46 protein-coding genes, 1 other RNA gene, 1 pseudogene and 2 other annotated features (1 of these 50 running past the window's edge) are annotated in these 57,671 nt (G+C 39.0%); of the genes and pseudogenes, 13 read left to right on the top strand and 35 right to left on the bottom strand.

Going from position 1 to position 57,671, the window contains the following annotated elements:
• Positions 1–83: helix-turn-helix domain-containing protein (locus tag ACUW85_RS02010; RefSeq protein WP_420086566.1), on the bottom strand; the 83-nt coding region annotated here is incomplete at its 3' end.
• Positions 84–183: 100 nt separating this feature from the next.
• Here ACUW85_RS02010 and tnpA (ACUW85_RS02015) point away from each other — a divergent pair.
• The 3 genes and pseudogenes from tnpA (ACUW85_RS02015) to ACUW85_RS02025 all read left to right on the top strand — a co-directional run bounded on the left by tnpA (ACUW85_RS02015) (position 184) and on the right by ACUW85_RS02025 (position 1,932).
• On the top strand, positions 184–606 hold the full coding sequence (gene tnpA / locus ACUW85_RS02015) for an IS200/IS605 family transposase (protein WP_111857575.1): 423 nt from the start codon (positions 184–186) through the stop codon (positions 604–606).
• A gap of 64 nt (positions 607–670) precedes the next feature.
• Entirely contained in the window at positions 671–1,381 is a 711-nt protein-coding gene (locus ACUW85_RS02020; RefSeq protein ID WP_182023656.1) for a DsbA family oxidoreductase, read from the top strand.
• 23 nt (positions 1,382–1,404) lie between these two features.
• Positions 1,405–1,932, top strand: a pseudogene (locus ACUW85_RS02025) (putative immunity protein).
• Positions 1,933–1,989: 57 nt separating this feature from the next.
• Here ACUW85_RS02025 and ACUW85_RS02030 read toward each other — a convergent pair.
• Both ACUW85_RS02030 and ACUW85_RS02035 read right to left on the bottom strand, forming a co-directional pair.
• Positions 1,990–2,259, bottom strand: a complete 270-nt coding sequence (locus tag ACUW85_RS02030; protein ID WP_149315414.1) for a hypothetical protein — start codon at positions 2,257–2,259, stop codon at positions 1,990–1,992.
• Between the two features lie 234 nt (positions 2,260–2,493).
• Positions 2,494–5,511 carry a type I restriction endonuclease subunit R, EcoR124 family gene (locus tag ACUW85_RS02035; protein WP_396027406.1) on the bottom strand — a complete coding sequence of 1,006 codons (3,018 nt, stop codon included), beginning with the start codon at positions 5,509–5,511 and terminating at the stop codon, positions 2,494–2,496.
• Here ACUW85_RS02035 and ACUW85_RS02040 point away from each other — a divergent pair.
• On the top strand, positions 5,480–6,742 hold the full coding sequence (locus tag ACUW85_RS02040; RefSeq protein WP_453977961.1) for a restriction endonuclease subunit S: 1,263 nt from the start codon (positions 5,480–5,482) through the stop codon (positions 6,740–6,742). The genes ACUW85_RS02035 and ACUW85_RS02040 overlap by 32 nt on opposite strands.
• Positions 6,743–6,795: 53 nt before the next feature.
• Here ACUW85_RS02040 and ACUW85_RS02045 read toward each other — a convergent pair whose 3' ends face one another.
• The 9 genes from ACUW85_RS02045 to ACUW85_RS02085 all read right to left on the bottom strand — a co-directional run bounded on the left by ACUW85_RS02045 (position 6,796) and on the right by ACUW85_RS02085 (position 20,940).
• On the bottom strand, positions 6,796–7,722 hold the full coding sequence (locus tag ACUW85_RS02045) for a site-specific integrase (RefSeq protein ID WP_149315412.1): 927 nt from the start codon (positions 7,720–7,722) through the stop codon (positions 6,796–6,798).
• A 64-nt stretch (positions 7,723–7,786) separates the two neighbouring features.
• Positions 7,787–9,031: a restriction endonuclease subunit S gene (locus ACUW85_RS02050; protein ID WP_453977962.1), complete on the bottom strand. Its 1,245-nt coding sequence runs from the start codon at positions 9,029–9,031 to the stop codon at positions 7,787–7,789.
• A complete protein-coding gene (locus tag ACUW85_RS02055; protein WP_149315410.1) occupies positions 9,031–10,620 on the bottom strand; it encodes a type I restriction-modification system subunit M in 1,590 nt (529 codons plus the stop codon). Before ACUW85_RS02055 ends, ACUW85_RS02050 begins: the two co-directional genes overlap by 1 nt.
• Positions 10,621–11,120: 500 nt before the next feature.
• Complete coding sequence (gene nadE, locus ACUW85_RS02060) at positions 11,121–11,948, bottom strand: ammonia-dependent NAD(+) synthetase (RefSeq protein ID WP_182023660.1); 828 nt, start codon at positions 11,946–11,948, stop codon at positions 11,121–11,123.
• A 34-nt stretch (positions 11,949–11,982) separates the two neighbouring features.
• Positions 11,983–13,476, bottom strand: coding sequence for a nicotinate phosphoribosyltransferase (locus ACUW85_RS02065; protein WP_149255955.1), 1,494 nt, complete (start codon positions 13,474–13,476; stop codon positions 11,983–11,985).
• 567 nt (positions 13,477–14,043) lie between these two features.
• A complete protein-coding gene (locus ACUW85_RS02070; RefSeq protein ID WP_182023662.1) occupies positions 14,044–15,438 on the bottom strand; it encodes a sugar transferase in 1,395 nt (464 codons plus the stop codon).
• 171 nt (positions 15,439–15,609) lie between these two features.
• A complete protein-coding gene (locus tag ACUW85_RS02075) occupies positions 15,610–17,154 on the bottom strand; it encodes a hypothetical protein (RefSeq protein WP_149255953.1) in 1,545 nt (514 codons plus the stop codon).
• Between the two features lie 576 nt (positions 17,155–17,730).
• Positions 17,731–19,254, bottom strand: coding sequence for an ABC transporter substrate-binding protein/permease (locus ACUW85_RS02080; protein ID WP_225968954.1), 1,524 nt, complete (start codon positions 19,252–19,254; stop codon positions 17,731–17,733).
• A gap of 80 nt (positions 19,255–19,334) precedes the next feature.
• Positions 19,335–19,548, bottom strand: a binding site (T-box leader).
• A gap of 249 nt (positions 19,549–19,797) precedes the next feature.
• Positions 19,798–20,940 (bottom strand): RNA-guided endonuclease TnpB family protein, encoded by a 1,143-nt coding sequence (locus ACUW85_RS02085; RefSeq protein WP_453974317.1) that lies wholly within the window; start codon positions 20,938–20,940, stop codon positions 19,798–19,800.
• Positions 20,941–21,040: 100 nt separating this feature from the next.
• On the opposite strand from ACUW85_RS02085, the gene tnpA (ACUW85_RS02090) reads away from it, so the two are divergent.
• Entirely contained in the window at positions 21,041–21,463 is a 423-nt protein-coding gene (tnpA, locus tag ACUW85_RS02090; RefSeq protein WP_111857575.1) for an IS200/IS605 family transposase, read from the top strand.
• Between the two features lie 43 nt (positions 21,464–21,506).
• Here tnpA (ACUW85_RS02090) and ACUW85_RS02095 read toward each other — a convergent pair whose 3' ends face one another.
• From ACUW85_RS02095 to ACUW85_RS02130, 8 genes are all read right to left on the bottom strand, one after another.
• Positions 21,507–22,052: an NADPH-dependent FMN reductase gene (locus ACUW85_RS02095; protein WP_182023223.1), complete on the bottom strand. Its 546-nt coding sequence runs from the start codon at positions 22,050–22,052 to the stop codon at positions 21,507–21,509.
• Between the two features lie 506 nt (positions 22,053–22,558).
• Positions 22,559–23,848, bottom strand: coding sequence for an argininosuccinate synthase (locus ACUW85_RS02100; protein WP_149255908.1), 1,290 nt, complete (start codon positions 23,846–23,848; stop codon positions 22,559–22,561).
• A 47-nt stretch (positions 23,849–23,895) separates the two neighbouring features.
• On the bottom strand, positions 23,896–25,449 hold the full coding sequence (locus ACUW85_RS02105) for an ABC transporter substrate-binding protein/permease (protein WP_259345365.1): 1,554 nt from the start codon (positions 25,447–25,449) through the stop codon (positions 23,896–23,898).
• 192 nt (positions 25,450–25,641) lie between these two features.
• Positions 25,642–25,867, bottom strand: a binding site (T-box leader).
• A gap of 131 nt (positions 25,868–25,998) precedes the next feature.
• On the bottom strand, positions 25,999–27,375 hold the full coding sequence (argH, locus tag ACUW85_RS02110; protein ID WP_182023222.1) for an argininosuccinate lyase: 1,377 nt from the start codon (positions 27,373–27,375) through the stop codon (positions 25,999–26,001).
• A gap of 198 nt (positions 27,376–27,573) precedes the next feature.
• Positions 27,574–29,076 (bottom strand): amidase, encoded by a 1,503-nt coding sequence (locus tag ACUW85_RS02115; RefSeq protein ID WP_182023221.1) that lies wholly within the window; start codon positions 29,074–29,076, stop codon positions 27,574–27,576.
• A 250-nt stretch (positions 29,077–29,326) separates the two neighbouring features.
• Positions 29,327–30,949, bottom strand: a complete 1,623-nt coding sequence (groL, locus tag ACUW85_RS02120) for a chaperonin GroEL (RefSeq protein WP_026465223.1) — start codon at positions 30,947–30,949, stop codon at positions 29,327–29,329.
• 60 nt (positions 30,950–31,009) lie between these two features.
• Positions 31,010–31,279 (bottom strand): co-chaperone GroES, encoded by a 270-nt coding sequence (locus ACUW85_RS02125; RefSeq protein ID WP_003143273.1) that lies wholly within the window; start codon positions 31,277–31,279, stop codon positions 31,010–31,012.
• Between the two features lie 639 nt (positions 31,280–31,918).
• Complete coding sequence (locus tag ACUW85_RS02130; protein WP_048729116.1) at positions 31,919–32,542, bottom strand: redox-sensing transcriptional repressor Rex; 624 nt, start codon at positions 32,540–32,542, stop codon at positions 31,919–31,921.
• A gap of 196 nt (positions 32,543–32,738) precedes the next feature.
• On the opposite strand from ACUW85_RS02130, the gene ACUW85_RS02135 reads away from it, so the two are divergent.
• Positions 32,739–34,697, top strand: coding sequence for an ABC-F family ATP-binding cassette domain-containing protein (locus tag ACUW85_RS02135; protein ID WP_182023220.1), 1,959 nt, complete (start codon positions 32,739–32,741; stop codon positions 34,695–34,697).
• 74 nt (positions 34,698–34,771) lie between these two features.
• Here ACUW85_RS02135 and ACUW85_RS02140 read toward each other — a convergent pair whose 3' ends face one another.
• Together ACUW85_RS02140 and ACUW85_RS02145 are read right to left on the bottom strand one after the other, a co-directional pair.
• Positions 34,772–35,584, bottom strand: coding sequence for an HpcH/HpaI aldolase family protein (locus ACUW85_RS02140; RefSeq protein ID WP_182023219.1), 813 nt, complete (start codon positions 35,582–35,584; stop codon positions 34,772–34,774).
• Positions 35,585–35,646: 62 nt separating this feature from the next.
• Positions 35,647–36,057 carry a cupin domain-containing protein gene (locus ACUW85_RS02145; protein WP_048729122.1) on the bottom strand — a complete coding sequence of 137 codons (411 nt, stop codon included), beginning with the start codon at positions 36,055–36,057 and terminating at the stop codon, positions 35,647–35,649.
• An 881-nt stretch (positions 36,058–36,938) separates the two neighbouring features.
• Here ACUW85_RS02145 and ACUW85_RS02150 point away from each other — a divergent pair.
• Together ACUW85_RS02150 and ACUW85_RS02155 are read left to right on the top strand one after the other, a co-directional pair.
• Positions 36,939–38,126: an acetyl-CoA C-acetyltransferase gene (locus ACUW85_RS02150; RefSeq protein WP_182023218.1), complete on the top strand. Its 1,188-nt coding sequence runs from the start codon at positions 36,939–36,941 to the stop codon at positions 38,124–38,126.
• Between the two features lie 97 nt (positions 38,127–38,223).
• Positions 38,224–39,141, top strand: coding sequence for an MBL fold metallo-hydrolase (locus tag ACUW85_RS02155; RefSeq protein ID WP_182023217.1), 918 nt, complete (start codon positions 38,224–38,226; stop codon positions 39,139–39,141).
• 320 nt (positions 39,142–39,461) lie between these two features.
• Here the strand turns inward: ACUW85_RS02155 and ACUW85_RS02160 are convergent, their stop codons facing one another.
• Both ACUW85_RS02160 and ACUW85_RS02165 read right to left on the bottom strand, forming a co-directional pair.
• A complete protein-coding gene (locus ACUW85_RS02160) occupies positions 39,462–40,250 on the bottom strand; it encodes a 2-keto-4-pentenoate hydratase (RefSeq protein WP_182023216.1) in 789 nt (262 codons plus the stop codon).
• A 172-nt stretch (positions 40,251–40,422) separates the two neighbouring features.
• Positions 40,423–41,421, bottom strand: coding sequence for an NAD(P)H-quinone oxidoreductase (locus tag ACUW85_RS02165; protein WP_182023215.1), 999 nt, complete (start codon positions 41,419–41,421; stop codon positions 40,423–40,425).
• Between the two features lie 276 nt (positions 41,422–41,697).
• On the opposite strand from ACUW85_RS02165, the gene ACUW85_RS02170 reads away from it, so the two are divergent.
• The 3 genes from ACUW85_RS02170 (at position 41,698) to ACUW85_RS02180 (ending at position 45,849) form a co-directional block, all read left to right on the top strand.
• The gene (locus tag ACUW85_RS02170; RefSeq protein ID WP_003143255.1) at positions 41,698–42,093 is read left to right on the top strand and encodes a (deoxy)nucleoside triphosphate pyrophosphohydrolase; all 396 of its coding nucleotides are present in this window, start codon (positions 41,698–41,700) and stop codon (positions 42,091–42,093) included.
• A gap of 42 nt (positions 42,094–42,135) precedes the next feature.
• Positions 42,136–44,988 carry a DEAD/DEAH box helicase gene (locus tag ACUW85_RS02175; protein WP_182023214.1) on the top strand — a complete coding sequence of 951 codons (2,853 nt, stop codon included), beginning with the start codon at positions 42,136–42,138 and terminating at the stop codon, positions 44,986–44,988.
• 150 nt (positions 44,989–45,138) lie between these two features.
• Positions 45,139–45,849 (top strand): GAP family protein, encoded by a 711-nt coding sequence (locus tag ACUW85_RS02180; RefSeq protein WP_182023213.1) that lies wholly within the window; start codon positions 45,139–45,141, stop codon positions 45,847–45,849.
• Between the two features lie 63 nt (positions 45,850–45,912).
• Here ACUW85_RS02180 and ffs read toward each other — a convergent pair.
• From ffs to tadA, 11 genes are all read right to left on the bottom strand, one after another.
• An RNA gene (gene ffs, locus ACUW85_RS02185) (signal recognition particle sRNA small type) lies at positions 45,913–46,012 on the bottom strand.
• 488 nt (positions 46,013–46,500) lie between these two features.
• The gene (locus ACUW85_RS02190) at positions 46,501–47,136 is read right to left on the bottom strand and encodes a V-type ATP synthase subunit D (protein WP_182023212.1); all 636 of its coding nucleotides are present in this window, start codon (positions 47,134–47,136) and stop codon (positions 46,501–46,503) included.
• A 6-nt stretch (positions 47,137–47,142) separates the two neighbouring features.
• Positions 47,143–48,525 carry a V-type ATP synthase subunit B gene (locus ACUW85_RS02195; RefSeq protein ID WP_026465203.1) on the bottom strand — a complete coding sequence of 461 codons (1,383 nt, stop codon included), beginning with the start codon at positions 48,523–48,525 and terminating at the stop codon, positions 47,143–47,145.
• The gene (locus tag ACUW85_RS02200; RefSeq protein WP_149314983.1) at positions 48,525–50,300 is read right to left on the bottom strand and encodes a V-type ATP synthase subunit A; all 1,776 of its coding nucleotides are present in this window, start codon (positions 50,298–50,300) and stop codon (positions 48,525–48,527) included. The genes ACUW85_RS02195 and ACUW85_RS02200 overlap by 1 nt, the downstream gene beginning before the upstream one ends.
• 56 nt (positions 50,301–50,356) lie before the next feature.
• On the bottom strand, positions 50,357–50,668 hold the full coding sequence (locus ACUW85_RS02205; RefSeq protein WP_059133932.1) for a V-type ATP synthase subunit F: 312 nt from the start codon (positions 50,666–50,668) through the stop codon (positions 50,357–50,359).
• Entirely contained in the window at positions 50,658–51,659 is a 1,002-nt protein-coding gene (locus ACUW85_RS02210; protein WP_182023211.1) for a V-type ATPase subunit, read from the bottom strand. The genes ACUW85_RS02205 and ACUW85_RS02210 overlap by 11 nt, the downstream gene beginning before the upstream one ends.
• Positions 51,660–51,677: 18 nt before the next feature.
• Positions 51,678–52,247 carry a V-type ATP synthase subunit E gene (locus ACUW85_RS02215; RefSeq protein WP_182023210.1) on the bottom strand — a complete coding sequence of 190 codons (570 nt, stop codon included), beginning with the start codon at positions 52,245–52,247 and terminating at the stop codon, positions 51,678–51,680.
• 43 nt (positions 52,248–52,290) lie between these two features.
• The gene (locus ACUW85_RS02220) at positions 52,291–52,770 is read right to left on the bottom strand and encodes a V-type ATP synthase subunit K (protein WP_048729144.1); all 480 of its coding nucleotides are present in this window, start codon (positions 52,768–52,770) and stop codon (positions 52,291–52,293) included.
• 36 nt (positions 52,771–52,806) lie between these two features.
• Positions 52,807–54,762, bottom strand: a complete 1,956-nt coding sequence (locus ACUW85_RS02225; RefSeq protein ID WP_182023209.1) for a V-type ATP synthase subunit I — start codon at positions 54,760–54,762, stop codon at positions 52,807–52,809.
• Positions 54,749–55,075: a hypothetical protein gene (locus ACUW85_RS02230; RefSeq protein ID WP_225968956.1), complete on the bottom strand. Its 327-nt coding sequence runs from the start codon at positions 55,073–55,075 to the stop codon at positions 54,749–54,751. Before ACUW85_RS02230 ends, ACUW85_RS02225 begins: the two co-directional genes overlap by 14 nt.
• A 117-nt stretch (positions 55,076–55,192) precedes the next feature.
• Complete coding sequence (gene tadA / locus ACUW85_RS02235; RefSeq protein ID WP_048729150.1) at positions 55,193–55,720, bottom strand: tRNA adenosine(34) deaminase TadA; 528 nt, start codon at positions 55,718–55,720, stop codon at positions 55,193–55,195.
• 263 nt (positions 55,721–55,983) lie between these two features.
• Between tadA and treP the strand changes: the two genes are divergently transcribed.
• Positions 55,984–57,486, top strand: a complete 1,503-nt coding sequence (treP, locus tag ACUW85_RS02240; RefSeq protein WP_182023208.1) for a PTS system trehalose-specific EIIBC component — start codon at positions 55,984–55,986, stop codon at positions 57,484–57,486.
• Positions 57,487–57,566: 80 nt separating this feature from the next.
• Positions 57,567–57,671: the beginning of an alpha,alpha-phosphotrehalase gene (gene treC / locus ACUW85_RS02245; protein ID WP_182023207.1), read on the top strand. 1,566 nt of this gene lie beyond the right edge of the window; 105 of the gene's 1,671 nt are visible here — the first part of the coding sequence; it begins with the start codon at positions 57,567–57,569; its stop codon lies beyond the right edge, outside the window.

Here is a 57,671-nt window from a genome sequence, read left to right on the forward strand (position 1 = left end):
AATCGGGTATGACCAAAGGTCATATGAATTAACTGACGCTGTTTTTCGTTAGGATAGATTTTACACTCAATTCCTTGATACATGTTTTCACCCCCTTGCGTTTATAGATATATTATACCATACGTATGACTGTTGTTTATAGCGATAACAATTGCTATAATGTAGTTAAAGAGGTGTTTACATATGATAGTGAAAACAAGGACAAATGTCTATGATTTTAATTTCCATTTGGTTTGGGTAACAAAGTATCGTAAAGAAATATTTACAACCATTGAAAAACAAAACGCCATGCAAGATATATTGACGCATATTTGTGATGAACACGATATTGTCATCCAATCGCTCCAAGTTATGCCTGACCATATCCATATGTTGATTTCGTTCAACCCTAAACATGCCGCAAGTAGTATCGTCAAAACACTTAAAGGGAAATCTGCGCGTCTATGGTTCAAAGCATATCCAGAAACAAAAGCAATGTTATGGGGTGGCCATTTATGGACACCTAGTTATTTCATGTCAACAGTAGGCAGTATGTCTAAAGAAACCGTTAAAAAGTATATAGAAAATCAATTAACGGAATACAATGACGGTCGCCCTAGAACTTGATTCATCCATGTAATGAATTACACGGTTTTTTCAAGGGGTGACTTTAAATAAAAAGGAGAACACTATGCAAATTGAATTTTTCCACGATGTGATTTGCTCATTTTGTTTCCCCATGTCTAATCGCATGCGGAACATCACTAGTAAATATAATAACATCGACGTGGTCCACCGACCTTTCGCTTTAGGTTGGGAACCAGATCACTTTATCCAAATGTTTGGCTCACGTGAAGCCGTTAAACCTGAATTGTTAACGCACTGGGAACAAGCTAATCAAAATGATGATGACCACCGCTTTAATATAGAGGGAATGCGTGAAACGGACTTCAACTTTCCAACTTCAAAAAATGGTTTAAAAGCAGCAAAAGCAGCTGGTATTATAGGCGGGCAAGATGCTTACTGGGATGCTTTTGATGCTATCCAAAATGCACTATTCATTGAAAATAAAAATATTGAAGAATTTGAAATTTTAAAGGCAGCTATAGCAACTACTGACATTGATATTGACCAATGGATAGCACAATATAAAAAAGCTGAAACAGAAGAAGCTGTTTTACAAGATTTCGCAGTCAGTCAAGCTTATGGCATCCAAGAGGCACCAGCTTTAGTGATCAACCAAAAATATTTAATTTCTGGCGCACAACCAACTGAAGACATTGAAAACCAACTAAAACAAATCGCTGAAGAAGAAGGTCAACCACTCATACCAAAACTACAAACCCTTGGTGGTACTGGGATGGCTTGTAATTTCGCAGATGGTCAATGGATCTGTGACTAAACTTTCTTTCAATGAGATGCAGTATGAAATTAACAGAATATGCTTGGAACGACCATGAGCGTCAATTAAAAGCAGATGGACTGGAGAAAATCCCATCTCCTTATAAGGTAAAAATTGTGGATGACTTAGCAAAACGCACACAATTGGAAGAAGCTTTAGCACAGCTATCCCAAGCAGACTTAGCCAAGTGGGCCATTTAGAATGCGGAAAGATTTATTCAAGATATTGATATCCATAATCCCAAGAAAAAAACTGCGATTATTACAACTGCAAAGTCAGTGCTTTTAAAACGGATTGATGGCCAAGCTTCTGCTTATGAATTAAGACAGGCAGGATTTTTAGCTAACACCTTAGCGAAAGAAGCAGTTTCTGAAACTGGTAAGTTTGCGGGGCGGATATTTGCCCAAGCAATCGCTACAGGCCATATGCGCGGACATGCAATCGTATCTGCCGTCTATGCAATCAAAGTAGTAAATCTAAAGCATCCGAATGATATGGATGCAGTTATCGCAGAACGTAAACAACAAATACAATTAGTATCAAAAATATAGAAAAACAGCCTTTGTGAACGATAAATTCACAAAGGCTGTTTTGAGTTAGATAGAATTTTATTGGTTTTTAGGTTTTCTAAACATCAACCCTAAAAACATACCTATTGTCACAACTATCAGTCCCATAAATCCATTACTTTCAAGGTTCAGTATATCCAACACAAAGAGATAACTACATACTAAAAGGATGCCTATAATCAATAGTTTAAGCCACTCTGGCATTTTATAATAAAGAATATTTTGAATTCTTTCCTCCTGCATTATTTTAAAAGCTAAAAATAAATATAATGCTAAGATGACTAATCCTACGAAAAAAGCGATTAGCATAAAACTCTCCTCTTTCTGTAAAATATTATCCCGATTCACTTATAAGTTTTCAAGATGAGCTACAGAATTCAAATAGTATTATCTATAAAATTAATAGATTTGCAGGTCTAACACCGTTTTAGAAATAGAAGCAAAAAAAGAGAGCCAGAAGCATCCGACTCTCCTAAGTGTGCACCGAAGTAAGCACCCCCAATTCGTTGAGATTATAATTTTATTATTTATTTAACGCAATCATTATTTATCTAATTGGTTTAATGGTAAAATTTGTTCTTCAATAATTTCTTGATATTGATTTTTTATTTTTTTCCAATAATTTAATCGACTGAATCCCTTATCCCGATATTGATCTAAAAACTTATCAATATCCATATTATCTCTTAGGTTTTGTTCACCAATTTGTCTACCTTCTTTTTCAGGTATATAGGAATCCACTAAATATCTAAAATCTTCTTTATTAAAATAATAGTCTAAGGCAATATCTGTTTCTATTTTGTCTTTACGGGCTTGAACCCTTTCTCTAATCTTTTTAGAAACGCTAAACTCATCTGTGGCACTCATCCCCATAAATAGTGCTTCCCGCCAAACTTCGTCTATTAGTTGTCCTAGTTTAGGATTACTTTCTTTGAATTTAGCAAGATATACTTCTACATCTTTTAAACGTTTATCCGTATTTTTAGCTGTAGGTTCATTTACAATGGATTGCATTAAGAGCATTAAATATTCATAATCAATTTGTTGCTTTCCAACTTCAGACAATTGATAATCAAAATCAATAACCACTGTATCCGGATCATCATCGATACTTTCTCGAATAATCTCTAATGCATTCTCATATTTCCCATGGTAATCTTCAACTTTATCAGGATTCAAACCAAATTTTTGTGAAAACTCCTCTTCATTATATTCCATATAGACTTGAATTGCGCCGTAGGTTTTATCAAATTGCTGATAGGCATTCACAAATAGTTTTAATTTATCTACATCATCATTCATATCAACACTGTCAGGGTTTGGTGCTACTTCATTTAATTTATGAAATGCCTCAATAAATCGTTCATAGCTTTCATGCCAATCTGGTGCTTGAATTTCATTTTCTCCACCATTTGAATACAAGAAAAAGGCCTCTTCCACCGCTGATTGGAATCTATTTGGATATTCAAATATTAAAACTTGACCATACCTCTTGTCTCTATCATAAATACGATTCGTTCTAGAGAATGCTTGTATAATCCCTTGAGGTGTCATTGGGGGGCGATCTATTAATAATAAGGCTGTAGATGGTGAATCAAATCCTGTTAACAATCTATCTACGACAATCACAATATCAATCTGTTCGCTACGAGATTGATAGATATCTCTTTTTCGAGCTAGACGATTATTGACATCATGATTAAATGTACCTATTTGTCCTAAATCAAATTTGGTATTGAACATTTCATTATAATCTTGCATCACTTTTTTGAACTGTTCCTGGCGCTCAAATGATGTTTCTTCAGTTTCTTGCAGTGAGTATGTAACCGTTACTTTAGGAAAATCAGCAACGTGTCGCTTAGTTTTTTCCGAAATTTTAACTGAACTTTCTCCTCGGATAACTTGTTGAAACAGTTCGTAGTAGCGTTGTGCATCCGGTATTGATTTAGTCGTTAATATAGCGCTATATGTCTTACCAGGACCTCTATTTAATTTAAATTTATGCCTTGAATTATTGATGATTTTATCAATAACATGAAGTTTATGCTCATCACTCTCGTAGGCTTCTTTGGGTAAATATTTCTCTATTTCTTGATCACTTAAACCTGCTTCTTCAATTCCTTGTTGGTTCACGTAATCAATCATAGAGTCTCTATCAACTGTATCGATATACTCCACTTGAAATCCTAAAACAGCATTATCATGGATAGCTTCTTTTACAGTATATTCATGCAACCTAGGCCCATATTGCTCCTCAGTTGTTCGAGCTAGGTTACCCTTTTCGTCTCTTGCATTTTCAGCAAATATCGGTGTTCCAGTAAATCCGTACCAAAGCGATTTAGGGAAGAATTTAATGATTTCTTGCTGTTTTTCTGGTGATACAGCTCGGTGACATTCATCTACTACAAATCCAACGGTTAAGTTACGAAGTAACCTTGCGTTCCGATTATCTTCTTTATTAGCATATCTTTTCATAACATGGTTTAACTTTTGAATAGTCGTTACGATGAGATTGCGCTCACTAGAAAGTAATTTTGTTACTAAATCTCTGACACTATCCGTTTGATCAACTGATACGACGTCATTCTCAGCATATGATTGAAATGATGTACCAGTTTGTTGGTCTAAATCTTTTCGGTCAACGATAAAAATTGTTTTATTTAAAGAAGACCCTTTTCTTAACAAATTACGAGCTACTTTATATGACGTTAAGGTCTTACCTGATCCCGTAGTATGCCATACATAACCAGATTGTCTTTTAGCTACTGCACCCTCAACTGCTTGTATCGCATGAATTTGATAAGGTCGCAAAATGATAATTGCTTTTTTATCTCTATCTAATACTAAAAACTCAGTTACCATTTTATGAGCTTGCGGTATTGATAAGACCTCTTTAGCAAACTCTAAATATCCATTCACACGCTTATTATCTTTATCAACCCAAGAAGTAAGGAATTCTCTATTTAAGTGCTGTGCATCAGCAGCTGCAATATACTTCGTATCTACTCCGTTAGAAACAATAAACATTTGAATCGTTGAAAATATACCTCTATATTTACCTTCTTCAGAGTATTTTCTTATTTGTTCAAAAGCAGCCATATAGCCGACAGTCTTTTTCTTTAATTCAATTTGAATCATCGGCAATCCATTAATTAATAATGTAACGTCAAAACGACGATCACGATCCATTTCAGCTTCTCGGTCCACACGGAATTGATTAATTACTTCATAAACAGAAGTTCCTCCTGAAATGTTATCACTTCTAAATACTTCTAACTGAACCATACCTAATGCTGCATCTTCCCTCTGCACATCAACCTTAGCTATACCGTTTTCTCCTCTTAACCAAACTGCTGCTTGATAAGGTGAAGAGAAATTTAACTGAGATTTGATTTGTTCGAATTCTAAATCTGTTAAAGGATTATCAACTAAATATTTTTTATTATTCATAAACAAAATATTTTTAAAATTTCCCCATAACTGTGTCTCAGTCCTGATGTCTTTTCTATAGCTCCATTGTGATTCTCCATTGATCAATTGGTCAATTAATCGTTCTTCCATCTCTAACTCAGAAAGTCCCATACCCTCACTCCTACACTGGTTTATCATTACTGATAATATAACATATTTATATATCAAAAAGACCATTCACGATTGGGAACAGCGTAAGTTTGGAAATTTCATCGAGGAGTATGTAGAAAAGACCACAAGTCAAAATCAATACCCAGTTTTAACCTCATCGCAACAAGTGGGAATAGTTCTTCAAGAGGATTATTTTTCCAATCGCCAAGTGACGACTAGTAAAAATATTGGATATTTTGTCTTACCAAAAGGGTATTTTACATATCGTAGTCGCAGTGACAATGGTGTTTTTGTATTTAACCGCAACGACTCGATAGACAAAGGTATTATTAGTTATTTTTATCCTGTTTTTCGAGTTATTAATGCTGATTCCGATTTTTTCTTACGGCGTATAAATTTTGGTGTTGGACATCAAATTGCAATTGCTGCTGAAGGTACTGGACAACATGTTTTATCACTGAAAAAATTCAAGGATATTAGGGCGATGTTCCCGGTTATACAAGAACAAGTTAAAATTGGTAACCTATTCTCCCAACTTGATATTATTATCACTCTTCATCAGCGTAAGTTAGAGCAATTAGAGAAGCTCAAACAGGCGTTATTACAACAGATGTTTTCTCAAAAGGATGAAACTGTCCCAAAATTAAGGTTTGCTAACTTTGATGATGAATGGGAGCAGCATAAGTTGGGGGATTCAGTGAGATTTATAAATGGACGTGCTTATAGACAGGCGGAATTATTAGATAAAGGGAAATATAGAGTGTTGCGTGTAGGGAATTTTAATACGAATACTAGTTGGTATTATTCCAATTTAGAATTAGAAGATGATAAATACGCAAACAAAGGAGACTTACTATATTTGTGGGCAACTAGCTTTGGTCCAGAAATTTGGGAGCGAGAGCGTGTAATCTATCATTATCATATTTGGAAGGTAGAAATGCTTGATGAAAATATAGATAAGCAGTATCTATATACTTGGTTGGAAACTGACAAAGAGCGAATTAAACAAATGACTAATGGAACTACCATGGTTCATGTTACTAAAGGATTAATAGAGGAAAGAAGCTTTCAATTCCCAATATATAAACAAGAGCAAAGGCAAATTGGAGCCCTTTTTAAAAATCTCGACAATCTCATCACACTTCATCAGAAAAAGTTAGAGCATTTGAAGTTAATTAAACAATCATTATTACAAAATCTGTTCATCTAAAAATAGCTGTAACCTCTAAAAATTCATTAGATAGGTTACAGCCATTGTATTAATTATACTAATGAAGATAAGTGCCTCATGATCTTATCGTTATCCTGATTTTCAAGTTCATGAATAATATGTAAGTATGTTTCTTGGGTTGTTGACATGCTAGAATGTCCTAATCTTCTTGCTACAGTAGCTATTGATACTCCTGCAAATAATAGCAAAGATGCATGTGTATGTCGTAAGCCATGAATAGAAATTTTAGTTATATTAGCACCTTGACATAAGGTTTGAAGTCTATTATTAACAGTTGAATTGTATACTCGTTTCTTTACAAAAATTAAAGTTTCGTCATCCATGTTTCTAGTTAACTGTGAAAATTGCATAGCAGTTTGCCAATCTAATTGAAGTTTTCTTTTAGAAGAAGTATTTTTAGTTTCTTGAAATGATCCTTTAGGCGACTTATAATCCCATGTTTTATTTACAGTTAGTTTTTGAGTAGTAAAATCAAAATCTTTTGGGGTTAAAGCGAGGGCTTCAGAAAAACGAAGACCAGTTTTGATAATTAGTAAAATAAACCAATCCCAATTAATGTCTCCTGATAAATCCATCTGCCTAATTAAAGCTTGAACTTCAAATTGATTAAGATATTTTGGCCTTTTATTACGTGGTTTTATACCTTTTATAACTATTTTTCTAGTTGGATTTATTGCGAGTAAACCTTCCTCCATTGCATCCATAATAGAACTTTTAATTTGATGATGAAAATCCATTGTTGTTTGCTTTTCATGAGTTAATGCGAAATCATTAAGTAAGGATTGATACGATTTTCTACTTAAATCAGCAATTTTTAAATTGGGTGCAAGTTGTTCTAAATGTTTTTGACTATTATAATATTTACTTAACGTTATTGGACGAATAGCACCAACTTTGTAGAGCTCAATCCATTCAAGAAAGTACTCGGATAATAGTATCTTATTTCTATTTGTTTTCATTATAAAACCTCCATAATATAGTGACGACCTATCGTCCTAAATATTATGGAGGTTATTTATTCTCTTATACAAACATTAATTGTAATAGGGTTTGTTTAAACAATTTATAATAATTCAATTTTTGTTGATGAATAGTAATAAGGTTGTCCAGAGCTTTGAAGAATACACCAATTTTTTCTTGTTCGTTTTTATTGGGAACAAAAATTTTTATGCTGTTAATATCGGACCCATTATATGAAGGTAAGGCTCCTACCTGTGCATACCTAGGTAGATAAATAGTTTCAAATAATACTTTACCAAAATCTGAATTCCAAGAATCATCAAATATATACGCCATAGTATTGTTATCAAGTAAAAATGGAATTCTAACAATTCGTTTTCTGTTCAGCATAATTGCTGCACCAACTTTTGCAAAGATAATAGCTGGAACATTCATTATAGGTTTCCAATTTCTTTTTTTTAGTTGTTCTTCATCAACATAATTATTTGAATTTTTCAATTCATGTTCATTTCCAATATTATTCATATCAGAAACTTTAAAAAATGGAATCCCTTTTTCCCCACCTTGTTCATCATCGGGAAACCCAGTTCCAGATTTTGTTTTACCTAATTCACCCAACTTATGTTGCTCCCATTCATCATTGAAGTTAGCAAACCTTAATTTAGGTACAGTTTCGTCATTTTGAGGAAACATTTGCTGTAATAGCGCCTGTTTAAGCTTCTCTAATTGCTCTAACTTACGCTGATGAAGAGCGATAACGTTCTCTACATAATTTATAAACTTTCCAATTTCGTCTTGCTCAAGCAGATTAGGATACGGTATTGGCATGGTATTAAATACAGAATCTTTTATAGCAAAACGGTCAGATCTAGCTCCCGAATCCCCGTTAAGTTTCATGAATTTGTGCCATTTACTACTATTAAAGTAATTTTCAAGATAAGCTTTATTAATATCATGGGTTCTAAAAACGTAGTATAACGGTGACATTACACCAGTTTTATTCAATTTATTTCTATTTATTGGCCCTACTGGGGCAAAATTAGAAATCCTAGGATTATAGACAAAATCATCATTTCTAACAATATAATATGTATTTAAATTTTTCTCATTAGAAATATCTTTATCAAAATAATCTCGTTGATTGATTATTCCAAATTCAGCAGAATTGGTAAAAGTTTCTACAAACATATTATCTTTATTTTTTTCTGTAATTTTTATAGATACTTCATTTAACTTACGCTGTTCCCAATCGTCAGTAAAGCCTTTAAATCGCAGTTTCGGAACTCTTTTTTCATTCTCTTTAGTCATTATTTCAACACCTCTTTCAAGGCATAAATAATGTCTTTTGTATCTTCTGTAACCTGTAACTCATCAACCATTGATAATAGCTCTTTAGATACTAATGAAATTTCTTGATCTGTTTGTTTGATTTCATCTTTTAAAGCTACTACATCAATCGGCTCAGGCTCTTCAAAAGTATCCACATATCGAGGAATATTTAAATTAAAATCGTTTTCTACAATCTCATCATAGGTCGCAACATAAGCATATTTTTCAACTTCTTCACGCTTCAAATATGTCTCATAAATTTTATCTATATGCTTTTCTTCCAATAGATTTTTATTTTTAGCTTTAGTGAACTCCTGGGAAGCGTCAATGAATAATACATCACGTGTTTCACGATTTTTCTTCAAAATAATGACGGTAGTTGGAATACTTGTATTAAAGAAAATGTTGGATGGTAACCCAATTACTGTATCAATAGCACCATTTTCTAGTAATGCTTTTCGAATCTTCCCCTCAGCAGCGCCTCTGAACAAGACTCCATGTGGCAATACGATTGCCATTACACCATCATTTTTTAAATGGTAATAGCCATGTAATAAGAAAGCAAAGTCTGCTTTAGACTTCGGAGGTAATACTCCATACGGTGAAAATCTTGGGTCGTCTAAAAAACCTTTTACCGCAGACCATTTAGCAGAATAGGGTGGATTCATTAGAACACCATCAAAGTTTGTTGGTTCATCTTGCGGCCAGTCTTCATCTAGGGTATCCCCATTTCGCAATAGCTGATTCTCTGGCGCCACCTCATGCAAGAACATGTTCATACGTGCTAAGTTAAATGTTGAAGTGTTTAATTCCTGACCAAAATACCGAATAGTCTTAGGTTCATTAGAATATTTAGATGCATTTAATAATAATGAGCCAGAACCCATGGTAGGGTCATATACAGTAAACCCTTTTTGGTTCTCTTGGCCTGCCATGACTATTCTGGTCATTAATGATGCCACAGGTTGAGGTGTGTAAAACTCCCCAGCTTTCTTGCCAGAATCTTCTGCAAATTGGCCGATAAGATATTCATAAGCATCACCTAAAACATCACCATTGTACTCATTCAAGTTTAAATCAGCTAATGCTTTCATCACAGCAGCTATTGTTTCATTTTGTTTTTGCGGTATTGCACCTAGTTTTTTTGAATTCAAATCAATATCTTCAAATAAGTCTTCAAAAATTTTATCTGATTGCTCAATATCCCGTAAACCTTGCTGTAAGTGTTCGCGTTGAAAAGTATGTTCATCAATTTCATCAACTAAAGCAGAAAAAGTTAGCTCTGGTTTAATTTCGTAAGCCATATCATATTTTAATGCACCTTTTAAATCTTCTTGCATATCTTCATCTTGATAGGCTTCTGCATAAATCTTTTGGGCTTCATCCAAATCATTTGATTCATGTTCTAGTAATTCTGTAGAGTAAACTAGCATTCTATCTGATAAGTATTTATAAAAAATTAGTCCTAACAAATATGATTTATATTCATTTGCATCCATTTTTGATCTTAAAATATCAGCTGAGTTCCATAATGCTTGATAAAGCTTTTGTGCAGTTTCATTCGCCATTTGTAGTCTTCCTCCATACTTGAAAATCACGCTGTAATACAGCGTAAGTTATACTATTTTAGTATATCAAATAAAACATTAAAGATAGAATATAATCTTATATGATAGCATTTTTATTTATGTAATAAACTTTCCTATTATTATATGCAGAAAAATAGAGCCAAATAAATCTGACTCTATAAGATACACATATAAATTAAAAATGCTATTTCTCAGCAATTAATTTAATACTCATGTAATTCCCAAACTTAATTAAACAGGCCCGAAGGCTGGAACTTACCTAGCATACCTTTGCAGTGAAAAAGGATGACTGACCCATATCAGAGAGTTGGCATTTATGCCCTACTCTCTGAATCGTCAGGCAAGGAATTAGACCTTGGCTAATTCCGGTCCCACTGCACCTAAGGTAATGATAGGTAAAAGTGAAAGCCGAAGGCTACCCCATAGAATATTACATTTACTTTGAAGTTAAGCCCTTTCTTAGCGTCGGCTCTCGCATCCTATTTCCACCATTCATCATAAACGGTGATTGGTAATTCACGTTTGTGTTGGGTTTTTAGGTACCAGTTTTCGATTTTTTCAGCTGCTTCTTCGGATACTTCTTTACCTTCTAAGTAGTCATCTATGTCTTGGTAAGTAACACCTAGGGCTACTTCATCGGCTAAGCCAGGACGGTCTTCTTCTAAGTCAGCCGTTGGCACCTTAACGTATAAATGTTCTGGGGCATCTAAATATTCAAGGATAGCACGTCCTTGATGTTTATTTAACCGCCAGATAGGTAGGATATCTGCTGCGCCATCACCGAACTTGGTGTAGAAGCCTGTCACTGATTCAGCAGCATGGTCTGTCCCTACCACGACACCTGCATTTTCACCTGCGATCGCATATTGTACCAACATTCGTTGGCGTGCTTTGATATTTCCTTTATTGAAGTCAGAAATGGTAAGGCCACCCTTTTCCAATTCTTCAACGGTGACATCAACAGCTGGTTTGATGTTGACGCGTACAGTTTGGTCCGCAGCCATGAAATCTATAGCGTCCATAGCATCAGCTTCATCGGCTTGGTTGCCGTAAGGAAGACGGACTGCGATGAATTGATACTTGTCGTCACCAGTTTCTTCGCGTATTTCAGTTATGGCCATTTGGCATAATTTACCGGCTAGGGTTGAATCTTGCCCACCAGAAATGCCTAATACTAAGCTTTTTAGAAATGGATACTTGTGAAAGTATGCCTTGATGAAATCGATGGTACGTCTGATTTCTGCTTCTGGATTAATACTAGGTGCTACTTTTAAGGCATTTATAATTTCTTCTTGTAATGAACGCATGGTATTCTCCCCTTTTATTGCTTTATTCATCAACTTAGTCTTCGTTGTCACCGTTTAACTCGGATTCTTTAAACTCTTCATTGATACGTTCACGAATTTCAGCGATTGAATTCATCTTTAAATCATACAGTTCTTGCGATAAGTCCACTGGATATGGCTCTGGATTCAACATACGGCGGTATTCTGACCATAAGGCATCCAAGTGCTCGCGTGAAAAATCACGAACGGTTTCAAGCGTTGGCAGATCGTAAACCAATTCACCCTTGTCGATGATGGTTTTTAATAATGGACGAGCGTTGAAACGACGAACTGTTTTATTGATATAAGTATAAATTGGATGGAACATGAAGATAGACTCAGCGTCATTAGGATTTTCATTCATGGTTGTAATATAGTCCCCTTCAGATTTACCATCTTTCTTGCTGGTAATACGCCAAATTTGTTTCTCACCTGGTGTAGTAATTTTCTCTGGAGATGACGAAATTTTCATTGTAGGAACCATATCACCATTTTCATCTTCGATAGCACATAATTTGTAAACAGCGCCTAAAGCTGGCTGGTCAAAGGCAGTAATCAGCTGAGTACCTACACCCCAAGCGTCAATTTTAGCGCCTTGCATTTTCAAGTTTAAGATTGTTTTTTCATCTAAATCGTTTGAGGCAGAAATGATTGCATCAGGATAGCCCGCTTCATCCAACATCTTGCGGATACTTGATGATAAGTAAGAAATATCGCCAGAGTCGATACGAACGCCGACAAAACGAGATTTATCTTCCATCTCATTGGCCACTTTAATCGCATTTGGCACTCCTGAACGAAGGGTATCATAAGTATCTACTAAGAATGTACATTTTTCATGGGCATTTGCATAAGCTTTAAAGGCCTCATAGTCACTTTGGTAAGCTTGTACCATAGCATGCGCATGGGTTCCTGAAATTGGAATGTTGAATAATTTACCTGCGCGTACGTTTGAGGTTGAATCAAATCCACCGATGTAAGCAGCGCGCGAACCCCAAATTGCTGCATCCATTTCTTGGGCACGACGGGCACCGAATTCAGCTAGTGCGTCGTCGCCAGCTACGTTACGAACGCGTGAAGCTTTGGTTGCAATTAGGGTTTGATAGTTGATGATATTTAAAACAGCCGTTTCGATCAAAGTACAGTCAGCTAGTGACCCCTTAATTTGCATCAATGGTTCGTTCGAAAAGGCAATTTCCCCTTCTTCCATTGAACGAATTGTTGCATCGAAGTGGTAGTTTTTCAAATAGTCTAAGAAATCTTCGGGATAGTCTTGTGTTTCCCGTAAGTAGGCGATATCGTCGTCGGTAAATTTTAAGTTTTGTATATATTGAATGACACGTTCTAGGCCTGCGAAAATGGCGTAGCCACTTTCAAACGGATTTTTACGGAAGTACACTTCAAAAACCGCTTGTTGGTCAGCTTTTCCAGCGTCCCAATAAGTCTTCATCATATTGATTTCATATAAATCTGTGTGAAGCGCCAGGCTATCGTTGGTCGTTGTCTTCATATTCTTATTCCCTCCAAGAATTGCGATTTGACTTTCCTTATTATACCACTATTCCTCAGCTAGTTGTCACCTCTAGACGCTTATATCCTTGTTTTAGTAAGCAAAAAAGCGTTAGCTACCAGTACACATGACTGTCGCTAACGCTTAAATGACTTTTCATTTATAAAAATTTGAACAAACAACTCATCTGTTTAGACATCAGCGGTCTCACATCCTATTTAGTTGGGTTCGCTTTGGCAGTCCGGTCTCCACTTCAGGAATATTTGCTGCAAGTAAACTTGCTACGGCATATTCCTTCCAGTGTTACCTGCCTGATCGCCAAAGCTCACACCCTGTTTAGTCGGGTTCGAGTCTCCAGAAAGAACTGCGTTTCAGATTAAGTTGTAGCTGACTTCGCTATCTACTGCCTTAATCTTCCAACGTTCCTTTCTTGACGTCGACTCTCACACCATGTAGTTGAGCTCGCCAGGGCAGACAGGTGTCCGCTTCAGATTAGTTGGCGACACACCTTGTGTGTCACGGCACTAATCTTCCATCGTCTCCTGTCTAAACGCCCTGTCTCACATCCTATCCTATGACGTCGATGTTCATTTCTTCTGCTTCTTCTCTTGTGACTGTTGGTTTTTCGTCTTCGTCAATTCCTGATGAGGATACTTTGTCGAAGAGAATTTTAATAGTTTGCAATAAGATCTTGAAGTCCAAGAACATTGAGTATTGCTTGATGTAGATCAAGTCAAAGTTCAATTTAGAGTTAAAGTCAGTGGCATATTTACCGTAGACTTGTGCGTAACCCGTTATTCCTGCTTGTACGTTGTGACGTAAGTAGTAGTGCGGGTTTTCTTCTTGGAATTGGTTCACGAAGAATGGTCGCTCTGGACGTGGTCCAATCATGGACATATCTCCGCTTAGCACATTCAACAACTGTGGTAATTCATCGATACGCAAGGCACGGATATATTTACCAACTGTTGTGACACGTGCGTCATTTTTCGTTGCAATCATTGGGCCAGATTTCACTTCAGCGTCCGTTGTCATCGAACGGAATTTCAAGATATCAAACTCTTCGCCACCTTTAGTAATACGTACTTGGCGGTAGAAGACTGGCCCTTTGGAGGTTAATTTAATAATAATCGCTGTAATCAACATGATTGGTGACGTTAAGATTAAACCAACTAAGGCTATCATGATATCTAAACCACGTTTGATTAAGGCTTGGTCTGCTGGAATCGCAAAGTCTGAGGTTTCAATAATAGATTCATCTTCAAAATTCATAATATTTGGATTTACCATGACCAGGTTTTCAAATTTAGAATTTAAGAACAGTTTTTTATTGGCCCGCATCAACAAGTCATAAATTTTCAATTTTTCGCTTTCATCAATTTGCGATGCAAGATATACAATATCATACTCATCTAAACGACTCTTCACATTGCGGTAGTAATCTTCTAATACCACATGTGTTACGATATGACGAGTACTTTTCGAATTCTTGAAATTATATATTGCCGGAAAAACAGCTTCTTCAGATCCAACGATCATTACCCGTTTCGTAGACGCATAGCGTCGGTAAATATCGAAGACTAAGGCTCTAAAAGTGTAGAGCATCACAACACTTACCACAAAGTCGATCAAGACGACTGAACGCGGAAAGGCTAACCATCTACCAGCAAAACTTAAGACCATAGCAACTACTGCTAAGATTCCTTGACTGATGATGGTGATGAAGAAGAGGTCGCCTTTGGTTTTATCATATAGGATATAAACCCCAAATAAAATATTGATAAATACAAAGATAATTAATATCCAACCAATTGCCCCTTGGAAAGCTTCATAGTTTTTCAAAGGTACATATCGACCATACCGCAAAAAGAATGAAACAAGATAAGAAAGGAACAAGATTAACGCTTCTGTTGCCACGATAACCACGCGGTACCAGTTCGTCCATTCTCCGTTTTTTTGCATTTTTTCACCCATTTCATTATATATATACTATAAGTAAGCACCTATAATCCCTAATATTCTACCATAACCCAACTGCAATTTAATCCTATTCTAGTTAAAAATCCTTTAAATTGTAGTAGAAAATAAGAAAAAGCAGCTAGCTTTTACCCTAACTGCTTGAAACCATTTTGATTACTCTGGTGATCCGTATGGAATTGGACTAGATTCAGTAACTGAATCACTTGCAACAGATGACCGAGGTCGTTCTGTTGTATCTGATTCAACCGCTGATTGCTCTTGTGAGCTAGATGATGTCGCACTATCCTCTATAACTGAACCATTGCTTGAGGAAGATGATGATTCATCCATCTGACTTGAGTCACTTGCAGTACCATCTTCAATATCTGAGTCATCACTTGATGATTCGGATACACTCGATGATGAAGAATCGCTTGAAGTGGATGTTGATGCACTATCACTCGAACTACTAGTTGACGAGCTACTTGAATCACTTGAGCTTGCAACACTAGAACTTGAACTAGATGCACTTGATACACCACTCGATGATGAACTTGCTGAAGAAGAGATTTCTTCACTTGAACTGTCATCAGTTGACGAATCACTAGAAGGAGTTGATTCAACATCACTTGATGAGATAGAAGAGTTAGTATCTGAACTTGATGCAACGACCCTCGATGAGCTAGATACACTACCACGACTTGATGAACTTGATGCATTGCCCCGACTTGATGACCGTGAAGTACTTTGTTCAAATTGTTTGGATGCTAATACACCAGAAGCTACATTAGTATTCACACCAAATGATGGCCGATCTGCAATTTGACGCAGTGTTATGGTAGCTGATGCGCCATTTGAAGCCAAAATTTCTTCTCGTTTAGCTTCTAAATCAGCAATGCGACTTTTTGAGTCTTTAATGGCAGCTTGCCCTTCCTTACGAATTTGAGCTAATGCTTCATCTGATTTGTTGGTTGCTTCAGCTTCTTCTATCAAGCGGTTAAAGATATTTTGTGTCGCTTCCTCATCACTTGTAGCAATCATCTCTAACAATTTATCTTGTAGATAAGGATTTTCAATTTCATTGACCCGTTCAATGATCTTTGTAAGTTTGTCCACCAAACTAATGTAAGTAAGCGCACTATCTTTTTCAATTGCTAGTAAATCACTTTTATATTCTTCAATTATATCAACTTGATATTCGGCTTCGTCAATCAACGTTACGGCTGTGCTATAGAACCCATCATCTTCAAGGTTTAGTTGACTAGCATAGTTATCACGAAGTAAATCCAGTTTATCAACGGTTACCTCATCATCTACAAGAACGTATTCTATAATCGTCGCCCCATTGATGACTAATTCGTTATTACCAAGTTTATCTTTATCAAATAAATCATTTAACTGGCTTTGTAAATCAAACCGTTGCTGTACAGAATGAATTCGGTCAACGATGATATCTTTATCAGCACTGTCTCTTAAACTGTTTACTTCTTTAGTTAAGGTAGAAATCTCATCTTGTTGGATGTCTGCTTTTAGAAAGGTATAGGAGTTATCAAAATAAAGTGCATTTACTGCTGATGCCACTGCTTCTGTTTTTTCTTCTGCAGACGTGCGATTCGTATTTATAAACGCACGAATGATGAAAAAGGCTGTCAAGCATATCACTACACCCGATAGAACATAGGCAATTTGTCGATTATCTTTAAAAAAACGCTTGCGCACTTTTTCTCCCTCCCTTTTCTCTTTTCCTGAGTTTCTTAGCCTTAAGATTATCATGCAATTGGACAAAAAAAGCCAACTGTTGCACTTTATCATATAATTTTTATATTAGTCATACATGTGTAATCAATTTGTAACAGCGTAAACATAGGGTGTGAGTGTCGACGCTCAGAAAGGGAACGTTGGAAGATTAGAGCAGTGACTGACGAAGTCAGGTACAATCTAATCTGAAACGCAGTCCTTTCTGGAGACACGAACCCGACTAAAAAGGATGCGAGACAGGGCGTTTAGACAGGAGGCAATGGCATAATAGTGCCGTATTACACAAAGTGTGATGCAAACTATTCTAAAGGGGATACTTGTCTACCCTGGCGCGCTCAACTTCACAGGGGTTAAGCGTCTACGTAAATGAGTAGATTAAGTTAAACAATTTCTCTACATTTTACCGTATATTACTTTTTGCCGATTAGAAGCTTTATATGTAACTTAATGATAACTGAGATTGCCATAAAGCTGAAATAATACCAATCAGAATTAAAAAAGCATCGCAACTAAGTGTTGCGACGCCAGTTCGTATAATTATTGAGCATATTTTTCATTCATTCGCCGTTCATAAACATTTAATAATTTTGTTAGGGTGAAGGTTAACATAAAGTAGATAGCCATTGAGATGATTAGTGGAATGATACCATTAAAGGTAATCGTTGATACATTACGGGTTTGGAAGGTTAATTCCGCTACACCGATTGTAGATACGATAGATGATTCTTTAATTAAGGATACGAACTCATTCCCTAGTGATGGCCAGATAGATCTTAATGATTGTGGGAAGATAACCTTCCGCATCGTCGTCCAGTAGCCTAAACCAAGTGAGCGAGCAGCTTCAGCCTGCCCTTTATCTACAGAACTGATACCTCCACGGATAATTTCTGCAATATAAGCACCTGAGTTTAGAGATACCGCAACCAAACCTGATGTCATGGTTGACCAACCAAACATACCAGCAAAACCGAGGTAAACAAATAATACTTGAATCATTAGTGGTGTCCCACGAACTACTTCGATGTAAGCTTGAGCTATCAAATCGACTAATTTATTTTCCGATAAACGCATTAACGCTAGCGCTGCACCAATAATTAAACCAAAGAAAATAGCTGTCGCTGAAATGACTAAAGTTGTTTTTAAACCATTCACGAAATAAGGCGCATAAGCTGCCCAAGTCGATTGACGATTGTCCTCAATAATTTGGTAGGATTCCTCCAACCATTGGTCAATTAAACCTTGTTCCTGAGCGTCCGCAATGGATTTGTTGACTGCTGCTTGTAATGTAGGTTGGTCTTTTGGCATTGCTGCTGCCTTACCAGGATCTTGGATTGGTAAATTCGCTTCAATAACTGTTAAACTAGGATTTTCCGCCGCATACGCTCCGGCTACGTCCTCATCTAATAATACCCCGTCAACTAACCCCGAATCTAAAGCTGAAATGGAATCAGTCGTCGTACGCATTACTTGTACTTCTGAATTAGGGTAATATTCTCCAACTAATAACTGTTGTGTGGTCCCTTCACCAATAGAAATTTTTCCACCATTTGAAAAGTAGCTATCATCTGTAATTTCACTCACTTTGCTTTCTTGAATAACAAATGATTGACCAGAAACTTGGTAGATATCAGAAAAATCTACTGATTTAGCGCGCTCTTCAGTGGAAGTCATTCCTGCTAATACAATATCAATTTGACCAGTATCCAATGATGTTAATAAATTCGAAAACTCCATATCAACAACTTCAAGGTCTACGCCTAAGTCATCTGCGATTTTTTGTGCTAAGAAGATATCTAGTCCAACAACTTGATTTTTGCCATCTTTCAAAATAGAGAATTCAAAAGGTGCATACGTTGAGTTAGTCCCAACCCGCAATACCCCTCGGTCTTTGATGTCTTGGTATAAAGTGTCCTCTCCAGGTGCTGTTGCTTCACTGGCATCGATGGTAGATGCCGCTGATTGACCCTCTTCAGTTGCCAAAACGGGACTTTGACTCAACCCAACCATGGCTAGGACAAGTGTCATACAAACCAAGATAATTTGTTTCATATATTTCATCATTTTCCTCCTCTAAGATATTTTTCTTAATATATTTCCATACAACTTTACTATTTTTGGCAATAAAAAATCTCCCCCTCTATAACAGAGGCGGAGATCCACGGTACCACTCTAATTTTAGGGGTAGTTTATACTGCCCCTCACTTGAAATGGTAACGTCATTAGCGAAATGACCTACTATCTATCGTTCAGTCATTTTTCTCAACAATGCGGTTCAATTATCTATTCTGTAAGGCCTCACACCAACACCTCTCGCTACACCAGTCGATAATTTACTCTTTGTTTCATTGAATTTTTATTAAAATAGTATGTGGTTATACCACGTCCACTACATTATATTGACATGACCATGTATTTGTCAATCACTCTTAGGAGAAAATATTAGCATAAAGTAATATAAAAAAGAATCTGACATATATGCCAGATCCCCTTTCATTTATCTATTTAAATAAATTAGCCAATGAACTACAACGCCATTAAAATGGCGTGTTTCTAGGAACGCTCATGACTTGTTCCACTTATTTCAAAGCAAAACAGCGGTCTAAGCTATTTAACTAAGGCCTGTTCCAGGCCAATATTTAATATATTTTTAGCTGCGTTGATATCTCTATCGTGATGCATATTACACTTCATACAAGTCCAATGACGTATATTTAACGCTTTTTTACCGCTATCATACCCGCAATTGGAACATTTTTGGGACGTCTTGTACGGATTAATAGCCACAAATGTCTTATCGTACATTTCGCACTTTGCCTCTAGGATTGTTCTAAACATCCGCCAGGATTGGCCAGCGATTGAACGGGCTAATTGATGATTTTTCATCATACTAGTCGTCTTTAAATCCTCTAGAACGATAACGTCATAACTTTTAACCATATCGGTTGTGATTTTATGCATGTAATCCTTGCGGATGTTTTTGATACGTTGATGAATACGGGCCACTTGGCGTTTGGCTTGCTGGTAGTTTTTCGCATCCACTAAATCCACACCGTTCTTTTTGGCTTGTAAACGTCTACGGGCCATTCGCTTTTCCCAATAATGTAATTGCTTCTTATAAGACAAATGTAGTCGCTGACTTTGATATTTTTGACCATCAGACGTAATAGCTAAATCACTTACACCTAAATCGACACCGACTACATTTCCTGTTTTGGGCATTGCTTGATTATCGCTTGTGACCAAAAGGGAGATATAGTAGTCGCCACTAGGTGTATATTTTACGGTGACAGATTTTATGCGTTCATTCTCAATATGAAGCACACTTGACTTACATTTTATCCAACCTAATTTGGGTAATTTGATATACCGCTGATTATCATTAAAACGAATGTTGTTGCCACGTATGGTACTTAAATACGACTGTCTGGTGTTCTTCTTTGATTTGAATTTTGGGTATCTTGAATAACCTTTAAAAAAACGAACAAAAGTTTCGGATAATTGTTTAACACTACATTGAACAGCTACGCTATCAACTTCACGCAACCAGGGATATTCCTTCTTCATTTGTGGAATAAGAGAGGACAACGCATTATAAGATAGCATTTGAAGGTCAGGATTATTTTCGTACCGCGCATTCAACATGGCCAACATTTCGTTCCAGATGAATCGGGTATGACCAAAGGTCATATGAATTAACTGACGCTGTTTTTCATTAGGATAGATTTTACACTCAATTCCTTGATACATGTTTTCACCCCCTTGCGTTTATAGATATATTATACCATACGTATGAATGTTGTTTATATCGATAACAATTGCTATAATGTAGTTAAAGAGGTGTTTACATATGATAGTGAAAACAAGGACAAATGTCTATGATTTTAATTTCCATTTGGTTTGGGTAACAAAGTATCGTAAAGAAATATTTACAACCATTGAAAAACAAAACGCCATGCAAGATATATTGACGCATATTTGTGATGAACACGATATTGTCATCCAATCGCTCCAAGTAATGCCTGACCATATCCATATGTTGATTTCGTTCAACCCTAAACATGCCGCAAGTAGTATCGTCAAAACACTTAAAGGGAAATCTGCCCGTCTATGGTTCAAAGCATATCCAGAAACAAAAGCAATGTTATGGGGTGGCCATTTATGGACACCTAGTTATTTCATGTCAACAGTAGGCAGTATGTCTAAAGAAACGGTCAAAAAGTATATAGAAAATCAATTAACGGAATACAATGACGGTCGCCCTAGAACTTGATTCATCCATGTAATGAATTACACGGTTTTCTCAAGGGGCGACTTTAAATAAATTTAGCTGCGTATTCAGCGAATTGCGCACCAACGCTTGCTAAGAATTGTTTAGAGTCTTCGTTAGTTACTTCACCAGTCTCCATGTCAGAAGTTTCAGATGTGTTGATGTAAAGTTCTGGTTGAGCCATAGTTTGTAAGTCTAAGAATACTAATGATTGACGTAATGAGTGATGAGCTAAAGTACCAGCAATACCAGAGATAGATTGAGATGCTACTAAAGCAGGTTTACCAGCCCATACGTTTTGACCCCAAGGTCGAGAAGCGACGTCTAAAGCATTTTTCAATGCAGCTGGGATATTACGGTTGTGTTCAGGTGTTACAAAGATGATCGCATCTTGAGCTGCAACTTGTGCACGGAACTCTTCGTATTCTGCTGGAGAGTTAGCGTCTAAGTCTTGGTTATATAAAGGTAAGTTTGCGATTTCTAAAAAGTTAACTTCTGAACCTTCTGGTAAACCAGCAACGATAGCTTTCGCTACACCTTCAGACAAAGAGTTTTGACGGATAGAACCTACTACTACACCAAATTTTGTCATGTTAAAAATCTCCTTTTCAAATGTTCTTAATTTTTTTATCTTACAAGATATATCATAACACCTCGAATTCGAAATATCAAAAGTTAGTGCTTCGTATAACAAGTTTTTTATTGCGAAATGAAGATTTGTTACCCTTGTGATATGAATATCCCCACTATATCAAGGATTTTACTTACAAAATGTAAGTTGTATAAAATGGACTATTTGCTCAAAGAGTACAATCTTTGTGTTTTATAATCTTTATCTTATTTAACAACTCACTTATTTTGCGCAAAAGTACACGAGCTCCCTCCACATAAAAAGCCAGAATGTGAACATGAATTCCGCAGCAAAATCCTGTTCAGACTACCATTTCTTTGGATGCTCATTTTTATCTATATACAGGAAAAAGGACTGCACCAAAAGTACAGCCCCTCAATTCGGAAGAATATATGCATTTTAAGCTACGGACCGTTTCGCACTTAGCGGATATCGGGCTCGCCAAATTAGACTTGTCACGTACTTAGTTATCTTAACCATTCATTATTTCTTGCAACATCCGAAAAGGCACCTGGTTCTGTTGTTTCACCTTTGGCCCAAATTTGCTCAGCCATTGTACGTGCTGATTGTGGTAAACCAAATAGTTTGATGAAGCCTTCTGCATCATTTTGGTTGTAGATATCATCTTCACCAAAGGTTGCTAATTCATCTGAATATAATGAGTAAGGACTTGTCATACCTGCGTCGATGATATTCCCTTTATACAGAATCATTGTCACTGACCCGGTCACAGTTTTTTGTGTTTCGTCTACAAATACTTGTAGTGCTTTACGTAATGGGCTGAACCATAAACCGTTGTAAACTAGGTCAGCGTATTTCAAGGCTACGCTTTGTTTGTAGTGTTGTGTGTCACGGTCTAAAGCGATTTGCTCTAATTTCTCGTGAGCGTGGTAAAGAATAGTGCCACCTGGTGTTTCATATACCCCACGTGATTTCATCCCTACTAAACGGTTTTCAACGACATCTAAGATACCGATCCCATTGGCGCCACCAATTTCATTTAATTTTTCTAGTAAAGCGATTGGTGCTAATTTTTCCCCGTTTACAGCAATGGGTATACCTGATTCAAAGGTCACCGTAACTTCAACTTCTTGGTCAGGTGCAGATTGTGGTGATACCCCTAATTCCAAGATTTCTTCGTAGTTTGGTTTGTTGGTTGGGTCTTCTAAGTCTAACCCTTCATGTGACAAGTGGAATATGTTTTCGTCTTTAGAGTAGTTGGTTTCACGTGTAATTGGTAGTGGCACGTTATGCGCTTCTGCGTAGTCAAAGGCTTGCTCACGAGACAAGATATCCCATTCACGCCATGGGGCGATGATCGTCATTGTTGGATCGAATTCACGGATGCCTAACTCGAAACGCACTTGGTCGTTTCCTTTCCCAGTACAACCGTGAACAATAGCGTCACAGCCTTCTAAATGCGCAATTTCAACCATACGTTTAGCTATTAATGGACGCGCGTAGGCAGTCCCTAATAAATAAGTTGACTCGTATTTAGCCCCTGCTTGGATCGCTGGGAAAATGTAATCCGTAATGAATTCCTCACGCAAGTCTTCTACATATAATTTCGTCGCCCCGCAGGCTACCGCTTTTTCTTTCAAGAATTCAAAGTCTTCTTCTTGACCAACGTTACCAGTCATTCCGATAACTTCACAGTCGTTATAGTTTTCCTTTAACCAAGGAATAATCACTGAAGTATCTAAACCACCAGAGTATGCTAGTAAAACCTTTTTAATTTCTTTATTTGTTTTTGCCATGAATAATGCCTCCTAAATTTCTATCTAAAATTTTCCAATTAAAATCGTTAAGCGTATTTTTGGTTCATCTTTCTTTCATATACATTCAAGACTTGCGACAAAGCATAAGTCATGATGAAGTAGATGATCATTGAAATAAATAATGGGACCACTGCTTGGTAAGTAATACTTGTTACCGCACGTGTTTGGAAGGTTAATTCTGCCACCCCAATGGTCGATACAATAGAAGATTCCTTGATCAAGGTGATAAATTCATTCCCCAGTGACGGCCAAATCGATCTTAATGATTGCGGAAAAATGACTTTCCGCATGGTTTGCCAGTAGCCAAGCCCTAGTGAACGCGCAGCCTCAGCTTGCCCCTTATCAACGGATTGAATACCCCCACGGATAATCTCCGCGATATATGCACCCGAGTTCATGGATACAGACACCAAACCGGCAGTCATTGTAGACCAGCCAAAGATCGACCCTACACCAAGGAACATAAACAAGACTTGGATCATTAATGGTGTCCCACGTACAAACTCGATATAAGCTGTCGCTAAGAATTTTAAAACTGGGTTATTAGTCAAACGCATAAGGGCTAAGAAAATCCCCAAGATCATACCGAAGAAGATGGATACCCCTGCAATAATCAAGGTTGTTTTAATCCCGTCCCAAAAATATGGCCAGTAGGTTGTCCAACCTGTTCCCGCGTTTTCACCAGCGATAATATCAAATGAGGCTTCTGTCCAAGTTTCGATTAAGCCTTGGTCATTCACATCTTCTAGAATATCGTTGATAGCTGTTTGTAAGGATGGTTGGTTTTCCGGGATACCAATTGATTTCCCTTGATCTTCAACCATGCCGTCTAAGTTAGAGTCAATAACGGTTAACCCTTCATTTTCAGCTGCATTGGCACCGGCAACCGCGTCATCTAGTAACACCCCATCTGCTTGGCCAGAAATTAAGGCCGCAATGGCATCCCCTGATTTACGCATGATTAACAAGTCCGGATTTTCAAAGAAGTCTCTCACATAACCCTCTTGTAATGTCGCTTCAGATACCGCAATGGTATGCGCGCCATTTTCAAATGAGGTATAATCTACAATTTCATCTTCTTCGCCTTCACGGATAACGATGGATTGACCAGATAATTCATAAGCATTTGAGAAGTCTATGGATTGGTCACGTTCTTCAGTTGCCCCCATACCAGCGATGATCATGTCGATACCTCCCGTTTCAAGCGAAGCGATCAACGACCCAAACTCCATATCAACAACTTCCAGTTCAACCCCTAATTGGTCTGCAATATATTCTCCTAGGAAAACATCAATCCCGACGACTTCGTTTTGACCGTCTCTTAAAACGGTAAACTCATAAGGTGAGTAACCAGAAGCAGTCCCCATTCTAAGCACACCACGTTCTTGAATCTCCGATAGTAATGTATCTTCACCTTCAACCTCAGCCGCTGCTTCAGGACCCGTCCAAGACGATGCGGAAACACTTTTGGCTGGTACAACAAGACTGATCAAAATGGCCAAAATAACCATCAAATTTAAACCCTTCAACTGCCATCCCACTTGATTTTTCTTCTTCAGCTGACTAAACATTTTCTTCATCCTCCTAGATTTTTCCTATAAAAAAAGCCCACCTCTCCTAAAAAGAAGAGGCGGACGAATATCCACGGTACCACTCTACTGTCGCGATTTTTGTCTATGAGTTTCCCCTTGTCAAAACTAGACTTTCATCCAATCTTTAAAAACAAGCTTTCATTTGTCGGCCCGGAAAATAAAAAAATCCGCCCCTTCAAATGAAGAGGCGGTTAATATCCACGGTACCACTCTACTGCTGACAAAAATACATCAACGCTTGATGACTTAACGCGCCTAACGAATTGAGCTACTTTTATATCTGATTAACTTACTTCACTCAATTATCTCAGCAATGCGGTTCACAATTCTCCTGCCATAGACCTTCCACCAATCGTCTACTCGCTTTAGTCAGTACCCTTGTTACTCTTTGCTTCTATGATTTAATATTCAATTCTCATAAAAAAATAACATCTATCATTTATTTTTAAGTTTTTATCATTTTCTTTTAATTATTCTAATCGGTAATTTATAGAAAGTCAACCGGAAAAGTAAAATTCTTTTTACAAAATTTTTAACCTAGGAAATATTCGCTCGAACCCTTACGATTGCTGCAGTCACAGCTTCTGGCGCTGGCCCCCCAGCAACATTCCGGCGGTAAACACAATTCTTCAAATCGATGGCGTCATAAATATCGGCATCAAATAAATCAGAGAATTCTTGGTACTCAGCTAAGCTTAATTCTTCCAAGCTCTTTCGGTTTTCCGTACAATAACCTACTAAATCTCCGGATACCTGGTAGGCATCTCTAAAGGCCATCCCTTTGTTGGTCAAGTAGTCCGCACAATCCGTAGCATTTAAAAAGCCAGTACCACATGCTGCATACATCACATCCTTATTGACGATTGTTGCTTCTAGCATACCTGGTAACAGAGTTAACATTGCTTTTACATGGTCAATCCCGTCAAAAAGCTGTTCCTTAATTTCTTGCAAGTCTTTATTGTAAGCAAGCGGCAGGCCTTTCATGATCGTTAACACACTCATCAGGTTGCCGTAAACCCGACCCGTTTTCCCACGCATTAATTCATGGATATCCGCATTCTTCTTCTGAGGCATGATCGATGAACCAGTTGAGAATGAATCCTTCAGGCTGATGAAACGGAATTCTTGGCTGGACCACATGATCGTTTCTTCTGCGTAACGGGACATGTGCATGGACATCACGGCTAAATCTGACAGGAATTCGATGGCATAATCGTTGTTGGATACCGCATCGATTGAGTTAACATATGGTGCTGTGAAACCTGCCACCTGGCCAGTTGTATAGAAAGGGTCAATTGGGTAAGTGGACGTCGCTAAGGCCCCCGCACCCAGCGGCATATCGTCCGCTACCCGGTCTGAAAGGTCCGCAAACCGCGATAAGTCACGGCTAAACATCTGCGCATAAGCCAATAAATAGTGGGCATAAGTGATTGGTTGCGCCCGTTGTAAGTGGGTGTAGCCTGGCATAATCGTATCCAAGTGTTCCTCTGCTTTTGTCAAAATAGCCTCAATTGCTACTTGGGTTTTCTCGATAAAATCTTGCAATTCATCCAACACATAAATCCGCATAGCCGTCGCTACCTGGTCATTACGAGACCGACCAGTATGGACCTTCTTCCCAATTGTGCCAAGACGTTTAGTCAACTCAGCCTCGATGAAAGAGTGAACATCTTCCGTTGTAAAATCAACGGCTAAAGTCCCATCCGCATAATCTTGACGCATTTGCTCAAGCTCTGTTACCAAGCTGTCCGACTCCTCTAAACCAAGAATCCCTTGGTGACCTAACATGGCCGCATGGGCTTTTGACCCACGAAGGTCAGCGTCCAACAAGCGATAATCTACTTGGATAGACTGGTTGAATTGATAAGCATCTTGTGACATTTCCTCGTGAAATTTATTAGACCAGATGGCCATAGTAATACACTCCTTTGATACATTGACAAATTTTTGTCTTTTCTAGTATTCGTTAATGAGAATGTTAACAAATAATGAGAAAATAACAAGTGTTTTTTATTTTTTAAAAATAAAGGTAGCTAAGCTAACAAAAATAAAAAGAGCTAGATAAATAGTAACTAGCTCTACGTGAATAGCATTTAAATGGCTGATAGGTTTTTACAAATTGACAATAGCTGTATCTAATAATTGTTGGTCTTCAAATTGTTTGGCTAATTGTAATAGTAAATAATCATTTCCTTTTTGCGCAACAAATTGTATACCCACCGGCAAATGATCCGTATTTTTATATAAGGGTAAGGAAATAGCTGGTTGACCTAACATGTTAATTAAAGATGTATAAGGCATATGGGCAACACTCTTGGCGAAATGTTCCCAGATAATGCCTTGCTGGTCGGCCATTTCATAATCATCAAAGTGTTTCTCCTTTTCGATTATTTCATTTAGATTATCTGGGTAAAATTGGCCATGGATAGGTGCTGGACCATTAGTTGTTGGCGTTAATAACAGGTCAACCTCTTCTTCAAACATTGCTTCAGACTGAGCCGTCCACTTGTCCCATTCGGTTAGTAATTGGCTATAGCGATAAGACGGTACTTTTAAGCCCGCCCGGTAGATGGCCCAGGTTAACGGTTCAACATCCGAAAAGGTTACTGGGTGACCGCTTGCTTGTTCAATATCCTTCATCATAGCCGCTGTTTCAACACTATTCATCACAAAGTAATTACGCATGGTTTCAGCTCTGTCAAAAGGTTCCGTTACTTTGAAAACTTCATGTCCTAGCTTTCTAAGTACTTGTATCGTTTGGTTTAAGGCTTCTTTAGCATCCTCATTTATTGGCCAAGCTTGGTTTAATTGGTCCAGGTAGCCAATCTTTAAAGGTTTATTTAAAGGTTTTAAGCTAGTTTCATTTATTATAGGCATAATGAATGGTGCCTCTAACTGCTCTACTTGAAGATTTCGTAATAAAGTCCAGGTATCATCCACACTTTTCGTTAAAGCAAAATTGATAGATGCCCCTTGCCAACCGCGATATGATCCAGGTCCAACAGTTACTCGCCCTCTAGATGGCTTTAACCCGATTAAGCCTGAAAAAGATGCCGGAATACGAATAGAGCCACCACCATCTGATCCAAAGGCTAATGGCACTATACCTGCTTTTAAAGCAGCAGCCGCACCACCACTAGAACCACCCGGATTGCGGTTTAAATCAATTGGATTATTTACTTGGCCAAAAGCTTTTGAATCACTGATTCCTTTAAAACCAAATTCTGGTACATTGGTGCGACCAATAATCACAAAACCAGCACTAACGATATTTTCAACAAAATACTCGGTTACCTGCATAGTCGTATCTTTCGTTAAATTGGATCCACTTGCTGTAAGATGCCCTGCTTGATGTTGCCCCAAATCTTTCAGCAGGGTTGGGACACCGAAGAAATCAGGCAAGCTATCTATTTCCTCCTCCGTTAACTGATCTAAATAACCATCGTATTCTTTCGCTTGAGCTCGTGCAGTGCTTGCTTGCACATATACAATGGCATTCAATCTAGGATTCAACGCTTCAATATTCGCCAAGGCTTGGTCCACTAACGCCAAGACCGTAACCTTCCGCTCCTTGACTTGCTGTGCATAATAACCTGCATCTTCTGTAAACAACATGGTAAATCTCCCTTCAATCAGCTACTAACTCTCTTACCTTTTCAACTCATAACCCCATTATAGTGAAAACGCCTTTATGATAGAAAGAGTTTACCCATATTAACAAAGTTTATAAAAAAATAGGAGATGTGAACTTGATTTCACACCTCCTATCAATCGTTATTATAATGGGTTCGGCCAATAACTGACTTTTATCCCCACGTGATTTTTTGGTCGTTTTCTTTATAAAAGACCTACTTAACTTTTTTTATTAATACATACCTGCACTTGGATCCATTGCTGGCATTTGTGGTTCAGGTTGCGGTTGGCTTGCAACAGCTGCTTCAGTAGATAAGATTAATCCAGCTACTGAACCTGCATTTTGCAATGCTGAGCGAGATACTTTTGTTGGGTCAACAATACCTTCTTCAATCATGTTTACCCATTCAGAAGTTGCTGCATTAAATCCGACACCTTCTGCTTGCTCTTTCAATTTCTCAACAATTACAGAACCTTCTAAACCAGCATTCTCAGCGATTTGACGTACTGGAGCTTCTAAAGCACGTAAGACGATTTGTGCACCAGTTTGTTCATCACCAGCTAATGTTTCAGCTAATTCAGCAACTGCTTTTTTAGCATTGATAAAGGCAGTACCACCACCAGCTACGATACCTTGGTCAACAGCCGCACGTGTTGCGTTTAAAGCATCTTCGATACGTAATTTACGTTCTTTTAATTCTGATTCAGTAGCTGCACCAACTTTAACAACAGCTACACCACCAGCTAATTTAGCTAAGCGTTCTAATAATTTCTCACGGTCATATTCAGAAGTTGTTTCTTCAATTTGACTACGGATTTGGGCAACACGTTGTGCTAATTGCTCTTTATCGCCCGCACCCTCAACAATAGTTGTTTCATCTTTTGTGATTACAACGCGGTTAGCAGAACCTAATTGATCAATTGTCGTATCTTTTAATTCAAGTCCTAAATCTTCAGTAATTACTTGACCACCTGTTAGGATAGATAAATCTTCTAACATTGCTTTACGACGGTCACCAAAGGCTGGTGCTTTTACTCCAACGACGTTGAAAGTACCACGGATTTTATTCAAGACTAATGTAGGTAATGCTTCACCATCAATATCATCAGCCACTAATAACAATGCACGACCTTCTTGAACAACTTGTTCTAAAACTGGCAAGATGTCTTGGATATTAGAAATCTTTTTGTCTGTTAATAGAATATAAGGATTTTCTAAAACGGCTTCCATCTTGTCATTGTCAGTTACCATATATTGAGATAGGTAACCGCGGTCAAATTGCATGCCTTCAACAACATCTAGAGAGGTATCAATTGATTGAGATTCTTCAATAGTGATGACGCCATCTTGGCCAACTTTTTCCATTGCTTCTGCAATTAAGTCACCAACTTCGCTGTCGCCTGATGAAATTGATGCAACGTTAGCGATTGCGCCTTTAGAATCTACAGGAACTGAAATTTCAGATAACCGATCTGACGCTACGCGAATTGCTTTGTCAATCCCGCGACGAACACCTACTGGGTTAGCACCAGCAGTAACGTTTTTCATACCTTCAGTTACAATTGCTTGAGTTAGAACAGTGGCAGTTGTTGTACCGTCACCGGCAATATCATTTGTTTTTGAAGCTACTTCAGCAACTAGTTTTGCACCCATATCTTCAAATTTATCTTCTAATTCAATTTCTTTAGCGATGGTTACACCATCGTTAGTGATTAGCGGTGAACCATAACTTTGGTCTAAAACAACATTACGACCTTTTGGTCCTAAAGTTACTTTCACCGTATCAGCTAATATATCAATCCCACGAACCATTGATTGACGTGCATCTTCTGAAAATTTAATATCTTTTGCCATTTATTCATTCACCTCATAAAATTTCATATTGTTATTAATCTGTAAATATTGATAAATTGACTAATCTACAATTGCGATAATATCGCTTTCTTTAATAATTAATAATTCTTGACCATCATATTCAAATGTTGAACCTGCATATTTTTCAAATAGAACGCGGTCGCCTTCTTTCAATTGTGATGTGAAATCTTCCGTATTCTCAGCAACTGCTTCAACAACACCTACTTGTTGTTTCTCTTTAGCAGCTGACGGTAATACGATACCTGAAACTGTTTGCTCTTTAGCCTCTTCAACTCTCACAACTGCGCGTCCGTTTAATGGTTTAATCATTTACATGTCCCTCCATTTATATAAAATATCTGTCAAACCCAAGCTAAATTACTTGGTTATTTTAGAGATTAGCACTCTCTATGTCTGACTGCTAACCTCTACATTTCTTATCTTAAAACAATCAAATATGAATTGCAAGAGAAAGATTGACTTTTTTTGACCTATTTTTCCTTATAAGTCGAAAACCTTGATTTTATGCGGAATTTAAGTTATTTTTAGTAGTTGAAGAATGTGGTAAATTTTGATAAAAGTCAAAATGTGTTATATAAGAGAGGAATGTCAGTTTTTTTATGTTAAAAGGACCAGTAATATTTTTATTACTATTCAAACTAGTATTTATTTTCCTAGCCGTTACCTTCGCCATCGGCAGTGTGGAAGGTTCTGGATGGAATTGGACAGTATACTTAGCGCTAGCTGTTGCAGCGTATGAAATAGTTGACTTGCTAAAGACGCTAAACGTACTACGCCAATTTAAATCGAAATCATAATCTTTTTAATTATTGTAATTTAGTAAAAATTGCAAAAAATTTAAGGTTTCATATGTGAAATTCAACAAACTTTCCCTGCAATTAAGTTAAAAAAAGGCCGAGACTAAAGATCTCGGCTTATTCGCTTGCTAGCGTATAGGTAGCACATATATTATGAATTTGTTGAGATGAAGTAGATTAAGGTTTGCAGTTCGTTCGTGAAGTCTACATCCTGCACCCGGATACTATCCGGTACATCTAATCTCACTGGCGTAAAGTTCAAGATGCCTTTGATACCTGCTTGTTCTAACGATGGTATCATATCTTGAGCAACTGCTTCAGGTACCGAGAGGATGACCACTTCTATATCCATTAATTTTAATTGTTGCGTCAAATCCTTCATATCATAAACAGGCACACCATTGTGGACCGTACCAATGATATCCTGATTGATATCAAAAGCAGCACCAATTCGTATGTTGTTTGACTTTTTAAAGTTATAGTTCAATAAGGCATTACCAAGATTACCTACACCAACTAATGCAACTGTTGTTAAACGATCTTGGCTTAGTGTCTTACCAAAGAAGTCTAATAAAGCATCAATATCATAGCCATACCCTCGTTTACCTAAGGCACCAAAGTATGAAAAGTCACGTCTAATCGTTGCACTTTCAACTTTCACTGCTTCACTTAATTCTGTAGAAGAAACACGTGTTTTCCCCATATTTTTAAATACACGTAGGTAACGGTGGTAGAGCGGTAATCTTTTGGCGGTTGCTTTGGGTATTTTACGCATGTTCAGTCCTCTTTCTAATTTAGAAAATAATTTCTTAAACAGTATAACAAGTTTGTGAAAATAACACAAGGGTGTTTCATTCGTGATTTTTAGTATATGTTAAATAATGCAATTTTTTATAAAATGTTTCCAGTGATTACTCAAATTTTTTTGTGGTAAAATAATAAGACTATCTAATGAAAGGATCATGCCTACTATGATCATATTACAAGGTTCAAATCTAGCTAGACGCTATGGCGTAGAAGTTATTTTTGAAAACGTACAAATGACAATCCAACACAACAGTCGCATCGCGCTAGTTGGCCGTAATGGTGCCGGTAAGTCAACATTATTGAAAATGTTGGCCAACATTCAAGCACCTGATGACGGTCAAGTTTCCTTAACTAAAGGAACAACCATCGCCTATATGGACCAACACACAGCCGTCTCTGGTGATCGAACAATTTATGAAGAAATGGTTTCCGTATTTGAACCTGTAATTAAATTAATAAAGGAATCAGAAATCGCGGCTCTTGCCTTAGCAGATGAAGAACTTATGCAAGATACAGAGGCATATGAAGTTGCGCTCAATCGCTATGACAAACTTCAAGAAGACTTGATTCGCTTTAATGCGTACGGATATGAATCTGAAATCCGCATGGTATTACACGGTTTCCAATTTTTTGACGAAGACTATAGCCGTAAGATTTCAACACTTTCTGGAGGTCAACGAACGCGTCTTGCTTTAGCGAAAATCCTACTCGAGAAGAAAGATTTACTCATTCTAGATGAGCCAACTAACCACCTAGATATCGAGACTTTGACTTGGCTTGAAAACTATCTACCAAAGTATCCTGGTGCCTTATTGATCGTATCCCATGACCGGTATTTTTTAGATGCCGTTACCAATGAGACTTATGAAATGGCGCACCAAGGTATCCATTATTATAAAGGGAATTATTCATTCTACCTGAAAGAACGGGCACAGCGTCTCACCATGCAAATGAAAGCTTACGAAAAGCAACAAGAAGAGATCGCCAAATTAGAAGACTATGTAGCACGTAATATTGTGCGCGCCTCAACGACAAAAATGGCACAGTCACGTCGTAAGCAATTAGAGAAAATGACCAAAATTGAAAAGCCATTAAACGATGAAAAATCCGCACGCATTCAGTTCTCCGTTGCTGAAAGTTCTGGGAATGATGTTTTACAAACCAATAAGTTAGCCGTCGGGTATAGTCCAGATAAAGTTTTGGCTGAACCTATCTCATTCCAGCTACGCAAACAGGAAGCAATTGCAATTGTTGGACCAAATGGTGTAGGTAAATCAACCTTACTCAAGACAATTATTAAACAAATTCCAGCTATACGCGGCACTATCGAATATGGCGCTCACTTACAGATTGGTTACTATGACCAAGAATTAGGCAATTTAAATTCAAAAAAAGATGTACTTCATGAGTTATGGGATGAACATCCATCCATGATGGAACGAGATGTTCGCACTATTCTTGGCTCCTTCTTATTTACTGGAAATGATGTGACCAAGTCTGTAGCAACACTTTCTGGTGGGGAAAAAGCCCGACTTGAATTGGCGAAACTCGCTTTGGAACATGATAATTTCCTGATTCTCGATGAACCAACCAACCATTTGGATATTGATTCTAAAGAAGTATTAGAGAATGCCTTGATCGAATATGATGGTACCCTATTATTTGTCAGCCATGATAGGTACTTCATCAACCGGATTGCTACCTCTGTTTTAGAAATTAATCCTGATGGTTCCACGCTTTATCTTGGTGACTATGATTATTATGTGGCTAAAAAAGCGTCAGAAGAAGAACGTCTTGCTTTACTAGCAGCTGAAAGCAACGATGAAAAGGTAGAAAAAACAACTACTCAACCCACCTCCGAGACGAAACAGGCTTTTCAACTATCTAAAGAGAAACAAAGAGAACAACGAAAATTACAGCGTGAAATTACCCAACATGAAGAGGTAATGGCTGATTTAGAAGGAAAAATTGAAGAAATCCAATTGGATATGACAAAACCTGAATTTCTTGATGATTTTGAGAAATTAAACGAATTAAATCAATCCCTTCAAGAAGCAGAAAAAGCCTTAGACCAAGTGATGACCGCTTGGGAAGAAGCTGCAACGAAATTAGAAAACTTATAAAAGCAAAAACAAGGTAAGCCCTTTAAAGAAAATATGGCTTACCTTGTTTTTTTATCAACTATACCAAATAGCTGTTATTTTAAAAATACCGCATCATCTACTTGGTATTTATCTCCTTCTACCCCTTTTCGAACGTCATCAATTCTTGCTTTGGTTGCTTGACGAAAGAAGGCCAAGTCGTTCAATACCGTGACGAATTGGAATCCTTGTTCAATTCGGTTGATTGCATCTTGTGCATTAGCTGTAAAGATGCCTGGAATTTTACCTGCTTCTTTACATGCTTTAAGGACTTTTTGAATATTGGCTTCAAGTTCTGGACTTGTTGATGGGTCTTCAACACCCATGGCATGCGCTAGGTCAAGACGACCGATGTACACACAGTCAATTCCTTCAACACTCACGATCTCTTCAACGTTTTCAACTGCTTCTGGGGTTTCACATTGGACGATAACCATCGATTTTTCGTCTACTTCACCCTTGTTGTAGTTTTCATAGGCACCCCAAAGTGGTCCACGCCCAATCCCTTTACCGCGGATCCCGATTGGAGGCATTTTAGTGTTTTGAATCACGAATTCCGCTTGTGCTTTGGTATTGACCATTGGAATCATCAATCCATGTAAACCGATATCCAACATTCGCCCCATCATTGGACCATCTTCGGGGTTGTAAACACGGGCATATGGGGCAGTACCGTATAATTCGGCTGCACGCACCATATCTAAGGCTGTTTCTAAGCTTGTTTGAGCATGTTCGAAGTCAATCATAGCAAAGTCGAAGCCATTGACCCCTAAAATTTCCGTATTTAACGAAGAGCTTGATGCCACAAAAGCACCGATAGCATAGCCTTTTTCAGCAATTTTTTCTTTTACAAGGTTGCGCATTTCCATTTATATCATCCTTTTCCCGTCTTTAGTCCTATTCAAGTCAGTCCTAATGTCTCTACTTTTAATTAGTCAATTATGTTAAAGCCTTGGTAGCCTTGTTCTTTCAAGAATTGGCTGTAAGCTTCGTTGTAGTCTTCACGCGCTGGGGCGAAAATATCCACATTCACCACTGTTTCTGGTGAATCGTACACATGAATATAATGTTCAACACCCTTCGGCACGACTACCCATGAGCCTGCCTTCATGCGGAACGGCTCACCGTCAACGTAATAGTCACATTCACCTTGTAATATCCAGGCGATTTGTTGGTGGTCATCATGCGTATGTGGGCGTAAGTCGTTGCCATTCTCTACTCGGTTAACTGTTACATTGACGCCGTCACCTGACATGGCGAACACGGCTTGATCGATTCCAGGGCGTAATGGACGGTAGGGAATTTCATTGATGTTTCCAAAATCTACATTTTCTAGTGCCATGATGCATTCCTCCAATATGGATACTTTTTATTAAAACTTTATGAGTTTTTTTGATTGGTGTCACCTTACCATCACATTTTATTAAAAGCAACAAGAGAAAGTATTTGCCAACGAATCCTTTTGATATTGTCCTGGGGATCTCTGGAAAAATGGTTGACCAACTTTTTCTAGCCTTCTATGAAGGAAATGACATCTTTTGGTCAAATTTAGGGGCATATTATGTCAAAATAAGCATCTTTCAAGATGTACAATTTTTGTTTTCAACTCGTTTTCAGCTGACAAAATGGTCCAGCTCACCCTCATAAAGCTCACCGTTTTCTCATTTACAAAAATATTACAATTGACCAAATCCCTTGATACATATAAGGATACCCTATGTTGATATTTCAAATATAGGATTAGATTAAAAATAAATGTGGGAAAGACTTGTTAAAATGAAAATATGATGATAATATAGCACTAACTTAAATCAAAGGAGTGAGACCAATATGGCAATGCATACAGATTTTACAAATATGACCAACACCTCTTGGTCAATGACCTCTACTGATCACCAGACACATACATCTTTATTATTATTATTAGCTAACTAGGATTGTTCCAACATATGGAAGAGTCCTATTTCTCGTGAATGCGGGCTCTTAGCTAGTAAGACTGCGGGCCGCATAAATGGTTTGCAGTCTTTTTTTGTTTCTGATGATCGGCTTTTAAGTGAATTTGATTAATATGACTCACAATATCTGGTTCCAAAAGTCAAAATTATCCGACGCTTTCCAAAATACCTTAATTACCTACAGTAATAGTTCTACTCTTGGTCTAGCGCGTATATTCTAAGCGACTTTTGTCTCACCTCAACTTAACCCTCGAAAGGAGTTTTTCAAATGCAAGATGTCGTAATCGTAGCTGCACAAAGAACCCCCATCGGATCATTCGGTGGCGTATTTAAAAATGTTTCCGCTGTTGACTTAGGTAAGGTAGCCGTTCAAGGAGCCATGGCTAAGGCCAACATTGATCCAACCCTAGTAGATGAGGTCATCTTCGGTAACGTCTTAAGCGCAGGTTTAGGTCAAAACGTTGCCCGCCAAGTTGCAGTCGCTGCCGGAATACCTGTAGAAAAACCAGCCTTCGCTGTCAACAAGGTTTGCGGTTCAGGTTTGAAAGCTGTCGCCCTTGGCGCGCAAAGTATTATGGTGGGCGAATCGGACGTCGTGGTTGCTGGCGGGACCGAAAATATGAGCCAAGCGCCTTACATTGTTGAAGATGCACGTTGGGGTATGCGAATGGGCGACCAGAAAGTGGTCGACACCATGATTAAAGACGGTTTAACCGACGCCTTCAACAACTACCATATGGGGATTACCGCAGAAAACATTGTTGAAAAATATGGATTCACTAGAGAAGATCAAGATGCCCTAGCCGCTTCCAGCCAACAAAAGGCGGAAGCTGCCATCAATAACAACAAATTCCAAGATGAAATTACACCCGTTGCCGTTCCGCAAAGACGCGGCGACGATATCCAAATCGAAGCGGATGAATATCCAAGAGCTGGTGTTACCCAAGAATCTTTAGCTAAATTAAGACCAGCCTTCAAGCGTGATGGTGGATCTGTTACAGCAGCCAACTCTTCAGATATTAACGACGGGGCTGCAGCCATCGTTTTAATGTCCAAGGAAAAAGCCGAAGCGATTGGCGCTAAACCTTTAGCTACCATTAAAGCCTTCGCAAGCGCCGGCGTTGACCCTTCAATCATGGGAACAGGTCCAATTCCAGCTACCAGAAAAGCACTGGATAAAGCCCAATTGACTATAAAAGACATCGATTTAATTGAAGCCAACGAAGCTTTTGCTGCCCAAGCCTTGTGTGTATTGCAAGATCTTGATGCAGATATGGACAAGGTCAACGTGAACGGCGGTGCCATCGCCTTGGGTCACCCGATTGGCGCATCCGGCGCCCGCATCTTAGTCACCCTGGTCCACGAAATGATCAAACGGCAGTCTACTTATGGCCTAGCTACCTTGTGTATCGGGGGTGGCCAAGGAATATCCATGATTATCGAAGGTAAATATTAATCGGCTGTGACACCAGCTAAGGGCTAAACCCCTTTTGACAATTGAAAAATGACTCGTATTTAGAAACCCAAGCATACATATAAAGGAGATTTTTATTATGATTGACACATATACTTTCCACGACATGACCCTATCTTGGTTGAACGGCGCGATGATTGGCACTGACGGCGGGACAATTTTCGGTCCTGTACCACGAGCACTTTGGGGTCGCTACTATCCATATAATGATAAAAACCAAGTGACTGAGGTTTGTGACCCGATTGTCATCCAATACCAGGGGAAAAACTACATCATTGATGCATCCTTTAACTTGGATAAATTCAATGAAAAAGGGAAACGAAATGTTGGGCTTCAACAAGAAGGTAGTATCCAAGAAGACTTTGAAACGCTTGGGATTACGCCTGAAGATATTGACGTTGTGATGATGACTCATATGCATAACGACCACGCCAGCGGTTTGACTTACTTTGAAGACGATCAATGGCAATCAACCTTCCCTAATGCTACGATTTATATCTCTGATTTCGAGTGGGATGCGGTAAGACATCCAAATGCACGGACTAAGAATACTTATCCGAAAGAAAATTGGGAAGCCATCCAAGGACAAGTAGCAACCTTTACGGATAGCATTACCATTGCTGAAGGGATTACCATGGAAGTGACAGGTGGTCACAGTCCTGGTCATACCATTATACGTCTTGAACAAGCTGGCGAAACTATGCTACATATGGCAGATATCCTACTTACATTCGTTCACACAAACCCACTTTGGGTCGGTGGTCTAGACGATTACCCAATGGATTCTATTTCAGCTAAACAAGAATTGATGCCAGAAGCCCTAGCCAACAACTACCGCTTTATCTTCTACCATGACCCATACTACCGTGTGGTTGAATACACTGAAGACGGGAAAAACATCCAATACGCTATGGCGTCATCGCGCGATGTCTTTATCCCATTCACTGACCAACAAGACCGGGTCCCAAAACAAGTTGAAGCAGCAGTCATTAAATAAAATATTATTGCAGCTATCAAATGAGCCAGATAAGTTAAAATATCAATCATCCCTGAGCAAGTTTCTTCTATATAAGAGGTGTCATTTAATTGCCCTATTATATAGAAGAAACTTGCTTTTTTAGGTGCGCGAAAAGTCGCTGAGCATTGACGCGTCTAACGCATTTAGGCGCGTAAACACCAAAGCATAAACGCGCCCATAAGCTGGACCAAAATTGGGTTTAAATTCCTAAAATCAACCACAAAAAAACAGCTAGATTAGGCGCTTTTCGTCCCCTACTAGCTGGTTTTTATTTTGCCATTAGTTGGCCTTTAGTCTGCTTATTCGACTACTTCAAAAGAAATGTCGTCCATGGTATCGAATTTCACTTCGACCTTGTCCCCAATTTCAATCTTGTTCGCCTTGGTCATGCCACCGGTCATAATTGGCACGCCGGCCTCTAATTTCACACCCCGCTTATACAAGGCGTTGGCTAGGAAGACCACCGCATTGGCTGGATGGTTGGCTACATCCTTCCCAATCCCTTCATCAATCTTCTCACCATTAATATAAACAACAGCTTTTTCGTTCAAGATATCCACTTGGTCTAAGCTGAAGTGGGTATTTGAATAAACTGCCCCCTGGCAAGAAGTGTTGTCAGCAACCACATCTTCCAAGGAGAAACGGAAACCGTGATAGCGAGAGTCTACTATCTCAACAGAAGAATAGACATAGTCAATCTTATCCATGACTTCTTCAAAAGTTACATTCTCTTGGTAGATATCCTCCTTCAAGACAATAGTCACTTCCGGCTCAATACGGGGGTGGATAAACCGTTCCATCGACAAAGGTTCGCCGTCATAAGAAATCATATACTCAAAAATGTGGGCATAAACTGGCTGATCAATATTCAACTGTTTAATCTTAGCCGGTGACGTCAAACCAATCTTATAGGCCGCCGTCTTCCCGTCTGTTTCTTTCTTCAAAGCTACGACCAAATCTTGGATATCATAGGCTTCTTGCTCATCGAAGGAAACATTAAACACCTCCGTCACATTATCAATCGCCGTCTTATTCTTCTCCGCATCATACAAATACTGCGCAATCTCCTGCATCTTCGACTCTTCCATACCTGTCAGCTCCTTTTAATTCATTAAAAAATAATGATAAATATTAACCCCATTGTATCAAAACTGACAAATAAAGCAATCTGAACTCTCATATATTTCTAATGAAAAAGGGCATTTGCCCCGATTGCTGGCAAACACCCTAAATCACTCCCCTCAATAAAATCACGAAACTTTAGTCTTCCAAGCTGATGATGATTTTACCTAAGTTTTTATTGTCTTCCATATATTCATGGGCCTCTGGCAAGCGGTCAAAAGCCATGACAGTGTCAATCACTGGTTGAATAGTACCGTCTGCAATTAAAGGCACGACTTCTTTATTGACGTCTGCTACTAGGCGCGCCTTGTAGTCGTCTGAGCGTGTTGACAGCAAGGTCCCTTGGAGTTTCACCCGCTTAAAGAGCAATTGCCCCATATCAAAGTCCGGAACCTCTGTGCTCCCAAGAACACCGATTAAAACCCAGCGGCCGTCTTGGCCGATAGCTGACGCATTTTTATTAGCATAGGACGCCCCAATGAAATCTAGAATGACATCGACTCCCCTCTTGTCAGTGGCTTCAGAAATCACGTCGGCGAAATTTTCTTCCTTATAATTAATGGTGGTCTGGGCGCCTAATTCTTTAGCTAGGTCTAATTTATCTTGACGGCCTGCGGTGGCAAAGATTTCTACCTGCGACAGGTGGTTGGCCAATTGGATAGCTGCAGTCCCAACGCTAGAACCCGCTGCATGAACAAGGATCCGTTCACCTTGATGCAAGTCGCCGATCCAATACATAGTCTGGTAGGCGGTCATGAAGGCTTCTGGAATGGCGGCAGCGGTAGTAAAAGGCGTGTCTTTAGGGAAAACCATGGCACGACTTAGGGGGATGCGGGCGTATTCGGCATATGCGCCGTGGGTAATAATCCCCGCTACGTGGTCGCCAATAGCAACATGACTGGATTCCGTCCCGTCTGTATGAATATCTACCACTTCACCAGCAATCTCAATCCCCATCACCCGGTCTTCAAGGCTGGCATCCGGCTTCAAACTGTTCCTCGACATGACATCATGGCGGTTAAGCCCAATTGCCTTGACCTTGACTAGAGCCTCACCCGCTTGTGCCATCGGCCTGTCGATTTCTTGCAGTTCAAAATTCTCTGGGCCACCTGCTTGATTGAGTATCCATGCTTTCATCCAATCCACTCCTTTTGTATATGTGTTCGTCCCTTACATCATAAACCATTTGCGGACAATTGATAAGTAAAGCAGCTTATGATCTTTCTTATTTAATGAGGGTCCGGTAAAATGATCTATATATTCTAGGTGCGAGACAAACCGTTAACAGATGAACGTTGGAAGTTTAGGGCAGTGGCTGACAATGTCAGCACAACCTAAACTGAAACGCAGTCATCTATGGTTTGTCCAACCCGATTTTAATGATAGTAAAAAAACGATTGAAAGGTGATATGGATGAAAGATATTTATGTTGTTGGGGCGATTTTGATTAAAGACCAGCGAATTTTATGTGCCCAACGCGGGGGCGCGAAGTCTTTAGCCTACTTGTGGGAGTTTCCTGGTGGGAAGATAGAAGCTGGCGAAACTGCGCAAGGAGCCCTGAAACGTGAATTGGAAGAGGAGTTAAAGATCCAGGTTCAAGTATCCCCAGAGATATTTGATACATCAGCCTACGAATATGATTTCGGACGCGTTCATCTCACAACAATTATCTGCCAGCTTGAGCAAGGTGAGCCCTTCTTGACGGAACATAAGGCCATCAAGTGGTTGAAGCCTAGCGAATTGAAGTCTTTAGACTGGGCGCCAGCGGACCTGCCTGCTGTAGATAAGTTATCACAAATGACGCTATAGATTGATTTGTAGACTGAATTTTAGGATTTTTTGGAGGTATATATGGATTTATTAGCACAATCTTTGCGGCATGCTTTTATTGATCAACGGCAGTTGGGGCATGCCCAGTATGACCCTGAGTTGATTATTAATCAACCTGATGAGAATATCTTCCTATTAAATACCTTGCAGGAAGAATTGGATACCAGCGAAACTTTTACATTTTCTGTGGCATTTGTGACGGAGAGCGGTCTCAATACGCTGAAAACCCACCTCTTTGATTTACACCAACGAGGGATAAAAGGTCGGTTAATCACCTCGAACTATTTGGACTTTAACTCACCAGATATTTTCAAGGCCTTGCTGAAAGTTCCTAATTTGGAAATCCGCATTTCTGACAAAGAAGCTTTTCACGCTAAAGGGTATTTATTTGAACACAAGGACCACGCTTCCTTTATTATTGGGTCGTCAAACTTGACCAACCATGCCTTGAAAACCAATTACGAGTGGAACGTTAAACTGACAACCTACCACCACGGGGCCATTATCCATCAAATGCAGGCCCATTTAGACAAGGAATGGGCGAGTGCGCAGCCTTTAACTGAAGACTGGATTGAAGCATATGCCAAATCCTTCCAACCGCCTAAATACCGTGATACTAGTATCTTACTGGACCCAGCAAAGAACTTTATCGTGCCTAATAAGATGCAACAGCCAGCCTTAGATAGTCTTATTGAATTACGGCAAAATGGCGCCGACCGTGGCTTAGTAATCGCGGCTACCGGGACTGGTAAAACCTACCTAGCGGCTTTTGATGTGTTAGAAACCAAACCCGAAAAAGTCCTTTTTATCGTCCACAGGGAACAAATCTTACATTCCGCAATGGCCTCTTTTAAAAGGGTGATGCATACAGAACCAGATGATTTATTTGGCTTTTATACAGGTAATAAAAAGGATAGCCAAGCCAAGTATATTTTCGCCACTCAACAGACCATTACCCGCGACCAACATTTACACCAATTTGACCCAGAAGAATTCGATTATATCTTAGTAGATGAAGTCCACCGGGCTGGATCAGCGTCTTACCAGCGGATTTTTGACTACTTTAAACCCAAATTCCTACTTGGTTTAACGGCTACACCTGAGCGTACAGATGGCTATAATTTATATGAACTCTTTGACTACAATATCGCCTATGAAATCCGCCTGCAAGATGCTCTTGAAGCTGATTTACTAGCCCCCTTCCATTACTTTGGGGTGACCGACTACGAAAAAGACGGCGAATTGATTTCTGAAACCACCCAATTGAAAAACCTAATCCTAGATGAACGAGTCGATTATGTTATGGACAAGTTGACCTACTATGGTTTAGATAAAGACAAGGTCAAAGGTCTGGTCTTCTGTAGCCGTAACGAGGAAGCCAAGTCCCTATCCGACAAATTCAACGCCCGTGGTTATAAAACTGTCGCCCTATCTGGTAGCGACAGCCAAGAAGTGCGAACCAAGCAAGTCAATCGGTTAACTTCAGGTCTCTTAGACTATATTTTTACAGTGGATATTTTTAATGAAGGGATTGATATTCCGGAAATCAACCAGGTGGTCATGTTGCGTAACACCCAATCCAGCATCATCTTCGTCCAACAAATGGGGCGTGGGCTTCGTAAGCATGATGGTAAGGAATTCGTGAATATCATCGACTTCATCGGCAACTACAAGAACAACTACTTGATCCCCGTTGCCCTGTCTGGTAATTCAAACCGTAGTAAGGATGCCATGCGGAAAACGGCCGTCAACACCAACTTTATTTCCGGTTTATCCAATATCAATTTCGAAAGCATCGCTAAAGAGCGGATCTTTGATTCTATAAATGCTGTGAAACTAGACTCAATGAAAGAATTGAAAGAAGCTTACCTAGGCTTGAAAAATGAACTGGGGCGCGTGCCACTGTTGATTGATTTTGAAGCAACCAACAGTTTCGACCCTTGTCTATTAGCCAATAAAAAGGACAATTACCATGCTTTCTTGGCCAGTATTAAGGAAAGTGACAGTACACTTTCTAAAGCAGCCAATGATATCTTGAAGTTTTTATCGCGAGAAATCTTACCAGGCAAACGAGCGCATGAACTAGTCTTATTGAGCGAGCTCGCTAAAGAAAGTGTAGATACTTTAAGCTTGGCCAAGATTCAAACCATTTTGACCAAACATGACTTAAGCCATGACCCTATTACTGTGCAGTCAGTGGTGCGAACCTTGTCCACCGATTATTACGCCGGTAGTTCAAAGAAAACTTACCAACCGGGGCAAGTCGTGACCATAGTAGACGAGGGGATTAGCTTAAGCCCTGGCTTCCAGTCAGCAAAGAAAAATTCGACCTTTTTGCATCATTTAAATGACTTAATCACTACGGCCACCTTATTAAATGACGGTTATGACAAATCGTCAGATTTAACCTTGTACCAAAAATACGGCCGTCGTGACGCCCTACGTCTGCTAAAATGGGAAACGCAATTGGTGGACCAAAATATCGGAGGCTATACTCAGGATAAGGAACGGAAAATTTTTACAATTTTTGTGACACTGGATAAAGGCGACGACTTTACTGGTGCCCAAGTCGCTTATGAAGATGCCTTGTTAGACCCACAGACGATGACTTGGTTCACGAAAGCGCCGAGGACACTGGCTTCTCCTGAAGTGAAAATATTACAGGATGCGGACGACTGGCAAATTCATATGTTCATTAAAAAGGACGATGATGAAGGAACCGAGTTTTATTATTTGGGTGAAGTGACACCTGATGTTTCGACGATTACCCAACTTGAAAAGCCGAGTGGTGATGGTGAAACCCGGAACGTTGTGGAGATGAACTTGCATTTTAAAGAAACTATTCCAAGAAATCTCTTTAACTATCTACAGTAAACTACCCTTGCCAACCTATCCCCGTTTTGATAGGATAGTGACTCATAAATAAAAACAACTATCGCCGGATAGGTATTCTAGTGCACATAGGCCCTTCAAATTGAAGGTGTGCTGCTTGGATGTCTATCCGGTTTTTTTAGGAGGAAAATCATGTTTGTAGTCTTTACAACGACCTTAATTGCTGGCTTAATTGCTGGCTTAATCGATAGCATTAATCCCTTTGCGCTCACCCAGCAATTCATTCTACAATCTAAAATTAAATCCCCATATCATATTTTGTATTTTATCTTCCCCATTGGTCTGGGAAACTTTTTAATCGGTTTAGCCTTCTACTTTGGTTTCTCTGATTGGATTTTCCAAGCCTTCAATTGGGTAAACCATCACCACCCATATACTTGGCACTATCTAGCAATCGCAGCCAGCATTTTAATAGTAGCTGATTTAAGCTACTATTTTTTTAAAAAAGACCAGCCTACCGCAAGTCAGGGCGAGGTTCAAAAGAAATCCGTAACGCAAACAGAAAAAACGCACTTATCAGCTGGTGCATTATTCATGCTTGGTATCGCCTCTTGTCTAGCCGAAATCTCTTCAATAGCGCCATATTTAGCCTTATTAAGTTACTATGCAACTATATCGATTACCAATCTACAAGCAACGTTACTCCTGGCCTTTTATTCCTTTGTCTTGTTTGTATTACCTATGTACGGCTTATTTTTAATGTCCCTATTCTTTAAAAGCCACTTAACGACTATTTATAGACGAATTGCGGGCTGGATGGACTTTTTTATCACACGCATTTTGCCAGTTATCCTCTTTCTGATTGCAGTTGCCTTATTTGGGTACGGCATACAAATTTTCTAAAATTGGCCATAAAAAAACGCCAAGCGTGAATGGACACACTTGGCGTTTGGCGTTTAGCCGTTTAAATTTATACTAACTTACAGCACAGGATAGACAATGCTTAGAGCTGCTTGGTTCCCCATCTGACCCGGTTCACATCTCTACCCTTGCCGCAAGGCCTTTCGGCAAATTTAATTATACCATTTTTAAGGAAGGTTTGTAAAGGACTTCTTCCCTATTCTTAAACCCCAACATCAACTAACCGTATGAGGTATACTTGCGACAAGACAGCATAAACGTGTCTTGGACGAAAACTAATAAAATCGACATTGAAACATAGGAAGCTGATGACTAGTATAGCGGTCATCGGCTTTTTTGCTGTATAAAAAAGAGACCAAACCAATTGTTTTAATTGATTTGATCTCTCACTTTGAAAACTATTTTGAATGATAAGTAAGTGCAAGTCGAAAGCTGCATAAGGTTACAATTAGACTAGCTAACATTGCTTACATAGCGCCTTACACCCTTAGTCGGGTTCGCTCGCACCCTGTGAAGTTGAGCTCGAGTCTCCAGAAAGGACTGCGTTTCAGATTAGCTTGCAGATGACTGCGTCATCTTCATCGCTAATCTTCCAACGTTTCCTTTCTTGGCGTCGACTCTCACATCCTATTATTAACCCATGTCTTTCACTTTTATCATACGAGTAATAGATGCACGCTCGTTTTCGTCTAGTTTCATTTGGATATACTTGATGGTTTCCTTGATGTTTGGAATCATCCGGTATTCTAAGGCGTTTACTCGACGTCTTGTAGATTCAATTTCCGTTGCCATTAATTGACACGTTTTTTCAATTTCGCTCAATTTTAACAGCTTAGGCATGACATCGTTCAAGACTTCGATGGCATCGTCTAATTCACTAGATGTGTTTAGGTAACCGTATTTCACTTCGTTGTCGCTCTTTTGATTATCATCATCGTATGAAAATGACATCTTAGGTACGTCAACGCTCATGATATTTTTCTTGGCAATTTCTAAGTTGACTTGTTTGCTTGGTAAGGCCACGATTTCTTCCATAAAGGCGTCATTCATTGATGATGAGGCCAATACGAAGTTACCTAAGGCACCCGACAATTCGTCTTCTACTTCATTGCGCAGTTGGTTATTTTCTTTGATTAGTTCGATAAACTGGCGCATTAATTCATCTTGCTTATCTTTTAGTAAGTCATAACCATTTTGAGCAACTTTTAAACGGTCTTTTAATGTGCTCAGTTCCATCCGTGTTGGTTTGACATTTAGCGCATTCGCCATTTAAAATCACTCTCCTTCAGTTGAAGGCATGTATGTATCGATTAAATCATCTTTAATACGTGTTAATTCTGTACGAGGCAAGATCGCTAGTAATTCCCAAGCAAGGTCTAAGGTTTCTTCAATCGTACGGTTGTACTCAAAACCTTGGTCAACGTATTTGTCTTCAAATGCTGTGGTAAATTCTACGTATTTCTTATCTGTTTCAGATAGGGCTGATTCACCCAATACTTGAGATAATTCTTTAGCTTGTTTACCTTTCGCATAGGCAGCAAATAGTTGGTTCATGGTTGCAGCGTGGTCTTTACGTGTTTTACCTTCACCGGTACCTTTATCTTTTAGACGAGAAAGTGATGGCAATACGTTGATTGGTGGCTCAATACCACGTGCATCAAGGTCACGGTCTAAGATAATTTGCCCTTCGGTAATATAACCTGTTAAGTCAGGAATTGGATGGGTAATGTCATCCTCTGGCATAGACAGGATTGGAATCTGCGTTACAGAACCTTTAGACCCTTTGATACGGCCAGCACGTTCATATAGTGTAGACAGGTTGGTATATAGGTAACCTGGATAACCACGACGTCCTGGTACTTCACGGCGGGCTGCAGATACTTCACGTAAGGCTTCACAGTAGTTAGTCATGTCAGTCATGATAACCAATACTTGCATGTCTTTTTCGTAAGCTAAGTATTCTGCTGCTGTTAAGGCAATTTTTGGTGTTGCTAAACGTTCGATTGAAGGGTCATCCGCTAAGTTAATAAACAATACAGAGCGGTCGATGGCACCTGTTTCACGGAATGATTCCATGAAGTATTCAGCCTCTTCAAAAGTTACCCCCATTGCTGCAAAGACAACGGCGAATTGATCGTCGTCACCTAGCACAGTGGCTTGACGTGCGATTTGGGCAGCAAGCTCTTTATGCGGTAAACCTGAACCAGAGAATACGGGTAGTTTTTGTCCACGAACTAAGGTGTTTAAGTGGTCAATTGTTGAGATTCCAGTTTGAATAAACTCATCCGGGTAGTCACGAGCCATTGGGTTAATGGCTTGACCATTGATGTCACGGCTTTCGTCAGCGATGATTTCTGGGCCGTTATCGTTGATGTTACCAAGTCCATCGAATACACGACCAATCATGTCTTCAGACACGCCGAATTCAAGTGGATGTCCTTGGAAGCGCACTTTAGTGTCTTGTAAGTTAATACCAGAACCACCACCATAGATCTGTACGACTGCGCGACTTTCTTCTACTTGAAGCACTTGTCCTAGACGTTTTTCACCAGTTTGTAATTGTACTTCTACTAACTCATCAAAACTAATGCCTTCAACGTCTTCTACAATCATTAGGGGACCATAAACGTCGGAGATAGATTTATACTCTTTTAACATTATGCGTAGCTGCCTCCTTTCAATATTTCTGTCATAGCTTCTTTAATTTCATTGTTGATAGCGTCAATGCGGTCTAATTGATCTTCTGGGATAAATTTAGAACGCACGATTTTTTCGCGTAAGTCGACAGTGTTGTCAGCAATTTCTTGGTAGTAAGTACCTTTTTCCATTGCTTGTCGCGCTTCTTGGTCGAAGGTTAAAATGTTGAATAACATTTTCTCTTGTTTCTTCGCTGAAGTCGTTGTATCTACGTCATCAAAGGCATTTTGTTGTAAGTAACCTTCACGAATCATGGCTGCAATTAGTAGGGTCATTTTATCTTTTTCAGACAAGGCATCAATACCAACTAATTGTACAACTTCTTGTAAGCTGTCTTCTTCAGTTAGGATATTCATGGCTTTTTGTACCCATTGACCCCATTCAACGCCTAATTCTTCCGCTACACCCTTATAGATTTCTGAATCATACAATGAGTATGAACTTAACCAGTTAATGGCTGGGAAGTGACGTTGACGAGATAGGTTGGCATCTAATGACCAGAATACTTTTACAACTCGTAAGGTATTTTGTGTAACCGGCTCAGATGTATCCCCACCTGGAGGCGACACGGCACCTACCGCTGTAACTGAACCTGTACGGCCTTCGCTACCTAGTGTACGGACGATACCTGCACGCTCATAGTATTCTGCAATACGAGAACCTAGGTAAGCTGGGTAACCTTCGTCACCAGGCATCTCTTCTAGACGACCAGACATTTCACGAAGTGCTTCCGCCCAACGAGAAGTTGAATCGGCCATAATCGCTACTGAGTAACCCATGTCACGGAAGTATTCAGCAATTGTGATCCCTGTATAAACAGAGGCTTCACGGGCTGCTACCGGCATGTTTGAAGTGTTGGCAATTAACACAGTACGTTCCATGATTGATTCACCAGTTTTCGGGTCAACCAATTCAGGGAACTCGTTAATTACGTCCGTCATTTCGTTACCACGTTCACCACAACCAACGTAAACCACGATATCTACATCCGCATATTTAGCAATTTGGTGTTGCACAACTGTCTTACCGGCACCGAATGGCCCTGGAACTGCTGCTGCCCCACCTTTTGAAATTGGGAAGAAAGTATCGATAACACGTTGACCTGTTGTCATAATTTTATTTGGTGAGTATTTTTCGGCAAAAGGACGACCTTGACGAACTGGCCATGTTTGCATCATGGTGAATGATTTCTCGCCTTGCTCAGTGTCTAAGACGTACACATTATCTTCTAAAGTGTAGTCGCCTTCTTGAATTGATTTCACTGTACCTGAAACGCCAACCGGCACCATGATACGGTGTTCAATTACGGGACCTTCTTGAACAGTACCCACAATGTCACCACCTGTAACTTGTGTGCCTGCTTCAACAGTTGGGGTAAAATGCCATACTGCTGAACGGTCTAGGGGCGCTACTTGCACACCACGTACTAAGTAGTTTGAGTCGGTTGAATCCATGAACTCTTGTAGAGGTCGTTGGATACCGTCAAACATTTTCGTTAACATACCAGGTCCAAGTTCAACTGATAATGGTTGACCAGTTGTTTTTACTACTTGGCCAGGTTTAAGACCAGAAGTTTCCTCGTATACCTGAATTGAAGCAACATCGCCGTGCATTTCAAGGATTTCCCCTGTTAATTGTAGGTCACCTACTAAACAAATATCACGAACAGCAGCTTCTTCCATGCCACTTGCTTTAATCAGTGGACCGGAAACTTCAATGATTTTTCCGTCTTTCAAGACTGTTCCTCCCTCTTATCGTTTTCTATGATTTTTAATTTGTGTATTTTGATTTCTTATAGAATATTTTGACCAACCGCTTTTTCAACGTTGTCATTTACACGAGACTGCCCGATACCCAAGCTCCCTTTGTGTGAAGGAATCAGAATGATTGCTGGGGTAACTTGTGTGTCGTAAAAGGCAATGGTGTCTGGAATTTGCTGTGCGATTGTTTCGGTCAAATAGATCACACCATAGTGGTTGTCAGCCATTTCCCGGATTGTTTCACGGGCTTGTTGGCCTGAAATCACTGGATAGGCGTCGAAACCAATCAATTGGAAAGGAACAACGACGTCTTTTTCACCGACTACACCGATTTTATAAGCCATAAATAGGTCGCATCCTTTCTTCCACACTTTTTTGATCTAAATCGTATTCTTTGGCATTTAAAATTAACCTCAAATTGGCTACTTCGTTCTCTTTAAAATAAATATATGCCAATACAGGCATTGGTCCAAATGGTACCCAAGCTGCCTGGCGAATTTCTTCAGCCTCGATTGTTTTGATTTTCTTATCTAATTTCACCACGTCGATTGGATCGTTGGCGCTGATGCGGTCATTGATTTTACCAGCGAATGGTAAGCTGGCAAATTTATCCAATACGCGGTTATAGTCTTTACTAGTTGCTAAATTAACTAGTTCCACTTCTTCAAAAGTACCATCATCAGATAAGACTGCTTCTAAGAACCCACGAGAACGGCCTTGCTTCATCCCACGAACAACCATAGATAAATTTTCTAAATCAATCATCATCAATAGGGTCTTCGCCATATCTTGATCATCAGATTTGTCAGCGATGTCTCTTAAGTGGCCTAGATAAGACTGGTCCAATAGGATCGAAATACCGTCTAGGTCATGGTATTCTTCGTAATAATCGCGTGCATATTGGACGCCTTCTTTCATGATTTCTGGGAATTGGCTACCTTCACCAGTTTGCATTAAGGTCCGTAAGGCTTCGATTGAAAAACGGCCGATGTTTATATACATGTGCGAGAAATCTTGTTCTGTATACCATTCTTTGAATAATACTTTCAAATTGTGGTAGCTGTAACGCAAGGCAAATACGTCTACCACTTCATCTACAGGCGTTTCTTCATATAAACCAGCATACATTTCACGTAAATCACGGGTTAGGAACCCTTCGAAATCATGTGTTTCTCCGATATTTTCTGGGACATGATAGTTGGTTTTGCGTAGAGCAGCAAATACATCTTCAAGGGAGTTGGCACGTAAAAGTGCGTCATAGTCTTCTTTTGCTAGCAAACTACTTTCTTTTACACGAATGGTTGTATCCAGTTGTGCATATGTAGCGTTTGGCATTGCTGTCACTCCCCTCTCTTAGAATGCTTGTTTCACTAATTTTGGCGCTAATGTTTTTTTCTTTTGGTCAATGATTGATTCAAAAGTAAAGTTATAGTCCACTTCTTCGTTACTTAAAACAAAACCTGAACGCTTAGGAAGGAAAGTGTCATCTAATTGGATAGATGGGTTTAAGGCTTTCACTTGGTCAGCGTCGAATTGGTGTTGGCTGAATTCACCTACTGTTAACGTAAGGTTCTCAGTGCCTGCTACTTGGTCTAAAGCGCCTTTGATAAAACTAGTAAACGCTTCGCTTGATAATTGTTGTAATTCAACAATAGCTTGATCATAGACTTTTTCTAGTAAGGCTTGCTTGGCTTGTAATTTGTCATTACGTAAGACGTTTAAGTAGCTTTGTTTTTGTGTTTGTAATTTTCTAGCTTCAGCGTTTTCGATGTGTTGCTTTTCAGTCACAATTTGGTCATCGTTTTGTGCTTTGGCTTTGTTGATTTCTTCATTCATTTCAGCTTCAAATGCGGCTAATGCTGCTTTTTCTTCTTTTTCAGCATTGGCTAGCACTTGATCGACTAAAGTTTGAATATCTGCCATTCGACTTATCCTCCTTCTTTTGGTTTTTCTACTTGATTAGTGATTAACCAACAGAAAGTACTAATAATAGAGAAATAACGAATGCTAAGATTGCGTAAGTTTCAACCATGATAGAGTAGATGATTGCGTTAGATACGTTTTCAGGACGTTTTGCTAAAATTTGTACACCTGCTGTTGCAGTATGCCCTTGCCAACGTGCTGAAATTAAACCTACTAAACCAATAGGGATACCTGCTACAAAGTATTGTAGTCCTTGAGTTAAGTCTAATCCTGTACCTAATTGTAAGTAAATCATGATACCGATAACGAAACCATACAAACCTTGCGTACCAGGTAATAGTTGTAAGATTAATGTTTGCGCAAATTTTTCAGGTTGGTCTTTAACCAAGGCAGCTGCAGCCGCACCAGTTTCACCAACACCACGTGCAGAACCCATACCAGAGAAAATTACGGCAATTGCAATTCCGACCATCGCAAAGATTTGGCCACCGTTTTCCACAAAAAATTCAAACCATGTATTCATTATTTAAAAACCTCCATTTTGTTGTCTTCTTAATTATTAATTTTCTTCTACGTCTTTTAGAGAAACAAACTCCTGTAGTGTACGGATAGGCTTAAAGGCACGCCCCCCACCTTCATAAAATTTACCAAAGAACTCAACGAATACTAAGCGCATACTATGAACGTAGGCAGATAGTAATGATAAGAACATGTTAAATAATTGTAAGGCGATAATCATCAAAATACCCACTGAAAATCGAACAGGCACTGGCAAGATAGTAAACAAGATATTAAAGGACATGGCGATTGCTCCACCTGAAATACCTAAAGCCATTAGTCGTGTATAAGAAACGAAATCTCCTACATACGAAGACACACCGTATAAGTTATACAACCCAACAACACCACCAACTGCTTTATTATTACTCGTGAACATAGGAACCACGATAATTCCTGCAGCTGCAATAATGGCAAACCATTTTGCGATAGGAATCAACATATCCATACCGGTCATAAAGCCAGTGATACCGATAGCTAGCGCTATTAACAGTGCTAACCAGCCAATACCGTCATTATAGGCTGATGCATAGTCTTTACGACTAAGCTGTAATCTGATATTTAAGCATAAACCTACAAAGATGTGAATGTAACCAATCACTAAAGAGATAATCATTAGCGTTAAGGCATCTTCAGTTGGATTGATCAAACCGAATGGTAAAGCTTCACCAAATAGGGATCCATAAGCTAAACCAATTAACATCGTTGGGTAGGATAGAATATGTCCAAATTTCACAAAACGTTTAGTACTCTTCCGTAAATCCATTACCTTCATGGCAAAGAGTGTACCAATCCAAAGGAGGATACCGTAACCGAAGTCCCCCATCATCATAGCGAAGAATAACATGTAGAAACCAGCTACCCAGTTGGTCGGGTCTTTCTCCCGGTAATTTGGCAATGAGTACATTTCAGTAATCATTTCAAAAGGTTCTACTATAGAAGCATTATGTAATTTGATTGGCACTTCATCTTCTTTAACTTCTTGTTCGGTTGTTTCTTCTAAAATAATAGCAAACGTGTGCACATCAAAGGCTTCTTCTAAAGCGCTTTGCAAGTTTTCAACTTGCGCTTCTTCAATCCAACCACTGAATAAAGATAACTGTTGGTTATCATATGAAAGCTGTGCTGCGTTGGCACGTTGACTACGGTTAAAGAATTCTTCTACTGCTAATTGAATAGTAGCTTTAGATTCTTGCATGTTTTTAATGTCTTTAACAACGGCCTCCTCATCTTTGATGAGTTGTTTCCGTTCACTTTCCAATGTTTGGAAGGTCTCTTCTGGGGTTTGTCCGTAATTAAACTCTACTTCAGAGAAATAATTTTCTGCAAGTTTTGCTTGCAGGTTGTCGTTTTGACCTGGTAAGGCAACGACTGCGACACCAATTTCATTCTCGTTAGCAAACACTTCTTCAACGGCCACATCTTCAATGGCTTTTAATTGTTGCCAGTGGTGACGGTTTTCATCATTTGGAATCGTTCCTAGACGAACATCGAATAGTTTTAACTCTTGTAGAGATTTTGGATCAACATCTAGGGCCCGCCATTTAGCGATGGTTGTTTGTTCATCTTCAACCCGTTGGCGTTGGTCTTGAATGTCGTTACGCTTTTGTCTTAAGGCTTCGACTTTTTCAATCAATTGTAAAGCTGCTGCTTCATCCACAGTTTGATGTAGTTCATCCATGGTCATTTGTGGGCGTTTGGTCGTAATTTTATCTTTTAAAGATACCTTCTGTTGGTATTGACTTAGATAATGTAATACTTCGCGTCCGCGTTCATAAACGACTTGGTCATCTTGATCACTTTGGTAATTATTGTTGAAGGTAAAGTCTTGGCCGGTTACCTTTAAGGAAAGGTCACTAACTTGTATATTCTGCATCGTTTGTAAGGTGTATAACAAGTGGTCTTTGTTACTTGGCGCCGTTACAATCGATACTTTTTGCATCTTAGCGATTGCCATAGCTATTTTTCACCTCCTCAATTACAAGTGAGACTAAAGATGGCAAAGCGCCTTGGAATTGATTCTCAATTTCCTCAATCTCTTGATCGTTCTTCGCTTTTTCTTCAGATTTGTACGCTTGTAAAGCTTTTTCATTCTCGGCACGCTGCGCTTCTTGATAATCTTTCAAGATTGCTTCTTTTTCAGACGCCATTTGGCTTAATTTGCGATTTTTGTCTTCTAATAAACTTTCTCGCTTACTTGCATATTTATCACTTAGTGCTTGCGTTGCTTTCTCAGTATCGACAATTTTTGCTAAAGTTTTGCTGGACACCCAATTCACCCCCTAAAAGCGTTATAACAACTTAATTATAACAAAAAAACACTTTATTTTAAATGAAAACGCTAAGTAAATCACAATGTCTTATTTTTTAGTATTTTGACATTTCGCTTAGTTTTCTACTTTTGGTTTACGACTTGAATTTTTGCGTTTCTTGCGTAATTCAATAAAAAAATCTTGTAAAAGTGCCTTACATTCTTCATGCATGACACCATCAATGACTTCAACTTGATGGTTAAACCGACTATCATTCAGTATATTCATCAATGTTCCTGCCGTGCCACCCTTTTGATCATAAGCGCCATAATAGAGACGTTTGATACGGCTTTGTATCATGGCACCCGAACACATAGGACAGGGTTCTAACGTCACATACAAATCTGCATCCGCTAGTCGCCAAGATGCCCGATTACGGTTGGCTTCTTGGATAGCGAGGATTTCCGCATGGGTTGTTGCATCCTGACTGGTCTCACGCAAGTTATGGCCACGCCCGATGATTTCCCCCTGGTAGACGACAACTGCCCCAATTGGCACTTCACCAATAGCTGCTGCCTTCTTTGCTTCTTCAATCGCTGCCTCCATAAAAGCAATTTGGTCCACGTCAAGTGTATTGAATTTTGTATCCTTTTCTTCTGACATTCCACACCTCATTTCGGTCTAAAACATGCCATAATCATACCACTACCAAGGCTTACAACCAACTGATAAGTGGGGCTCACCGGACTTTTTAATCACTTTCTTCCTATTAACTATAGGCCTATAAAAAATTTTTTGATTGAGTGATTTCACTTGATTTGAAACCGTTATCATTATATAATAACCTCGTAGATAACTTGTATAGACAAGTTTACAATTATTATTTGGATATCATATGGCATTTTCTTTATAGAGGAGGAAGAAAAATGAGTGATTTTAAACAGGATGCTAAATCCTTACTGGATGACATTGGGGGTAAGGAGAATATCAATGCCGTTACACACTGTGCGACGCGTATGCGGTTTGTATTAAATGATCCTAAACAAGCGGATGTTAAAGCTATTGAAGAGATCCCTTCTGTTAAAGGGACATTTACCCAATCTGGTCAATTCCAGGTTATTATTGGGAACAAGGTGGCAGATTTTTATAATGAATTTGAAGCGGTTTCTGGTGTTTCTGGTACGTCAAAAGAAGCGGTGAAAGCTGCAGCAGCTGACCAACAACAAAACTGGCTTCAAAAAGCCATGACATTCTTGGCTGAAGTATTTGCACCAATTATTCCAGCAATTATCGTCGGGGGTCTTATTTTAGGTTTCCGTAACGTGCTTGAAGGGGTGCCAATGGAGTTCCTAGGGCAAAAAATTGTTGATGGCGTAGCGCAAACGATGGGTGACGGTACACCTCAATACAACACGATTGTTGATGTTTCAACATTCTGGGCCGGGGTGAACAGCTTCCTTTGGTTACCGGGTGAAGCCATTTTCCACTTCTTACCAGTTGGGATTACATGGTCTGTAACACGTAAAATGGGTACCACTCAAATTCTTGGTATCGTATTAGGTATCACATTAGTTTCACCACAATTACTAAATGCTTATGCTGCACCAGATGCTATCTTAGCTGGTGAAGTACCACAATGGGACTTCGGCTTCTTCCAATTAGATATGATTGGTTACCAAGCCCAAGTATTACCGGCCATGTTCGCAGGTCTATCACTTGCTTGGCTTGAAAAATTCTGGCGTAAATACATCCCAGAGATGATTTCTATGATTTTCGTGCCATTCTTATCATTAGTTCCTGCCATTATCTTGGCGCATACAGTTTTAGGCCCAATCGGTTGGACTGTAGGTACTTGGATTTCTAGTGTTGTGTACGCTGGTTTAACTGGACCTGTTTCTTGGTTGTTCGGTTTAATCTTCGGTGCCCTATACTCTCCACTTGTAATTACTGGTTTACACCATATGACCAACGCAATCGATACACAGTTAGTGGCTGACTTTGGTGGTACTGGTTTATGGCCAATGATCGCCCTATCAAATATTGCTCAAGCATCTGCGGTTATGGCGATTTGGTGGACAACTCGTCAAGATGAGAAAGAAAGTCAAATTACCATTCCATCAGCTGTATCAGCTTACTTAGGGGTAACTGAACCGGCAATGTTCGGTGTTACCATTAAATATGTTTACCCATTTATTGCAGCGATGATTGGTTCAGGTTTAGCTGGTTTACTTTCAACAAGTGTTGGCATTACAGCTAACTCTATCGGTGTTGGTGGTTTACCTGGTATCCTAGCGATTCAATTCCAATACTGGGGTTGGTTCTTACTAGCTATGGCCATCGCCATCGTTGTACCATTCGCATTGACAATTGTATTTAAGAAAACTGGTTTCCTAGCTAATAACAAAATCGATTTCAATATCAAGTTCTAGCATTAGCCAGATAGATTCAAGTTTCACGCTCGCCTTGGATACCCCTGGGCGAGCTTTTTTCTAAAAAGGAGGAAGACACAATGACAAATAATTTAGGGAAAAAGGTAATATATCAGATTTATCCAAAGTCTTTTAATGATACAGATGGGGACGGTTTTGGTGATCTTAGAGGCATCATTGAAAAA

It is taken from the genome of Aerococcus sp. 150760013-2 (assembly GCF_053627715.1).

What these genes read in the sequence shown, in the direction of transcription:
- ACUW85_RS02095 (WP_182023223.1), bottom strand. Translation starts at nt 22,052, where the DNA reads ATGACAAAATTTGGTGTAGTAGTAGGTTCTATCCGTCAAAACTCTTTG.
- ACUW85_RS02135 (WP_182023220.1), top strand. Translation starts at nt 32,739, where the DNA reads ATGATCATATTACAAGGTTCAAATCTAGCTAGACGCTATGGCGTAGAA.
- ACUW85_RS02145 (WP_048729122.1), bottom strand. Translation starts at nt 36,057, where the DNA reads ATGGCACTAGAAAATGTAGATTTTGGAAACATCAATGAAATTCCCTAC.
- ACUW85_RS02225 (WP_182023209.1), bottom strand. Translation starts at nt 54,762, where the DNA reads ATGGCAATCGCTAAGATGCAAAAAGTATCGATTGTAACGGCGCCAAGT.
- nadE (WP_182023660.1), bottom strand. Translation starts at nt 11,948, where the DNA reads ATGCGTTCATTACAAGAAGAAATTATAAATGCCTTAAAAGTAGCACCT.
- ACUW85_RS02050 (WP_453977962.1), bottom strand. Translation starts at nt 9,031, where the DNA reads ATGACTAAAGAGAATGAAAAAAGAGTTCCGAAACTGCGATTTAAAGGC.
- ACUW85_RS02030 (WP_149315414.1), bottom strand. Translation starts at nt 2,259, where the DNA reads ATGCTAATCGCTTTTTTCGTAGGATTAGTCATCTTAGCATTATATTTA.
- ACUW85_RS02205 (WP_059133932.1), bottom strand. Translation starts at nt 50,668, where the DNA reads ATGGCTTATAAAATCGGTGTAGTCGGTGAAAAAGACGTCGTTGTTCCT.
- tnpA (WP_111857575.1), top strand. Translation starts at nt 184, where the DNA reads ATGATAGTGAAAACAAGGACAAATGTCTATGATTTTAATTTCCATTTG.
- ACUW85_RS02165 (WP_182023215.1), bottom strand. Translation starts at nt 41,421, where the DNA reads ATGAAAGCATGGATACTCAATCAAGCAGGTGGCCCAGAGAATTTTGAA.
- ACUW85_RS02160 (WP_182023216.1), bottom strand. Translation starts at nt 40,250, where the DNA reads ATGGAAGAGTCGAAGATGCAGGAGATTGCGCAGTATTTGTATGATGCG.
- ACUW85_RS02150 (WP_182023218.1), top strand. Translation starts at nt 36,939, where the DNA reads ATGCAAGATGTCGTAATCGTAGCTGCACAAAGAACCCCCATCGGATCA.
- ACUW85_RS02100 (WP_149255908.1), bottom strand. Translation starts at nt 23,848, where the DNA reads ATGGCAAAAACAAATAAAGAAATTAAAAAGGTTTTACTAGCATACTCT.
- ACUW85_RS02210 (WP_182023211.1), bottom strand. Translation starts at nt 51,659, where the DNA reads ATGCCAAACGCTACATATGCACAACTGGATACAACCATTCGTGTAAAA.
- ACUW85_RS02130 (WP_048729116.1), bottom strand. Translation starts at nt 32,542, where the DNA reads ATGCGTAAAATACCCAAAGCAACCGCCAAAAGATTACCGCTCTACCAC.
- argH (WP_182023222.1), bottom strand. Translation starts at nt 27,375, where the DNA reads ATGGCCATCTGGTCTAATAAATTTCACGAGGAAATGTCACAAGATGCT.
- ACUW85_RS02055 (WP_149315410.1), bottom strand. Translation starts at nt 10,620, where the DNA reads ATGGCGAATGAAACTGCACAAAAGCTTTATCAAGCATTATGGAACTCA.
- tnpA (WP_111857575.1), top strand. Translation starts at nt 21,041, where the DNA reads ATGATAGTGAAAACAAGGACAAATGTCTATGATTTTAATTTCCATTTG.
- tadA (WP_048729150.1), bottom strand. Translation starts at nt 55,720, where the DNA reads ATGTCAGAAGAAAAGGATACAAAATTCAATACACTTGACGTGGACCAA.
- ACUW85_RS02180 (WP_182023213.1), top strand. Translation starts at nt 45,139, where the DNA reads ATGTTTGTAGTCTTTACAACGACCTTAATTGCTGGCTTAATTGCTGGC.
- ACUW85_RS02190 (WP_182023212.1), bottom strand. Translation starts at nt 47,136, where the DNA reads ATGGCGAATGCGCTAAATGTCAAACCAACACGGATGGAACTGAGCACA.
- treP (WP_182023208.1), top strand. Translation starts at nt 55,984, where the DNA reads ATGAGTGATTTTAAACAGGATGCTAAATCCTTACTGGATGACATTGGG.
- ACUW85_RS02195 (WP_026465203.1), bottom strand. Translation starts at nt 48,525, where the DNA reads ATGTTAAAAGAGTATAAATCTATCTCCGACGTTTATGGTCCCCTAATG.
- ACUW85_RS02140 (WP_182023219.1), bottom strand. Translation starts at nt 35,584, where the DNA reads ATGGAAATGCGCAACCTTGTAAAAGAAAAAATTGCTGAAAAAGGCTAT.
- ACUW85_RS02105 (WP_259345365.1), bottom strand. Translation starts at nt 25,449, where the DNA reads ATGAAGAAAATGTTTAGTCAGCTGAAGAAGAAAAATCAAGTGGGATGG.
- ACUW85_RS02020 (WP_182023656.1), top strand. Translation starts at nt 671, where the DNA reads ATGCAAATTGAATTTTTCCACGATGTGATTTGCTCATTTTGTTTCCCC.
- ACUW85_RS02080 (WP_225968954.1), bottom strand. Translation starts at nt 19,254, where the DNA reads ATGATGAAATATATGAAACAAATTATCTTGGTTTGTATGACACTTGTC.
- ACUW85_RS02035 (WP_396027406.1), bottom strand. Translation starts at nt 5,511, where the DNA reads ATGGAAGAACGATTAATTGACCAATTGATCAATGGAGAATCACAATGG.
- groL (WP_026465223.1), bottom strand. Translation starts at nt 30,949, where the DNA reads ATGGCAAAAGATATTAAATTTTCAGAAGATGCACGTCAATCAATGGTT.
- ACUW85_RS02170 (WP_003143255.1), top strand. Translation starts at nt 41,698, where the DNA reads ATGAAAGATATTTATGTTGTTGGGGCGATTTTGATTAAAGACCAGCGA.
- ACUW85_RS02115 (WP_182023221.1), bottom strand. Translation starts at nt 29,076, where the DNA reads ATGTTGTTTACAGAAGATGCAGGTTATTATGCACAGCAAGTCAAGGAG.
- ACUW85_RS02125 (WP_003143273.1), bottom strand. Translation starts at nt 31,279, where the DNA reads ATGATTAAACCATTAAACGGACGCGCAGTTGTGAGAGTTGAAGAGGCT.
- ACUW85_RS02220 (WP_048729144.1), bottom strand. Translation starts at nt 52,770, where the DNA reads ATGAATACATGGTTTGAATTTTTTGTGGAAAACGGTGGCCAAATCTTT.
- ACUW85_RS02175 (WP_182023214.1), top strand. Translation starts at nt 42,136, where the DNA reads ATGGATTTATTAGCACAATCTTTGCGGCATGCTTTTATTGATCAACGG.
- ACUW85_RS02215 (WP_182023210.1), bottom strand. Translation starts at nt 52,247, where the DNA reads ATGGCAGATATTCAAACTTTAGTCGATCAAGTGCTAGCCAATGCTGAA.
- ACUW85_RS02070 (WP_182023662.1), bottom strand. Translation starts at nt 15,438, where the DNA reads ATGCAAAAAAACGGAGAATGGACGAACTGGTACCGCGTGGTTATCGTG.
- ACUW85_RS02085 (WP_453974317.1), bottom strand. Translation starts at nt 20,940, where the DNA reads ATGTATCAAGGAATTGAGTGTAAAATCTATCCTAATGAAAAACAGCGT.
- ACUW85_RS02045 (WP_149315412.1), bottom strand. Translation starts at nt 7,722, where the DNA reads ATGAAAACAAATAGAAATAAGATACTATTATCCGAGTACTTTCTTGAA.
- ACUW85_RS02155 (WP_182023217.1), top strand. Translation starts at nt 38,224, where the DNA reads ATGATTGACACATATACTTTCCACGACATGACCCTATCTTGGTTGAAC.
- ACUW85_RS02065 (WP_149255955.1), bottom strand. Translation starts at nt 13,476, where the DNA reads ATGAAGACAACGACCAACGATAGCCTGGCGCTTCACACAGATTTATAT.